Raw genomic sequence first — 52353 nt, 5'->3', positions numbered from 1 at the left:
CAGAGGAATCGTGTGAACGAGGCGCATATTACTGACCTCACCATGACGTGTCAACAGTAAAATTAATACGTCATATCAATTGGTTAATTAATCTTCAAATTCAGTATTAATGTACATTTGATGAGCGAAAATGGTCTTCTTCCTGGCTATCGCGCAACCGAAGCATTGGGTTCTGGCGATAGAACTGGAAAAAACGTTGCCACAATGCCGGAAAACGTGGTGCAAACAACTCGGGGGCGCTGAAGAAATACTCGGATAATACCGCAAAGCATTCTGCAGGATCGGTTGCTGCGTAGGCATCTATACTGCAGGCCGTTTCACCCACCAGATCGATTTCATCCTGGATGTTGTTCATCGCGGCATGGAGATCGTGCTCCCAGTTCGCAATTTCCCTCAGCGGAATAGCCGGAACGCCGCTGGCGCGATCGCCATTACGCATATCAAGTTTATGTGCCACTTCGTGAATAATCAGATTAAAGCCGGAAGCATCGAAGGAATCCTGGATATCAAGCCAGTTCAGGATCACCGGACCCTGTTGCCAGCTTTGGCCTGACTGAATAATCCGTTGATTGTGCACCAGCCCAATATCATCTTCCCATTCGTCATCCACGACAAACGGGGCAGGGTAAATAAGGACTTCATGAAAACCATCGAGCCACTCGATGCCTAATTCCAGAACAGGCAAACAGAAAAGCAGAGCAATTCGTGCACTTTTCAGTACGTCCAGTTCAAATCCTTGTAGTGCAACCAATCTTTTTTGCTGTAAAAAACGCTCAGCCAGGGCAATAAGCCTGGCTTGTTCTTGTTCAGTAAGATTCACCAGAAGAGGAATTGCCAGGGCATCATCCCAGGGCCAGTCATCATTCCGGGCTGTTTCTTGCTCTTTCCAGGGCCACTTAATCATCGTTTTGCTCGCAAACTCGTCACTTGAACGAAATTGACGGAACTGGGTCTGTTAAAATGCCAAATTACCTGGCATCATGGCAACCACCAGAACGGAGAGATGCCAGAGCGGCTGAATGGACCGGTCTCGAAAACCGGAGTAGGGGCAACTCTACCGGGGGTTCAAATCCCCCTCTCTCCGCCACTATTCAAACACTTGCACGCCTTGCTTTCAACGACAGCAGTCACGGATGTTTTTTTCTTTGAGTATCCTCACAAGTTTGTCGTTCTATTGCCATCGTGACATAAAAATCCGCTTCAAATAAACAAAAAGCCCGCTTCATATGAAGCAGGCCTGATACGTATTGTGCAAAATTAGAACTGGTAGACTAAACCAACGGCAACAATATCGTCAGTTGCGATGCCATTGCTTTCATAGAAGCTGTCATCTTCATCCAGCAGGTTGATTTTGTAATCAACGTAGGTGGACATGTTTTTGTTGAAGTAATAAGTCATACCCACATCAACATATTTTACCAGATCTTTGTCGGTGTAGCGTGGGGTGCCATTGCTATGGTGATCCCAGCCACCTAAGTCGACACCTTTAGATTGCAGGAATGCAACGGACGGGCGCAGACCAAAGTCAAACTGGTATTGTGCAACAACTTCGAAGTTCTGTGTTTTGTTGGCGATACCGCCATTTGCAACATCTTCACCAGCAGCATTTTTAGAAGAGCCGCTGCCGTATGCTGTCATGTTCCGTGTTTCTGCGTACATAGCAGCAAGGTAAACGTTGTTAGCGTCGTACTTCGCACCAATAGTCCAGGCATCTGCTGTATCTCCACCTGCATATTTATTGGCATAGCTACGATCGCCGCGACCAGCAGCGACCTGGCTGTTAGTACGATCAGAACTGGAGTACGCTGCACCGAGGCTTAAACCGAAGTCAAAGTCATAAGAGGTGGACATACCGAAACCGTCGCCGTTTTCTTTCGCCAGTTTGCGGTTTTCACTATTACCAGAACCTTCCTGACCTACGCTGCTACCTTCATTATTACCCTGATACTGCAGGGCGAAGTTCAGGCCATCAGCCAGACCAAAGAAGCCGTGGTTACGATAAGTAGCAACGCCGTTGGTACGACCCAGCATATACACGTCGGTCTGAGTGTAAGTATCACCACCGAATTCTGGCAGCATATCGGTCCAGGCTTCAACGTCGTACACGACGCCGTAGTTACGACCGTAATCGAAGGTGCCGTTTTCAGCAAAGCCCAGGCCTGCGAAAGCCAAACGAGTCCAGGAATCGCCTTTGTCACCTTCGGTGCCGTTGGCCTGAACGTTATATTCCCACTGACCGTAGCCAGTCAGCATATCGTTGATCTGCGTTTCGCCCTTAAAGCCCAGACGCGCATAGGTTTGATCGCCGTCGCTGCCAGCATCGTCAGAGAAATAACGCAGACCATCGACTTTTCCGTACAGATCCAGTTTATTGCCGTTTTTATTATAAATTTCAGCCGCATTTGCTGCGCCTGCAGCTAATAATGCTGGGAGAAGCAGTGCCAGTACTTTTCTTTTCATTATGTATTCCCTTTATTTAATAATTAAAATGAATATGTAGTGATGTCCTGAAAACTACATTTCGATACTATCTATGAAGTTCATTTAATTTAAAATATAACATGTAACAATTATATTTTAAATATTTCAAAATGTTTCAATTTGAGTTTTTTAAATTATTTTTATATGTATTTATTGTTTTTATTCAACACATAAATATATGATTATCAATTGATTTATATCTTGCGGCTTGATATTTGTTGTGTGTATTTTATATGTTTTTATTATTGTTTTTATGCTTGTCAGGATAATTTATTATCAATGCTGTATGTGGAGATTATAAATTGATATTTGTTATGAATATTATTTAATAATTGAATTTTGATATAAAAGAAGGCAGACAGTGGTTCAGGGTAAAAATTATTGCTAAGGTGGTTTTCTTTATGTAAAGGGAGAGAGCATGGAACTCCACGACTGGCAGTCGAGATTTGAAGCCTGGTTACGTGAAAATCATTCAGGGCACGACGCTGCCCATGACATCTTTCACTTTCGCCGCGTGTGGCAGACGGCTCAAAAGCTGAGCACGGATGCGAACGTAGACTGGTTGGTCGTACTGACCGCGTGCTATTTCCACGATCTTGTCAGCTTACCGAAAAATCATCCGGAACGTCATCGCTCATCGGTACTGGCAGCCCAGGAAACCTGTCGTGTACTGTCACAGGACTTTCCTGAATTTCCTCAGGATCGGCTGCATGCGGTGAGTCACGCTATCGCAGCGCACAGTTTTAGCGCAAAAATTACGCCCACGACACTTGAAGCCAAAATCGTTCAGGATGCCGATCGACTTGAGGCGCTGGGGGCTATCGGTCTGGCGCGCGTGTTCGCCGTTTCTGGCTCGCTGGGTGTGGCATTGTTTGATGCGGAGGATCCGTTTGCCCGGCAGCGTAGCCTCGATGATAAACAGTACGCGCTTGATCATTTCCAGACCAAACTGCTGACGTTGCCACTGACAATGCAAACTGAACAAGGGCGGCATTTGGCACAGCATAATGCTGACTTTTTATTGACGTATATGGCAAAACTCAGCGCAGAATTAAAAGGAGAATATGAAATGTTGGATCTTGCGGCGATTCAACCTCTTAAAGCATATCTGTAGTCGTCATTGCTGAAACGTCAATTGCACCAATTTATGTTAACCTGTCGACTATCCATTTCGCCCGGTTAAACGTATGCAGGATAATTTTTCAGTAGCAGGCTCCATGAACCCGATGACAGATGATAACGAGGCCGCCGCACAGGTGATTTTGGCTAAGTTGCTTGAAATATACGATGTGAAAACGCTGGTTGCTCATCTGAATGGTGTCGGTGAGAATCGCTGGAGTCCGGCCATCTTTAAGCGTGTGGTCGCCAATGAAACATGGCATCGGCTCAGCGACGCTGAGCTGGCTCATCTGAACGCCATGCTACCGACGCCGCCTGCGCATCATCCACATTATGCTTTTCGCTTTATCGATCTTTTTGCTGGTATTGGCGGAATTCGTCGCGGTTTTGAAGCGATTGGCGGGCAGTGCGTGTTTACCAGCGAGTGGAACAAGCATGCGGTGCGCACCTACAAGGCGAATCACTACTGCGATCCTCTGCAGCACCACTTTAATGAAGATATTCGTGATATTACGCTCAGCCATCATGAGGGGGTGAGTGACGAGCAGGCTGCAGAGCATATTCGTCAACATGTTCCCGAGCATGATGTCCTGCTGGCCGGCTTCCCTTGCCAGCCATTTTCTCTGGCGGGTGTATCAAAGAAAAACGCGTTAGGGCGTGCCCACGGTTTTGCCTGTGATACGCAAGGCACGCTTTTTTTTGACGTGGTGCGAATTATCGACGCGCGGCGACCGGCTATATTTGTGCTCGAAAACGTTAAAAATCTGAAGAGTCATGACCAGGGAAAAACCTTTCGCATCATCATGCAAACGCTGGATGAACTGGGCTATGACGTGGCGGATGCAGCAGATAATGGCCCTGATGATCCGAAGATTATCGATGGGCAACATTTTTTACCCCAGCATCGCGAACGTATCGTGCTCGTCGGCTTTCGACGTGATCTGAGCTTGAAGTCAGACTTTACGTTGCGCGATATTGTCAGCCGCTACCCTCAGCGTCGAACGACGCTCGCAGAGCTGCTTGAACCGACTGTTGATGCGAAATATGTGCTGACACCGGTCCTGTGGAAATACCTGTATCGCTATGCGAAAAAACATCAGGCACGGGGCAATGGGTTTGGCTACGGTATGGTCTATCCCGGCAATCCCGATAGCGTAACGCGTACATTATCCGCACGTTACTATAAGGATGGGGCTGAAATTTTGATAGACCGTGGCTGGGATATGGCGCTGGGTGAACAGGATTTCGATGATCCCGCCAATCAGCGACATCGTCCTCGTCGATTAACGCCAAGAGAGTGCGCTCGCCTGATGGGGTTTGAGTCTCCTCAGGGTTATCAGTTTCGCATTCCGGTATCAGATACCCAGGCTTACCGCCAGTTCGGTAATTCGGTGGTCGTCCCGGCATTTGCGGCGGTAGCCAAACTGCTGGAGCCGAAGATCAAACAGGCTGTTGCGCTCCGTGAGAAAGAACAGCAGCATGGCAGACGTTCACGATAAGGCGACACGCAGTAAAAATATGCGGGCGATAGGGACCCGCGATACGGCGATCGAAAAACGTCTGGCCGACATCCTGACGGAGCAGGGGGTAACGTTTCGCGCGCAGGATGCAACGTTGCCCGGTCGCCCCGATTTTGTGGTGGATGACTACCGTTGCGTTCTCTTTACCCACGGCTGTTTCTGGCATCAGCACAACTGCTATCTCTTTAAAGTCCCGGCAACCCGCACGGCGTTCTGGCTGGAGAAGATAGGAAAAAATGTGGTACGTGATAAGCGGGACTGCGAAAAATTGCAGTCGTTGGGATGGCGGGTCTTGATTGTCTGGGAATGCGCCCTGCGTGGGCGTGAGAAACTGGATAACGAGGCACTGTCTGAACGGGTTATCGAGTGGATCTGCGGCGGCGGTGCCACCGCGCAGATCGACACTCAGGGCATTCATTTACTGTAACGACTTTTCCGAGGGGGCTGCGACCGCGTCAGCTTTGACCGGGAATAAGTATTTCCCCAGCGTCACCAATACCACGGCAAAAACAATGACTCCGAGCGCCAGCCACTCGATCAACGCCAGGCTTTCACCTCCCAGCCCCGTACCTAACAGAACCGCCACTACCGGGTTGACGTAGGCATAGCTGGTGGCTAACGCCGGGCTTACATTACGAATAAGGAACATATAAGCGTTAATCGCAATAATTGAGCCGAACAGGGCGAGATATGCCACCGCCATAAAACCGGAGAAGGTTGGCATCGTGGTCAGCTTTTCTCCACTGAGCAGCGATGCGCACATCAGTACAATACCCGCGGCTAACATTTCAATAGCACCGGCCATCATGCCAACGGGCAAGGTTATACGTGAGCCGTACACGGAGCCAAATGCCCAGCTCATTGAACCAATCAGGATTAATACTGCCCCCCAGGGATTACCACTCAAGTTACCACCGCTGTTAAGCATGATAATCCCGGCGAGTCCAATTGCGATCCCCATCCATTCCAGTTTGCGTGTTTTGATGCCAAAAAAGTGGCTAAAGCACAGCGTAAACAGCGGGACGGTGGCAACCACTACGGCGGCAATACCGGAAGGAACATTTTGATGTTCTGCAACAGTAACCAGCCCATTACCCACGGCCAGCAGCAGGATACCAATTAACGCGGCGTTCAGGAGCTGGCGCAGAGGCGGTAGCTTGTGTCCGCGAAGAAGTAAAAAAAGTGTTAATAACACTCCAGCAGAGAGAAAACGTACGCCAGCCATCATCAACGGCGGCCAACTTTCAACGCCAATGCGAATAACGAAGTACGTGGAACCCCAAATGATGTACAGCGCAAATAGCGCACTGAAAAGCGGTAACAATTGCCTGAAACGCATAATCCCTCACGGTGGAAATAAAAAGGTGCAACATAGTAAACGTCAAAACTATCATGCTGGCGAGACTTATAATTGCCTGCTGTTGTTAAATAATTGTTGACCAGAAAGGTCTGTTTCAGCATGGCGTGTTTTACTTCATACTTATGGCTGCAAAACAATAATATTGAGGATTAAAATTTTGGCAGGAAGTAGCTTACTCACCTTGCTTGATGACATCGCCACGCTTCTGGACGATATCTCAGTGATGGGAAAACTGGCCGCGAAAAAAACGGCGGGTGTGCTGGGAGACGATTTGTCGCTTAACGCGCAACAGGTATCGGGCGTGCGGGCAAACCGCGAGCTTCCGGTGGTCTGGAGTGTGGCTAAAGGATCTTTCGTCAACAAAGTTATCCTGGTGCCGCTGGCGCTATTGATCAGCGCCTTCATTCCATGGGCTATCACCCCCTTATTGATGATTGGTGGGGCGTTCCTCTGTTTTGAGGGCGTGGAAAAAGTGCTTCACACCCTGGAAGCGCGAAAACAAAAAGAGACCCCAGAGGAGCGTCAGCAGCGTCTGACATCGTTGGCGGCGCAGGATCCTCTCACCTTTGAGAAAGATAAAATCAAAGGGGCGATACGTACTGACTTTATTTTATCTGCAGAGATTGTGGCCATTACGTTGGGTATTGTGGCGGATGCGCCGTTGTTGAATCAGGTACTGGTTTTGTCGGGTATTGCTTTGGTGGTGACCGTTGGCGTATATGGTCTGGTCGGTATTATTGTGAAGCTCGATGATATTGGCTACTGGCTGGCAGAAAAGCGCAGCGCACTGGCTCAGGCCCTGGGTAAGGGATTGCTGGTGGTTGCTCCCTGGCTCATGAAATCACTTTCCGTGGTCGGCACGCTGGCGATGTTTTTAGTCGGTGGCGGCATTGTGGTACACGGCATTGCGCCGCTGCATCATGCGATTGAGCAATTTGCCCAACAGCAGAGTTCATTCATTGCTCTGATGCTTCCGACTCTGCTTAATCTGGTACTCGGCTTTATTATCGGTGGGATCGTGGTGGTGCTGGTAAAAATGGTTGCCAGGTTACGCGGAGTTTCGCACTAATTGTCGCCTGCCAGACTACGCAAAACGTCTCTTTGTCGTCTAAGGTGAAAAGGTTTCTCTTGATACAGGAGGCGGGTATGGTCTTTTCTGTCAGTGAGGAAGTCACCGCGAAAGAGGGTGGCCCACGCATGATCGTTACCGGGTATGCCAGCGGAATGGTGGAGTGCCGCTGGTATGACGGTTTTGGCGTCAAACGGGAGGCATTTCGTGAAGATGAACTGGTTCCTGGCGAACGCAGTCCGCTACGCCAGGATGCCTGAATAACGCAGGCTGGCGTAACCTGGTGATCTCTCAACCATTAGTTATATTTATCATTTTGGTGAGAATTATTTACTTGTCAGGCAAAAAAATTGCAGATAAGGTTGGTTTCGCATCAGATTTCCTGGTGTAACGAATTTTCAAGTGCTTCTTGCATAAGCAAGCTTGATCCCGACCCGATACGGGCCGGGATTTTTTTCGCCCAAAGTCAGCGATTGATCTCCGTCACGCTAAAATCATGGATATCAAGCTCGAACGCGTCGGCCAGTTCATGCCATGTATGATAATCCCGGCCATCAACGCTGACGCGATCGGGGTCATCATGGCTGCGATGAATTTCGCTCTCGCAGATTTCGTTGATAGCTTTCAATAGCGCGTCCACATCGACGCTGACGTCACGTTTGGCCGTATCGCTGTACTCTTTCGCGGTTTTCATCCTCATACCTCTCAACCGTTAAGGATACCGGGGCACGTATCAGAATCTCTGATGCGTACAAGTTAAGTATAGACCGTCGAGAAAACCCGCAATCACGCGAGCAGGGCGCTGCCAGGAAAAGGAATTTGTTCTACACTGGCACAAAGCCACAGGAGGAAAACGATGAAGGTGAATGATCGGGTTACAGTCAAAACGGACGGTGGGCCGCGTCGGCCAGGCCGGGTACTGGCGATTGAAGAGTTTAGTGAAGGCACCATGTACCTGGTTTCTCTGGAAGACTACCCGCTCGGTATCTGGTTCTTTAATGAGTCAGGCCATCAGGATGGGATCTTTGTGGAAAAAGTGGAGTAATCCAGACGCTGATTCTGACTGGTGGTAAACCCACCAGTCAGAATGTCCTAACGCATATTCACAAAGATACCATTGGTGACGTTATCTGTGAGTCGTACAACGTGATAGATAACTTGTTTATTATGTGTCTTGATCTTTCGTTTTATATTCCCCTTATGGGATGAGACTGTCTTCGCCTTGATATTCATTTGATCGGATATCTGTATTGTTCCCTGACCGGCCATCCACATACGTAGCATGCTGGATTCGGTACGGCTTAATGATAGTGTTGGCAGGTTCACATCAATGACAATATCCACTTCCTTTTTCAGAATATCGCCAAGAAGTTCATCCAGTGAATCTGGTTTAATCGACTTAGAACTGATTAATAAATTTTTTCTTACTAAGAGATACTCATCAAAATGGACATTGGCAATCGCCATAAATACAATAAATAAAGTGCTGGGATGTTGATTAATGATTTGCTTAATTCTCTGGCTGTTATCCGGATCGTGAATAAAGCAGTCTTCATTAATAAACACCACAGACGGCTGCAGTGAGACACAGGCGACGCTGAGTTCATCAACGCTTGAAATATCGTTGATTTCCCTTTTCTTCACCCCCCGACTTACCAGATATCCGGTCAACCCTAGCCGGGTGTAACTGCATAAATCCATAATAATCGTTGACATGGCATACCCTCACTCAATGCGTAACGATAATTCCCCTTACCTGATTATTTCATCACAACTAAACGGAATAATAACGACCCAATATGACGCTTTCGCTGTTTTCAGGCGAATTTACTATCCCGTAAAGTTGCGTATAATTTGCCAGGAAACATCTTAAAGTAAAGTAAATGTTGCGTTATGTGAGTGAGGCAAAAACAAATAAACCGCGACAGCGTTATCCTGGTGGATGTTGCCTGTATTTGAATTTAGGACAATCCTTAGTAAAACAGGATAAAAAATAAGGGTTATTATTTTGAAGGCATTTCACTGATGATGTCAGCCAGCAAATTAAAAATCTCACTGAATAAGCGCTCACAGAAGGGGGCAATTAATGGCATTAGCGCGGCCATTAATGAAATACCCACGGTCAGGGTGAGTGGGAAACCAATGACAAATATCGATAGCTGCGGCGCCATACGGTTTAACAAACCGAGTGCGAGGTTGAGTGTGAGCAGCAGTGTCATCACCGGCAGAGCCAGCATCAGACCATTGAGGAAGATGAGTCCCCCCGCCCGCGCCAGCGCGAGAAAGGCATTGCTATTAACCGGATTGCCACCGATAGGCAGAGTATGGAAGGTATCCACCAATAGCGAGATAAGCCACAAGTGACCATTAAAGGTGAGGAACAGCAGCATCGCCAGCAAATCTATCAGACGTGCCAGAACGGGCATATTCAGGCGGCTGCCCGGGTCGAAGAAGGTTGCGAAGGAAAGACCCATTTGCAGACCGATGATTTCCCCGGCGGTACGCACCGCGGCAAACGCAAATTGCATGGTGAACCCTAATGCGATGCCGATCAGGATTTGCTGCATCGCCTGCCATATCGCGCCGACAGAAAAGATAGGCACGTTTACGGGGGGAAGCAGCGGAGCGATAACCATGGTAATCATTAACCCCAGCCCCAGTTTTACCCGTTTGGGGATGGCGCGTTCGCTGAGTATCGGAGCCGTTGAAATGAGCGCCAGTATACGCAGCAGGGGCCAGAAGTAAAGATTCAGCCAGTGGAGCCACTCAACGCTGGTCACCTGCAACATAGCGTCGTTTACCCGATGATGTAGGGAATATTGCTGAACAGCGTACGCACGTAGTCGAGCAGCAAATTAAGCATCCACGGACCGGCAACGATGATGGCAATAAAGACCGCGACAATTTTCGGAATGAAGGACAGCGTCATTTCGTTAATCTGGGTTGCCGCCTGCAGGATACTGATGATAAGACCCGTAACGAGGGCAACCAGCAACAAAGGTGCGGCAAGGGCAAGGGCAACTTTCATCGCCTCAGTGCCCATCATCATGACCGATTCAGGAGTCATTTCGCGCCTCTAACTGTAAAAGCTTTGTGCAAGCGAGCCGACAAGCAGCTGCCAGCCGTCAACCAGCACAAACAGCATGAGCTTGAATGGGAGTGCAATGGTGGCAGGTGGCACCATCATCATCCCGAGCGCCATCAGGACGCTGGCGATAACCAGATCGATTATCAGAAATGGAATGAAAATGGTAAAACCTATCTGGAATGCCGTTTTCAACTCACTGGTGACATAAGCCGGCAGCAAAATGCGCATCGGTACGGCTTCAGGCCCCTGTAACGGGCCGCTGTTTGCCAGGCGGGCGAACAGAGCCAGATCGGCCTCACGGGTCTGACGCAGCATAAACTCACGCAACGGCTGTGCGCCTTTCTCCATGGCTTCCTGCATGGAGATCTTCTCTTCGCTGAAGGGTTGATACGCATCAACGTAGATTTTGTCGATCACCGGCGACATGATGAAAAAGGTCAAAAACAGCGCCAGTCCAAGTAAAACCTGGTTCGGTGGTGCTGACGGTGTTCCCAGCGCATTACGTAACAGGCCAAAAACGATGATGATGCGGGTGAAGCTGGTCATCATCAGCAAAATAGCGGGCAGGAACGTCAGCGAGGTGATAAACACCAGCGTTTGGACGGGCAATGACCAGCTTTGTCCGCCGCCGGGCAGCGGCTGGCTAACCAGACCCGGTAGTTGGGCCAGGGCTGCTGGGCTGAACAGCCACACACCCGTCAGCGTGAGGGATAACAAACGGCGCATCAGGATCTCCCAGGACGCTTCAGCAAACTCTTCATCATGGCCTGGAAATCCGCAGGGGAGGCCGCTTTTTCTTCTGCACTGGCAGGTGCCGGGGGGAGGGTATGCAGAACGTTGATCTGCGACGCTGTAACGCCCAGCACCAGACGCGCGTCTTCGACCTCAACAATTACCACCCGCTCACGTGGACCTAATGAGGTACTGGCTGAAACTTTCAGTCCACGCGTGCCGACGCTTTTGGGGGCAAATCCCAGGCGCTTAATCAGCCAGGCGGCTCCCAGGATCAACACAATGATCCCCAGCAGCGCGCCGCTGACCTGCACTAACGGTGAGCCGGGTACAGCAGCGGGCTGAGCGACGGTGGCCTGGGTATTCATCGTTAACGGCTCAGACGACGCATACGTTCAGATGGGGTAATAATGTCAGTAATACGTACACCGTATTTATCTGCGACTACCACAACTTCACCCTGAGCAATCAAATAACCGTTGATCAGAATATCCAGCGGCTCGCCCGCCAGACCGTCCAGCGCGACGACCGAACCCTGCGTCAGGCGCAGTAGCTCTTTGATGGTCATGCGGGTGCGGCCCAATTCAACGGTCAGCTTGACCGGAATATCCATGATCAGGTCGATATCCTGCAGTGCACCGCTGACATCGCCGCCACCTAACTGCTGGAATACCGCATCGGCCGCACTTTTGGTGGTCGTCGTTTTTTGCTCGTTTAACGCGTCAGCCCACAGATCGTCCAATGCACCAGTGTTCTCATCGGACGGATTATTCATGTCACTCATTTGGGCTGTTCCTCATTCAGCGAATTCAAAATCGGGTTTATCAAATGTTCTACGCGTAACGCATACTGACCATTTACGGTGCCGTATTGGCTGGTCAGCACAGGTACGCCGTCCACATGAGCAATAATGCGGTCGGGTTTTTCAATCGGCAGTACATCGCCGGGTTTCAGCTTCAAAATCTGGGACAGCCGCAGCGGAATGTCAGCAAAGTTTGCTACCAGTTCCAGCTCAGAATGCTGAACCTGACGCACCAGATTATTGCGCCAGTTCTGATCTTCATTACGCGAGTTTTCCAGCGGTGGGTTTACCAGCAGTTCGCGCAACGGTTCAATCATGCTGAATGGCAGACAGATGTTAAATTCACCGGTCAGGTTGCCGATTTCAACGTGGAACGGGGTGTTCACCACGATGTCGTTCGGGGAGGTGGTGATATTGGTAAACTTCACCTGCATCTCGGAACGGACATATTCCACTTCCAGTGGGTTGATAGCCTTCCACGCGTCGCTGTAGCTTTCCAGCGCCAGTTTCAGCATGCGGTTGATGACGCGTTGTTCAGTGTGCGTAAATTCACGGCCTTCGACTTTCGTCGGGAAACGACCATCACCGCCGAACAGGTTATCTACGGCGATAAACACCAGACTTGGTGAGAACACCACCAGACCTGTCCCGCGTAACGGTTTCAGGTGGATTAAGTTCAGGTTGGTCGGAACCGGCAAGTTACGTGCAAACTCGTGGTAGGGCTGGATACGGATCGCGCCCACGGTAATATCTGGGCTGCGGCGTAGCAGGTTAAATAACCCCATACGGAACTGGCGCGCAAAGCGTTCGTTAATGATCTCCAGCGCCTGCAAACGCTCACGAACGACGCGGCGCTGAGTGTTGGGATCATAAGGACGAATATCGCTTTCATTTGCGATACCGGAAATGGGTTCGTCTTTAGTTTCGCTATCGCCGTTAAGCAATGCGTCGATTTCAGCCTGAGAAAGAATACTGTCGCCCATGTCTTTACCGCAGAATAAAAGCTGTATAAAGAACGTCGGTGACAACCTGTTTCGGCTGCCCGACAACGAGCGGAGTCGCGAGCGTCTCTTTGATAGCGGCAATCAGCTGCTGTTTGCCTTCTTCTGTTGCGAGCGTGGCGGCGTTCTGGCGAGAGAACAATAACAGCAGACGGCTGCGCACTTCTGGCAGATATTCGTTCAGACGCGAGCGTGTCGCCTCGTCTTTCATGCGCAGTGTGATACCGATATACAGCACGCGATCCGCATCACCTAAATTGACGGTAAACGTATCCAGTGCAAAGAACACTGGGGCAGGCGGTGGAGCCGGTTCCGCTTTTACGCTGGCGGACGGTTGCTGCTGCATGCGCCAGTAGCTATAGCCCGCAGTAGCGAGGGCGGCGAGCGTAATTAACACCAGCAGAGGGATCCAAATAGCGCGTTTACTCTTTTTGTTAATCGCGGAGTCAGTCATCAGATACGGGCTTCCTGTTTCGGTACAGCTTATAGGCTGATTATCCCGTGTCCTGACCACGACAAAGCGTGGAAAAGACGCGGATAATCATGCTACCTCTGGCGTTAGGCGAAGATGTCTACTGCACCATCACCGCGAGCCGCGGCTTGCAGTGCGGCAGGCGTGGCCAGAACAGCATCATCTTCGGGAGCAAAAATATCTTGTCCATGTGCACGCCCAGCCTGTTGTTGCTGTGAAGACGACTGTTGCTGACCGGCGAAACTTTCGCTGCTGATACTGCTTTGCCCCAGTTGGATCCCGCTTTCAGCCAACTGCGTGCGCAGCATGGGTAATGCCGCTTCCAGCGCCGCGCGAACGTGGCTATGAGGCGAGACCATTTGCAGTTGCGCCATGTTGTCATCAAGCTTGAGGGAAATCTGCACTTGCCCCAGATCCTGCGGATGCAAACGCAGTTCCGCACTTTGCTGGCCCTGGCGGGTGAACAGCGTGACGTGTTGACTCAGTGATTGCTGCCATTCATGGCTTCCCAGCGGGGCGCTCAATACCGGAGCCGCGGCAGTCGGTAACGGCTGCGCATGTGTCTGTGTGCCAGCCAGCGGAGCTATTGTTGCGCCAACGTTGGTTGGTGACGGTGAACTTTCAATCTCTGCGCGCGTTGCTGCCGCTGCCGTTAATGGGGTGAAACCAGCATTGTTGGTCTGATCCGCGCCACTGGCATGCATCGCGGTATCTGCTTTACCTTTTTTCCCTTCGCCGGTCAGTAATTCACTGGCGCTATCGGCAGTCGTGCTGGGGGTATTACCACGTAACAGCACCGACAGCGTCGCATCCGCCGGGGCTGGGGTGGCATCAACAGCCGGAGTGGTTACCTGTTGCCCCGGCAGCATAGCGAACAGCGCACTCAGGTTGGCGAGATCGTCATCGCTCAGACGGGCGGTTTTTTCATCATGCTGTGCGGTTTTGCCCAGTGTTGTCAGGGCATTAACCTTCAGTGACGGCGTGAGCGCAGACAGCAACTGTTGTGCATCAGTCAGGTCGGCCAGCGACGCCTCGGTCTGGACCTCTTTTTGTGTCAGCAGATCGGCTAATTTTAGCGTCTGTGCGGTATCACCATTCTTTTGCAATAACCCTTTTTGCAGTTTGCTGCCTGCGGCCTGTAAATCGGCCAGTGACAGCGGGGCGCCTTTACCCTGTGCATCGCCTGCACCTAATGCACCTGCCAGCAACGCTAAAAAATCCTCGGGGGAATCTACCGCTTTGCCTGACTGAAGACCTGCGGCTACGTCGGTGTCGGTGGTAATCAGTTGGGGTAAAGTAATCATTCGGGTTTCCTCATAGCTGCACGCTGAGCAAATTCATCCATTTTTTTCTGATCCAGGCGATTTTCAGCCAGTAACGCGGCTGTGGTTTGCCTGTCCTGCAGAGTCTGCCATGCCTGCAGTCGCTGCTTTTTATCGCGCCAACTGCTCAACGCCTGGTCCACTTTCTGCGTCCATTGGTTGAGCTGTTGGCGATGTTGCTCAATCGCTTTTTCCAGCGTCTGAATAAATTGTTGATAGTTAATCCAGCGATTACTGGTAATACCCTGACCCATATCGCTATTAAGATTGTTGCGATATTCATGCTGATAATCGATCAGCATCTTCAACTGCTCTTCCGCCTGCTGACATCCGCGGCGCATCTCGCCTAATAAGATAGCTGCGTCATCGACTTCTTTTTCAGCCAGGTCTTTAAGTGTTGCCAGCGCACCATGTTGTGCCATGACCTATGCTCTCCTGCTTAATCACACACCTGGGAAAATCAGATCCAAAGCCTGCAGGGAGTCTTCCCAGTCGGCTCGTTCAAAGATGCCTTGCTGTAAAAATGCTTCCAGCTGTGGCCATAAGGCAATGGCTTTATCCAACATGGGATCGCTGCCTTTGGCGTAGGCGCCTACGCTGACCAGATCGCGGTTACGCTGGAAACTGGACAGTAGCTGCTTAAAGTTGCGTACCCGCGCATAATGTTTCTCGCTGATCAATGCGGTCATTGCGCGGCTGATTGAGGCTTCAATATCAATGGCCGGATAGTGACCCGCCTCTGCCAGATGACGGGACAGGACAATGTGACCGTCGAGAATGGCACGGGCGGAGTCAGCAATAGGGTCCTGTTGGTCGTCGCCTTCGGTCAGTACGGTATAAAATGCGGTCACGGAACCGCCGCCATGAATACCGTTGCCAGCCCGTTCAACCAGTGCGGGTAATTTAGCAAACACCGACGGCGGATAGCCTTTCGTTGCCGGAGGTTCGCCGATCGCCAGTGCAATTTCACGCTGTGCCATTGCATAACGGGTGAGGGAATCCATAATCAGCAGCACGTGCTGGCCGCGATCGCGAAAATCTTCGGCGATGCGCGTGGCGTAGGCTGCACCCTGCATACGCAACAGCGGGGAAACGTCCGCCGGAGCGGCAATCACCACCGAGCGTGCACGTCCCTCGGCGCCAAGTATATTTTCAATAAAATCTTTAACTTCGCGTCCACGCTCGCCAATCAGACCGACAACAATGACGTCAGCCTGGGTATAGCGTGCCATCATGCCGAGCAGGACGCTTTTACCCACACCGGAACCAGCGAAAAGCCCCATTCGCTGACCGCGCCCGACGGTTAACAGCGCATTGATAGGCCGTACGCCAGTATCCAGCACGTGTTCAATCGGGGTACGTTGCAGGGGGTTAAATGGCGGGGTGATTAGCGCCCCTGTTTCCGTGGTGTCGGGTGCAGGCAACCCATCAAGCGGCTTCCCGCTGCCATCGAGAACACGCCCCAGCAGGGCAGGGCCCAGCGGTAATTGTTTCCCGCTTTGCAGCCCTTCGCCGGCGATGTTTTTCGCGTAAACGCGCGCGCCCGGCAGAACGCCTTCGACCTCTTCGAGCGGCATCAGAAACAGGCGTTGACCATTAAAGCCAACCACTTCGCTTTCGACTTCCTGGGTTTCGTTGCCATCCTGACGCTCAATGACGCAGGTGGCACCCAGCGGCAACTGCAGACCTGTGGCTTCCAGTACCAGCCCGGTGGCGCGGGTCAGACGCCCGTAACGACGCACCGCAGGCAGCAGTGACATTTTTTCTTCGAAGTTGTCCAGCGTGTTGAGCCAGCGAGTCAGGCGAGTGGTCATTACACGACTCCCGGCGCTGCCAGACGGCAGAGCTCTTGCCAGCGGGTGGCAACACTGGCGTCCAGATCGCCTTCATCAGCAGAGACTTTACAGCCACCGTGATGCAACGTTGGATCGCCACGCAGTCGCCAGCCGTGCAGACTGAGGGTCGCCCCCAGCATCTCTTCCACCCGCTGCAGATCGTCCGGATGGACGCGCAACTGCGGTTTACCGCTAAACAGCGGCTCCTGTTGCAACAGCTGTTGGATTTGCTTAATCAGTGCGGCGTTATCCACGATGGGGGTCTGGCCGATAACCTGGCGCGCCGCTTCCAGTGCCATTTGCATCAGGCGCGATGCAATGACGCTGTCTAGGGCATCCAGTGTATTCTGAAACTCACTGACCAGTTGCTGCATGCGGGCATGAATCGGCGCATGTTGGGCGCGAGCCTGGTTCTGACCCTGCTCCAGACCCTGGGCCAGTCCGTCCTGATAACCTTGTGCGTGCCCCTTTTGCCGACCTTCAGCCAGGCCGGCATTATATCCTTGCTCATGGGCCTGGAGCTGCATTTGCGCCAACTGCTGCTCAAGCTGTTGTTCCGCAGATAGCTGTGGCTCTTCTGTCTCGTCGGACGGCTGATCGTCGGTATGATCGGCCAGTATGAACTCCGCCATTGGCGGGGCGAGATCGTCAGGCGTCCAGACTTTCCATGGCAGATCGTTAGACATAGGTATCCTCGCCGCTGCCGATCACCATCTCGCCGGTCTCGGCCAGACGACGTACGATAAGCAGAATTGCTTTCTGTTCGTTTTCCACCTGCGACAAACGTACCGGACCGCGGTTGGCAAGATCGTCGCGCAGGATATCGGCGGCACGCTGCGACATGTTGCGCAGGAACTTCTCGCGCAATGGTTGCTCGGCACCTTTCAGGGCTATCAGCAGCGATTCGGAATCCACTTCCTGCAACAGACGCTGGATGCTGCGATCGTCGACATCCACCAGATTTTCGAACAGGAACATCTCGTCGATAATTTTCTGCGCCAGCTCGCCGTCGAATTCGCGTACCGCGGTAATAACCGCTTCTTCCTGCTGCGTCTTCATCAGGTTGATAATTTCTGCTGCTGTCCTCACGCCGCCCATTTTGCTGCGCTTGAGGTTCTGACCGTCGAGCAACCCGTTCAGCACTTCGGTCAGTTCTGCCAGTGCGGCAGGCTGTACGCCGCCGAAAGTCGCGATACGCAGCATGACATCGTGGCGTAAGCGCTCGTCGAACAGCGCCAGAATATCGGCGGCCTGGCCCCGTTTGAGGTGAACCAGAATGGTGGCGATAATCTGCGGGTGCTCGTCGCGAATAAGATCGGCGGCGCTTTGTGGCTCCATAAAGTTGAGCGTTTCAATGCCGCTGGTGGTATCGCGAGTTTCCAGAATGTCTTCCAGCAGGCTGGAGGCACGCTCTTCGCCCAACGCTTTTACCAGCACGGAGCGCAGGTATTCGTTGGCGTTGATGTTCAGTGCGGCAAACTGCTCGGCTTCTTGTTCAAATTCGGCCAGAACCTCCGTCAACTGCTTGTTGGAGATCTGACGCACGTTGGCCATTGCCGTACTGAGAGCCTGCACTTCGCGCGTGGAAAGGTGCTTAAAGACCTCCGCCGCGCGATCTTCGCCAATGGTCATCAATAAGATGACGCTTTTATCGGTGCCGCTAAGATTACTCATGTTCGTTATTTATCCACTGGCGAATGACCAGCGCCACGACGCGCGGATCGTTATCTGACATTTCACGAATACGCTGGCTCATGACTTCAGCACCCAGCCGCTGGTTGTTACGGCGCTGCTGGGTCTGCTCGTCTTTGCTGAGGCGAACTTCAACCGCTTCTTCCGTTTCCTGGCGAATACGTGTTTGTTCTTGTGCGGCTTTGACCTCTTCGCTGCGACGCATCAACTGCGGACGAACCGCTTTACGCCACAGGATCCAGGCCACCAACAGAACCAGCAACCAACGGCCAGCGGACATTAGCTGATCAATAAAGGACTGCTGCTGCCAGAATGGAAGCTCTCCGCCCGCGTCATCACTTGCGGTGAAGGGGGAGTTCACGACATTCAGGGTATCGCCGCGTTTTTCAGAGAAGCCCATGGCCTCGCGGGTCAGGTCCTCAATTTGTTTCATTTGGTCGGCGGTTAACGGCAGCGGTTTGCCATCCGGTAACGTTTTATAGTTGACCACTACCGCCACCGACAGGCGCTGTACATCACCCACATTCATCTTGGTGTGACGAATGGTACGGTCAACTTCATAGTTGCTGGTTTCGTTACGCTGCGTGCTGCGCGGTCCGGCATTGGCGTTATTCGCCGTTTGCGTGGTTTGCGCATTCTGCGGGTTTTGCTGATTTGCCGGTGGTGTATTAATCGGGGCCGTATTCGCCGGCGCTGGCTGGTTAGACAGTGCGCCCGGTACGCCGCCAGGCGCTCCGCTTCCTATCTGCTCGCTGACGTTAAGCTGGCGTGAACGCAGAACAGCCTGTGAGTCGTCGCCATTTGGGCTGTACTTCTCTTCGGTTTGCTCTTTGTTGGCGAAATCCAGCTGGGCAGTAACCTGTGCATGTACGTTGCCGTTACCGACAATGGGCGACAGGATTGATTCAATACGACGCTGTACGCGACCTTCAACATCGCTGGCATATTTCAGCTGCGCATCGTTCAGGTCGCGGCTGCTGGTGTTCGACTGGGTTAACAGATGTCCTGCCTGATCGACCAGCGTCACGTTGCCCGGCGGCAAGCCCGCGACAGCGCTGGAGACCAGATGCGTTACCGCGCTAATCTGACCTTCGTCCAGTGCTCGACCCGGCTCCAGGTTTACCGTGACGGAGGCAGAAGGGGCTTTTTGTTCACGTACGAACAGTGACGGTTTGGGCATCGCAAGATGGACACGGGCGCGTTTTACCGGCCCCAGTGTTTCAATGGTACGGGCTAATTCGCCTTCCAGAGCTCGCTGGTAGTTGACCTGCTCGCTAAACTGGCTGATACCAAACTTTTCCTGGTCCAGTAACTCAAAGCCCACCGCGCCGCCTTTCGGCAGGCCTTGCTGTGCCAGGCGTAAACGCAGTTCATGAACTTTATCAGCAGGGACTTCAATGGCGCCGCTTCCCTCAGTGAAACGATAAGGAACGTTCATCTGCGTCAGCTGCGTGACAATCGCGCCACCGTCCTGATCGGATAGGTTGCTGAACAGTGTGCGGTAGTCAGGTGCTTTGGCCCACAGGACCATCGCAACGATGATAGCGACGGCAGCGGCACCCGCCACAATCAGAGGGATTTTGGGATTCGCGCGCAGGCGATTTAACCACTCGAGAGGTTTCAGTTGGGTTGCAGTCGATGCTGTCGCACTCATCTCGCACCTCGTGGCTTATCGTGGACGGCGTTTTTTGCAAAGTGGAACAAGACTCACTCCCGGGTCAGCAAACTCGAAAAATTGACGGTCTCATTATTTGCGGTTTCGAATTTTTCTATGCGTTAAAAACCGAGGTTTTTTATCGTTATTTAGCGCCTTTATCTTATTGACGAGCTGGTAATCTCTGCTACGTAAAAAATCATCCAGGGGATCAGAATGTCGGCAATACAGGGGATTGAAGGGGTTATCAGTCAGCTACAGGCCACGGCAATGTCAGCGAAAATGCAGGATGTGCAGCCACAATCGACCGTGAGTTTTGCCGGTCAGCTGCACGCGGCATTGGACAGAATCAGCGATGTGCAAACCGCCTCTCGCGTTCAGGCTGAAAAATTTACCCTGGGTGAACCAGGCATTGCGCTGAATGATGTGATGACCGATATGCAGAAAGCGTCGGTTTCGATGCAGATGGGTATTCAGGTGCGCAACAAACTGGTATCAGCCTACCAGGAAGTGATGTCCATGCAAGTTTAGGTTACATAACCTAATGATATTTATAGTTAATACCCATCCGATCCTACTGCGTGGGGCATGGATGGGGCAAACTCACTCAATTTCTGGTTGAGTATGAGTACCTGGTCCTGATTGTTTTCTGCCATCCAGGATCCGTACACCCGGTAAACCATTTGTGCATCGGTGTGCCCCATTTGCTTCGCGATGAAATTAGGGTTGGCGCCGGCAGCTAACGACCAGCATGCGTAAGTGTGTCGTGACTGGTATGCTCTGCGATAGCGAACTCCAGCGCGTCGCATTGCCGCCTCCCACGACTGGTTGATCGACCCCACTGCGTAATGATGGCCGGCACGGCCATTGCGCGATACTATTTGTGGGTTGAAAACGAATGTGCATGGATGCACATCAGCACGACCGTATTCACGCAGTTTCACCTCAATCTGATATTGTTTTCCTAACCTGGTCATTTCAGCTTGGTTCTTCAGCACATCGATGGCTGGCTGAATTAGGTTTATGATACGGTCCGTTCCGGCCTCAGTTTTTGGAAGGGTGAACTCCTTCGTTAAAGTGTGGTTGCGGCGGATCATCATCGTTCCCGCTTTCAGATCGATATCTTCCCATGCCAGCGATACCAGTTCCCCATGCCTGACTCCTGTGTACACTGCCAGCGACCACATGTTCTTCAGTTGCTGATGAGTGCATGCATTAATCAGTCTGACGAATTCATCTCGTGTGAGGGGGTCTGGCTCAGTGCGTGATCGTTTGAGCATAGAAATTCCATTAAACGGATTCGCCTTAACATAACCACTGTCCGCAGCGAAGTTAAACATGCCTGACATGGTTCTCATGTAGTTGTTGACAGTTCTGACTGATCTTCCTTTTACTGGTGTCTTCTGTCCTGTCTTCAATACATGATAACCGGTAAGCAACTCCTTCCTGATAAACAGCAGGTCTTCCTGTGTCACTGCAGATACCAGCTTGTCCCTACCAATTCTCGGTATCATGTTTCGCGCTATAGATGAATATCGAGACATCGCGTTGGTGCTGATCTCCATCCGCTTCAACTCTAGCCATTTGTTTGCCAACTCGAGCACGGTGATTTCCTTATTCTCAACTCCGAATTTCTTCAGGTTCGGTGAGTCAGGAAACTGAACAGCATAATTGAAGTTACCAGTCTTTATCGCAAAGCAAACTGACGCACGCAATTCGCCTGCAACCTTCCTATTTTTTGATGTATCTGGCACACCGAGGCTTTCACGCACCCGGCTACCTTTATAGATGAACCATATGCGGAGTGTCCCGCCGTGGTTCTCCACGCCTGTTGGGTATGCTGACTTAGCCATTATTCCCTCCTGACGTCCAAGAGCCCGCTAAGCATAAACGGATCTTCATTGACGCGCACCCGGCTGTTTCTTTGACATGCTTTCAACCCACTGGTCTACAGCCTTACGGTTGTACATGCATTCGCTGTTTTTCTTCGGCACGCCGTCCGGGGAAACGTGCAGGTATTCCCGTCCGACCATCCAGCACTGTTTGCGGGCCCGCTCGATAGTGCCAGGACGAAGACCGGTAATCTCGACGAGCTTTTCTTCGGTTACCCAGTCATTGGGCACGATTAATGTCATTTCGCTCATGGTTTTCTCCAGGATTAAGAAATTGCGTAAGACAAAGAAAAAACGCTGACAAGAAGAAGAGTCATAGCTACGTACGGCCTGAATCCGAACTTCAACTCCGCCAAATAACTCCCTCTCATCCCATTTGCAAACCATATGGCGAGACCAATCATTGGAAACAAAAGAACCCAAATTATTAATACTTTAATAATGAACATGGTTTTCTCCAGGCAAAAAGAATGCCCTCACAATGGAGGGCAAATGGGGGATAACGTGGCAGTGCATTCGCACCCAATAGCCAGCTCATAACTGGCTATCAGTTGCGTCAGTAGGTAAGAAGCTCTGCTTTATAGATAATTTCAGCGTGGAAACTTGTTTCAATTTCTTCGCAAGACAATTTGCTCAGCGCCATAAGAACAACGTCGCGCTGTTCAGGAGTAAGGAAGTCATCACGATAATCATGAAATGCTGCTGCGACTAATCGGCCGCCTTGAATGTCCATAGCAGCGTGCACCGGTGGCTCAGTGCCATCATCAAACTCAACGACAAACGTCATCTTCCCCATAATCTCTCCTCATGCCGCACTCTGGGCGCGCAGCGTTAAATTACTTCCGCCAGGCGAAACTAATCGGCTCTGGCGTAATCCACAGATGGCGCATATTTGCCACGTTCACCACATCAGAATCCCGAGGGTAAATCTCCACGGCATCCCTATCCCCATAGCCAACAGCCGACTTTATCTCCTGCAATGCATCCCAACTGATACCGTCCTTCCACCTGCCAGAGTTGGCAATGCTGGTGGTGTTAACAGTCAGGCGGATGACGCCGCCGTCTTCCTTAAACTCCTGAACCAGAAAGTAAGAGTTAGCCCACACGTTGCTCCGCTTGGGGTCGTGGCATCGTACCGGCCACTGAGATTCCGGTACCGGCTTGAGTATTCCGATCACGTCTCATGCTCCTTAATTTTTCTATATGCTCTGCTGTTTCGATTTCTTCGGCGATCCGCTCGGCCTGTGCTTTGGTCAGCGGTTCGAAATCCTGATTAAAGCGGCCCACGCTGGCGATGCAGGTTCGGCCGTTGCGGATGTAGTGAATTACTTCGTGGGTAGCGCGGAGGATTTTGCAGGGCGCGCCGTGGGGATCGGCGTACCAGGTATTAGGCTGGATTATCCTGAACATTGGGCACCACCTTAAATTCGATTACCCAGACCCATGGATTGGCCTTCCAACTCTCCTCGCCGTAGATTGATTCCCACAGCTGCGCAAAGTTGTCATATGGAGTCCAGACTTCTCCGCCGCTATCTGGGTCAGAATATGTCGGCCGCCATCCTGTAAGCTCCATGCCTTCGGCTTGCGCATCTTCCTGGCTGATACTATTCAACCGCTCAACCCGCACGCCGATAATCTCCAGCGTGATGCGGGACGCCCAGCGCGGCATGTGGATGCTGGGTGTCCAGCGGACATCCTCAGCTGGCGGCACGTTCTCGTAATGAGTTGGAACATGCGCAGGGTAATTCGCGCGATAAAGTTTCAGATCCGGCGCGCTGGCTCCAGCCTCTGCCCACGTCTCCCGCACCCAGATGCGGTCGCCGACGTCGCCGAACGGGCACGCGTCGCCGACCAGCCCGCCACAGCCGCCTTTGCCGTTCTGCATTTCTTCTTCAACGTGAAGCATTGTTTTGAAAACGTTGCTGGGCCACCAGTGGCCGCCGCGTGGTGCCGGGCAAGGCTCGGGTTGAGGCTTCATAACACGCCTCGTCTGCGTCTTCCGGCCGTCGAGGATGGCGCGCACCATCTCTCCGTTAAAAATCATTCCGCGCTCTTTCACTAGATCCCCCTCTGCTTATTCTTCAACTCGATGACGCCCTGACACTCCGCACACGCCTGGCAGCCGGGAACGGCAGCGCGCCGCGGCGCCGGGATATCCTCGCCGCACTCCACGCAATGCTCAGCTGATACGGCGTTACGGTCGATGCGGTGAGCGGAAAGGGCGGCGTTACGCTGAAGCTCTTCAATCTCTGCTGCGGTGTCGATGATATCGGCCATGGTCAATGCTCCCGGAACTGTCTGTTAATACGGTTGAAGGTGAACGCCAGCAATAAAAAGGGAGCCTTAAGCTCCCTGGTGATTAGTGCCTTCATGCAGCACCGCCTTCATTCTTCTCGGCTTCGACAGCCATCTGCTCAAGCCGTAGCGATAACTCGGCGGCCAGCGTCTGGAGCTCTTCCTCGGTCGCCACCGGGATCGGCACAAAGCGAATCCCGATGTGCGCCAGGTGGTTGGCGATTTCGATGCTTTTTCTCAAATCAACGGGCGAGGCTTTGTTCATGCGGCGTTCTCCCCGGGTAATGGTTTCAGACCATCATTCAGCGTGCGCTCAAGGTTGGACAATATTCCTCGCAACCTCTTTATCTCTTCATCCTCGGTCAGTCGGCGCATTGCTTCCCATAGCGTCCTTGTCAGAACATACATAGGGACATTCGGGTCGAGGCCTAGCGCTTTCGCCAGATCTTGCTGGGCGTCGGTTAACCTTTCCTCCGACTCCTCCCGGCGCTTACGTCGGCGTTGCAACTCCTCTTCACTTTCCTGGCGCAGGTTCTTTAGCCTTTCATCGTTATCCCTAATGTGCTGCTCAAGGCGCTCCTTCGACCGATGTGCTCGACAAACAAGATCGGCGATTTCGTTGCCATGTCGCTTCATTAGTTTTTGGTCGCTGAGGTAGGTGTTGATTACGCGGCTTTTTATTTGGGTTCTCTCTGCCTGCCGGGTCATGCCGTCCATAAGCAGCTTCATCCAGGCATCGCGAGGAAGGGTATCAATCTGGCGCATTGTCGGCCCCTTGATGGTATGCCATCCAGTTTCCTTCCGGATCATCAAGCCACAACCATCTGGGATGTCGCTTTTCTTGAGCATGCCTTCAGGAACTGCAAAAACAACGCCGCCTGCGTAGTTAAAGTATTTGGTGTATTTGCCTGCTGTAACGTCAGCCCGGAAATCACTTACGCTGACTTTGACCTCATAGACGACAGGGCAGAACTTGCTGTAGCTATGAGCAATAGAGTAGACATCAGGTCGGCACGTACCGGCGGGCCCGAGCTGCATGTCTTCCCAGCAGATGCGCGCTGTGTTCTGGCGTAAATGCTCAGCAAGGTCATGAGCAAGCTCGTTATGACCCCATTTTTTTGTTGTCATTGTTCAGCTCCAAACCGCCCGTTAAGGCGGCCAGTTTTGACGACGAACTCCAGGAGGCTAACTCCCAGAGCTTCAATTTTCTTGTGATGCTTGTTGATGATGGGAGGAACCGTTTCGTTCCAATTAGGCTTTGGCTTCCTGCGCATGGCCTGCTGGATTTCCTCGGTGCAGCGGAGGCAGGCTGCGCGGATGGCGTTGTCTGTTTCTGGCGTCATGCAGCCTCCCTGCGGGCTAGAAGTTTCACCCCGAAAGCCATTAGCTCGTCCCGGTCCACAGTTGCGAAGTGGCAGTGCGTTCTCGGGTATGGCTTCCAGATGAGCAGTAAGGATCCTTTGTTGTTGCCGCTTACTGGCTTACCTGTTACCGGATTGATGAACGCCAGGCGCCCGGCGGTGATGAAGCGCACCTCGCTGGCGGTATGGATAGCTTCTTTAAACCAGCCAACCGATGTGTCTGCCGGTACCAGCATCACCGTTCCGATCTGATTTGCGCTCTCGGCAGCAGCCTTTTTAACGAACGGTGTGATGTCGCTGTAAGGCGGGTTCATCCAGACATAGCCAGGCACATTCAGGTAATCATCCCAGGGCGTTTCGAGCGTGTTCTGCTCAGCGGTGATGAACTTCCTGCATAGCGTGTTATGCGGTGACGCGGCGGCGTCCAACTGGAAGCAGAACTCAGCATCAAGAGCAGCGAAGAGGGCTGGTGGAGTACGCCAGAGGTCGCGCTGGTCGAGCGGTGTTTTACTTCCGCCATAATCACCATTCATCTTCTCGGCTGGCAGCGCCGCGGCGATGCGCTCTCCAATCCATCGCATAACCGGTACTGCCATGCTATTGCCGATAGCTTTGTAGCGCGGCCCGTCCGGGCATTCAGCAGCATCCTTCCCGCGCCAGCTGATCTTGGTGTGATCGTCAGGAAAGCCTTGAAGCCGCTCGCACTCCACTGGCGTCAGTCGACGAACCTGCATACCATATTGAACGACGTCGGCGGATGAGCGCGAATCCTGGGTGAATGCCACATCTTCCTGATAACCTTTACCCTGAGGACCCGCTGCATCGTGACGACCGATAGAAGCATGCTGAATGCAAATCGCAGGCGTGCCCTGACCTGGCTTACCACCACCTGTTGAAAGGCAGCCGGTGATGCAGCAGTTGCCATCCTCCAGCCTTATTTCACCGCGGCTGTTTTCAGCAAAAGCGTGAGCGATAAAATGACCTGCAGCAGCGCCTTCAGGGCGCCCACCTGCACCGCCGGTAAACGAATGCGCAGATATAGTGCCAACAATTCCCGATCCCCGCTGAGCAAATAATTCCTGATTGCTTTGCCCAATTCCGCCTACATTGTTGGACTGATTTAGGGTTGGGTGAGGGTTTTCTGGGTTATCCCAGTGACTACCGACTTTAGTGCGCTCTCCAGCATTTCTGGCAATTTCCGGTTGCGATTCTCGGCGCGGCGCAGAATCCCGGCGCACGCTGTTGAGCTCAAAAAGTACCGCTGAGGGATCGAATCCTTTTCGAGCACTTGCGACAACGAACACACGGCGGCGTCGTTGGGCCACTCCGAAAAATTGAGCATCAAGGACGCGCCAGGCAATAACCCTTTCTGGTCCAGACACACAACCAGCGTGCGTCCATTTTCCCCCTGCTGGCTGCAACTCACAGCTTTCTCCGGCAAGTCCTGCCAGAAAGCACCCGAAGGCATTGTCTTTGCTGCTGAGAACGCCGGGGACGTTTTCCCAGACGATGATTGCTTCTGGCTCACCGCGTTCGCGGCGCTTTGCGTCGATTGCATTGGCTAATTCCACGTAAGAGAGGGTTAATTGTCCTCGGTCGTCAGAAAGGCCTTCACGTAAGCCGGCGATGCTGAATGCCTGGCAAGGCGTACCGCCGACCAGAACATCAGGCGCTTCTACTTCACCCGCGCTCACCGCCTCGGCAATTTTGGTCATGTCGCCAAGATTGGTTACTTCCGGCCAGTGATGGGCGAGGACTGCGGATGGGAATGGTTCGATTTCAGAGAACCATGCAGGTTTCCAGCCGAGAGGTTCCCACGCTTTACTGGCAGCCTCGATGCCGCTGCACACACTTCCGTATTTCATGATGCACGCTCCGGATCCCGGTTATCCCATCCATTACGCTCAATATTCACCTGTCGCCGCTTATCTCCGACCTCTTCGATACTCCGGCCGGTCATCTCTGCGACTTCTGCGTTGGTGTAGCGCATGAGTGCAGCCAGTTCACATGCAGTCCATTCACGCATAGTTAATCCTCCAGAGCGGGCCAGCGAGTTACGCTTGCTTCTGACTGAGCAAATGGATCTACCGGTTGCCGTTGCTATCTCTTCCACTGAGAATCGACCGAACAGATACAGTTCGGCTGCCGTCCATGGTTTACCGGTCATCCTGCTGATAAGTGGTGCGCCGATACGTGATGCCTGGCGAGCTACTGCCGATTCTGAGCGCTCAAGCTTTTCTGCGATAACCTGAACCGGCATTGTTCTGCCAACTTCATGCAAGAACAGTTTTTCCCACGGTTGCCAAAGTTCGCTCATTGAAAGCACCTGTTATTTGATTATTAGTGATGGCTTGCCGAGCTTGATATGAGCACCAGGGATATCAATTCCGGCCTCGATCTGGTGTTTAATCGCGAGCTTGTCAGGCTTGATTGTCGTTTCATACTCGACAAAATCAGGAGGGATGGCGTTAACATCAGTGATTTCAACAGACTTTGACGGGGCGCGAACAGTTACCTGATGCAAACCTGCCTTCATGGACTTCTTCCCAGCAGTTTCAAGTGATCTGGCGACATACTCTTTAAGGCTTACTACGCGATTCTCAGATGCTTTTGCTCTCTCGATAAGTCGTCGAGCCTCTTCCTTGAGCGCCTCTGCATCGGCGAGTTCGTTTTTGCACACGGCAAGTATTTGCTCGACCTTTGCCTCAAGCTCCCATTCAATACCATCAATAGTGTCGGCGATCATTTCAGGCGGCATGTCTGAATCGGTAAGTTTGGCGAAGTCATTGGCGATCTGATAAAGAGCGGTCATTATGCGGCCTCCTCAAATTTAATTTTACATTCTGAATAAATGGCCTGGATGTTTTGCTGCAACTTCATCCCTGCTGTGAGCCGGTATGCTTCAGCAAAATGACGCTTCAGGTCTGCCATGGTTTCGGCATGCGCCATTTCTTCACACAGCGATTGCGCCTTATCCATGATTTCTTGCTGCTGTTTCTTAGCATCCTCGCGAATGTCTTCCTCTGACTTGTGCGCCATAACTGGCTCCTGGAAAACACCCTCATCTTCATTGATGACGTGGATCGCGTTATCAAGACGCTCTGCGCGGGGCCAGTACTTGCTGGCTCGCTTAACGATGGTCTTACGCGCCATCTCTTCCCAGAAGTTTTTCCATGGTCCGTTCTTGGCCTTGCTGGTCGCCTCCGTCGCTTTTATTTCTGCCAGGCTCATCTCTTCTGTCAGGTAATCGCCGTCAGCAGTCTTTACTGTGCAGTAACCGCCGACGACGTCACCGCGATCGCCAAAGGCGTTGTATTTATGTGTAGGCGCAGTATCAAGCCCGTTCGATTCGTAGGTGTCATTTGAATACACCAGTTTGCACTGTCCCCACTTAATGGAACCGGTAGACTGCGCAAGATGCAGGAGGCCCATATAGCTTATATCAAGGCACACCATGCCGTCGCGCGGCACCAGATAAGCCAGCTTGCTTGCCGGATTAAGAGTGATGCCGATTGCCGCAACGTTGATAATGGCGTTCTGTGCGCTGATAGGGTTTGATAGCGCCGTCTTGGCTAAATAGTCATTACGCTGGAAGCACTGAATCGCAAACTGGCTTTCCTTTGCCCATGTAACTGACTGGTCGGTAACCGCGCCAACAAATAGCGGCTCCTGTTGTTTAACGAACTCAACAATGCTGATGCTCATTGTTACTATCCCTCATCAATATCTGTTTGGTGGCGAGCAATTGTCTCTGCCATGAAGCGAATAAATTCAGCGGCCTTTTCCTGAAACTCGACGTCATCATCGAACGCTTTGGAAATAGCCTTCTTGCTGGCCCCGCGTCGTTGCAACTCGTCAACGCACAACGATTCCAGCTTGCTCTGTGGTAATCCTTTTTCGAGGTCATCAGCCAGTTCAGATTCACGCTCTTCTCTGGCGATCTGCTGATAATGGCGCGTCCAGTTCTGCGCCTCGATACGGTCTTGAACGAGATATGCAGCCATAATCGGCTCCTGAAATTTGGTTGTGCGCTTCCCGTCTGCGATAGCCGGACGAGTAGGGGGATGGGTTTGAAATTAGTGCTGGATAGGGTTTCCGCGTCCGTCGAGAAGGACGTCAATCACGCAGTCAGTTAGCCGGATAATCTCTGCATCGGTGTGCAGGTATACCCATTTTCGCTCTTGAATTACTGCTGAGACGCGATAGGTGCGGCCCTCGTGCAAAGCTATCATTCCAGGCATAACACACTGACGAATCATCGGCGTCGTTCCGTAATGTCCGATCATGATTTACCCTCCACCTGCTGCAATAACCCGGCAATGTGCATCTGCCAGCGGTTCATTGTGATTTTCTCGCGAGGTTTATCGACTGATGAGAGTTGCCACTCGTTATCGTTGAGTTTTGATGCGTGGTACTGCTTGCCGTTGTGGGTGACTGTCATGATGACTCCCGGGCCCGTAGCATTGCGTCGGCAAATTCATATGCTCCGACAGAGATATCATCCAGCCAGTCAGGAGCGCATGCATGTAGCGACGCATCACCCATCAATGTGTTTGCAAGTAGTCCCTGCATCGCTTTCGCAGCGAAGTAGTCACGCAGCGTCATGCCAGGACTTGAGTATTTCGAATCATAGTTATCATCTCGAGTGGGAAATGCCTGTTCGTATTCTTTGTTGCTCATAATCACCTCCAGAACGTTAAATACTGCTTTCATATCTACCCACACTCATTGAATGCGGAGAGATATAAAAACCCGCCAGAGCGGGTCTTAAATTTCAGTCAGTCTTTGATAAACTCATCCGTTACGACCGATTGCTCACCCGAATACAGAAACGCTCCACCCACTTCTACGACGATAACTGCATGCGGATTGGCATTCTCGTTCAGCCATTTGATGAGTGGCTTTACTGCGTTTTCGAAACTTTCTTCTTCCATCGACTTACCCTCTTGAGCTAATAAAAAGGCCGCCCTTAGGCAGCCGTTTCTGGTTCTGTAATTTCAACGCTAAGCGTCATTATCAGACCGCCTGACAGGATCCAATGGTTAATTAGGCATTGTTAAAACCTCTTTCTGTGAAGTACTTGAGACCAGATTTATACGCAGCAATTAGTTCAACTGAATCAGGCTCATTTTTAAACTTTGATGACCACGCCATTTGCTGCTCAATTCCGCGCTTTAGCTTTCCTACTATGACCCGCTCGATATACTCGCGACGGCTTTCAAGAAGCTCTGGCGATGCTTGCGTCATGTAGAAATTAAGCTGTTCAATCATTGCCTCACCTCTAAATAAGTGGAGTAGATTTACCGCGCTGTAATCTGCCCGGATTTACGATGACCTGCTGCGAATATTGCAACTTCCGGCAAGCACGCAGATCCACCTGTATTGCTGTCACGCAGACTACCTAGCGAAGTGGCGCGGTCTACTCGTGACATGTCCTGTTTTCTTTCCTGTGACTCGTTCTGAGCAGCCTCAGCGCGTCGCTTAGCCATCAACTCACCACGTTTCAGATAACGCCGTGTAACGCTGTTGCTTGCGATAAATTTGGTCATATGTCCTCCAGTGGTTGCACATCCTTGTGCGGCGACGGTTATTTGTTTTTGCGATCCCACATCCAGTCACTTACTGTTGACCAGATAGTGAATGCCATTCCGATTGAGAAGGTGGCGATCATGCCTCCGAGAATTGGGTTGGTGATGACTTCTAACATTTGAAAAATCTCCGGTGGTTGCTTTAGGGTGTGGCGCTCAGATGCTTCTCTTCTGAGTTGCTGTCTATGCAGCTGCATTTCGTCACACTCCAAAGCAACTTCCTTTGGTCTCCCACAAGAGCGGGAGAAGTAACCCCATCATGTTAAAGAGCTGAGACTCAATTCCTTGTCTCGGTGGTGCGTCCTGCTGATGGGATAAAGATACAGATAAAACTGTATTATCGTCAACAGATAAAACTGTATTATTTTTTGTTGGTAACATATGTACCTGTAATTTATTGATATTTATTTTTGTATAGGCGTAAAAAAACCGGCCTAAGCCGGTTCTTTCAGAGATGGCGGGTTGGCGCTAGCGCTTGCGTCGATAAATTCTGTGCTCAATCATAACGCCGATGATTGTTAGGGGCTGGATGCTGCTGTTTATTACAGGGTAATCATCGTTCAATGGCACAAGTTCAAAGTGCTGACACCCGTTCATATCAGTAAAAGTAGGTCGATACTTTTTGAATGTGGCCTGATCGCCACCATTTTTAGCCACTACGAATTCGCCAGGAACCGGCTCAACTTCAGGATCGACGATAATCACATCTCCGGCCTTGAAGTCCGGCTCCATGGAATCACCCTCAATGCGCAGGGCAAAGCTGTGCTCTGACAAATCAAGATCGGTAAGGATGTATTCTAAGCTACCATCGAAGGCCTCTATAGGGTTCTTCTCAGCTAAGGCCCCAGCTTGCACATAACTAATCAAAGGAACTCTCCTGCTGTTCACTTCAGCTATTGGCATAAATGCGCCGCCATTCATCAACCAGTCAGCATCACAACGCAACGCCTTGGCTATACCAATTATATTCCGTGGCTTGAGAGTTTTCCCGTCTTCAATGCTCTGCCATGACTGCTGACGGATTCCGGCCTTCTCAGCCGCTTCTGTCTGCGTCAATCCGAGCTCAATTCTTTTTTGTTTTACTCGTTCTGCAAGGCTCATAAATACCTCTTTCTGTGTGCCTTGATAGTCACAGCTAAAACTGTAATTGACAAACAGAAATAACTGTCACAGAATACAGATAAAACTGTGGAGGTGATATGGAAACAATTTCTCAGCGCCTCAAGCAAAAACGTGAAGAGATGAATCTGTCTCAATCCCAGCTGGCAACACTGGCAGGAATGAAACAGCAGTCCCTTCAGGCCATCGAGGCAGGGACAACGAAGCGTCCACGTTATTTGGTTGAGTTGGCTCGTGCGCTTAAGTGCGATCCTGAATGGCTGCTCTTCGGCGACAGTCGCCAAGCTCAGCACTAATAGAAACACCGCTCTTTAACATCGCTGCTCATCCTCTCCGCCCTTGTGGAGATAACAACTACGCATCACAGGATGCGCATTAACTATTTCAACACCAAAGGAATTATCAATGAAGGAACACGCAAACTACAGCAAACCAACGCAGCGAGAGATTGATCGCGCTGAAACAGATTTGCTTATCTCACTATCAAAAATGACCGGTCGTAAATTCGCTGAGTTGTCTGACTGGCATGAATCAAAAGTTAGTCGAACCAACTGGAGGGATGTCGCCACTGCATTCTGCATTTTCAGAATGGCGGCTGAGTGCAGCCCGATAGGGCGAGCATTGCAGGATTTATATCTTGCGGTAGGAAATAAAAAATCCCCGACGGGCAAGGTCGAGGATTCTCAGATAACGATTGATTTTTAACTGGATCAATTCACAGGAGTAATTATGACACCGATAGAGCTGTGGTTGCAAGAACCACCCGTCAGCGATGAGTTGGATTTTCCTGAAGGGTATTCTCCTCGCGGATGGGTTTATGTTCTTGAGAATGAGGCAATGCCAGGCCTCTATAAAGTGGGAATGACAACAAACAGTCCCGATAAAAGAGCTGCTGAGCTTTCTGGCGGAACTGGCGTTCCGAAAAAATTCCACGTTGTTAAAGCATTCAGAACACAGCATCCGGAGAAGCATGAGGCAGAAATTCATCGGCTTCTTGCGAGGTTCAGGATTAATGACGGCAGGGAGTTTTTCAAATGCAAGATCGAAAAAATCATTCACATCTGCAGGTCCGTCATCCCTGACGGTGATGCCAATAAAGTCAATGACCTCATCGACAAATACAACCTAATAACCTTCGAAAAATTCAAAGATTTACGTCCTGCTGACGTTCTAAGCCAATTAGGTATAACTCACTTTGGGGATAGCGAGGCCGCTCTAATTCGCCTGGCTATGTTCGGCTCAGAAGTGGTACGGCATTTAACTCGAGATGGGGGATCTGTTGTCTTCTTCGATGCGCAGTTCACTCTTTTAACTCCCGGAGATAACGATGGCTAGATCCAGAAATATCAAACCCGGCTTTTTCACTAATGATGAATTAGCCGAGTGTTCTCCATATGCCCGACTCCTTTTTGCCGGGTTGTGGACTATTGCTGACAAAGAAGGGCGATTGGATGATCGCCCTAAAAAGGTTAAAGCAATGGTACTTCCTTTCGATGATGTGGACTGTAATGATCTGCTTCAGCAGCTTCACAGCCACAAATTCATTAACCGCTATCAGGTAAATGGCGACTCATACATCCAAATAAATAATTGGAAGAAGCACCAGAACCCCCACTGCAAAGAAGCTGCTAGTGAGATACCAGAACCAGTAGAGAACAATGACAGCACCGGACAAGAACAGTGCAAAGACGATAAAGAGGAAGATAAGAAGGATGAAGAATCACCTCAAGACATTGAAAATAATAAAGCACCAGAGAAGCACCATGCAAGTACAGTGCAAGAATCAGTAGAGAACAATTTAAATCCTGCTGATTCCCTTAACCTGATTCCTGATTCCCTCATCCCTCATACTGATTCCCTAATTAACACCCAAGCCGCTGACGCGACTTGCGAAGGGTCTGAGGCTGATGTCCATAAAATTTCAAGTCGCTATGCATTCGAAGGAAATATCGTTCGGTTAAACCACAAGGACTACGAAGCCTGGAAACGCCTGTATCCGAACATTGACCTGAAGTACGAACTGGAAAAGCTGGATATCGAATTTAGCCATGAGAAGCCAAAGAACTGGTTTATCACTGCAAGCCAGAAGCTTAGCTACCAGAACAAGCAGGCGCTATCAAGACCTGTACGCAAAGTTGCTAATGGCCTTCAGTCAGAGGGTTTTGCTTCGAAGGACTACGGAAAAACAGAAATCCCATCCTGGGCTCAGGAGTGAACATGACACTGGACGAAAAGATTTTCTCTCTGGAAAAGATGCTTTCAGAGCTATCACAGCCACCGTTAGAAATACCAAACAGTACTGTTGAGTTTGATGACGCCACCTGCGAAAAACATGGACAGTTCCATCAGCGCCGACGCGTATCGACTACGCATATCAAAATACCAACTGTTCCGTCTCGTTGCCCGGGTTGCATTCGAGATGAGCTAATCGAGCTACAGGCTGAAAAAATCCGCATCGATGAGGATTCTCGTAAGCGAAACGTTGAGCGGCTTCTGGATAGTCTGGATATTCCAAATCGCTTTCTGTCCTGCACTCTGCAGAACTACGATCCGGTAAACGACGATGCTCAACGCGTTCTGAAAGTCTGCCAGGCGTACGCTAACCGATGGCCTGAGCGATTGAAGAAAGGCGGTGGACTCGTTATGTGTGGCAAGCCTGGAACAGGTAAGAACCATCTTGCTTTTGGTATCGCCCGGATCGCCATTGCCGAGCATCAAAGCTCAGCTGTATTCACCACCGCTCTGAAAATTGCCAGAGAGTACAAATCGACCTGGTCGAAGGGCTCAACGCGAACTGAAGACGATGTGATCCGCTACTTCACCAAACCAGACCTGCTGATCATCGACGAGGTCGGCGTCCAGTTCGGTAGCGATGCTGAGAAGCTGATCATGTTCGAAATCATAAACACCCGCTACGAGCGCATGAAACCAACCATCCTGATTAGCAACCAGACCAAAGAAGAACTGGCTGCATTCATCGGTGAGCGCGTCATAGACCGCATGAGCGACGGCGGTGGCTGCACTCTGTCATTCACCTGGGATTCATACCGCTCTAAGGGGGCCGCATGATGGACAGCTTAAAGCAACGCATTCTCGACTACGTATCAGCTAACCAGCCTGCCAAGGTTGATCTGATTTACAAAGAGCTTGGTATCTGCCGCAACCGGTATTAAGAAGAGGCCAAGCAACTCCGCTTCATGGGTAAGTTGCGCAGCGTTCCGGGCATCGGCGTATTCACTGGTGAAGATGATTATCAGCGCTGGCTGAAAAGTGGCGGCTACGAAGAAATCAGGCAACGCGCTGTCGATGCAAACCTGAGTAGCCAGGAAGCGAAGGGTATGAAGAAGTCGCGTAACAGTGACGACCCGAAGATGTTCGCACCATACGACCCGGCGAAGAATGGAGTCGTGGCTGAGTTTATGCAGAGCGATGCGAGAAAGCGTCTGATGATGGTTTACGGGAGGCCATGTTGATAATCGCAAAAATTATTGGCGTTCTCTGGATGCTGCTGTGGTTCGTTATTGTTCTGCAGGCTTTCGTGCGCGGAGTAACCGAAGGGAAAGATGCTTTTGGCTATTTCGTGGCAAGCGTATTCATGTGGCTGCTGGTTGCCGTTGCACCGATAGCAATCATCAAATTCGGATGGAGTTACATCAGGTAAATCTGACATGACTGAACCTTACATAGCTGAGCTATCTGCAAGCGTGGCCGTGATAGTCGGCCTTTTTTATGCAATACGCAAAAACATCGATTAACAGGCCTGCTTAGCGGGCCTTTTTTATGAGGGTAGGATTATGAGCGTTAAACGTTATGACATGAAGGAAGTCTACAAGGGCAGAATGGCTGTTGTCGAGACAGGCGCAGGAGCCTTTGTTACCCACGGAGATTACGCCGTACTCGAGCAAAAGCTAACAGACATGGCAGTACAGCTCGCTAACGCCGAGAGCAAGTGCAGGGAGCTGGCGGCGGATAACGAAAAAGCGATGGAGTCACTTAAGCAGGCAGATTCCGCCGTTAAGTTGGCGCACGAGAAGTTTTCTGCGCTGGCTGATGAAAACATGGCGCTAAAAAGTGGGCATTACAATGGGATGGTTTTGCCAGAAACCCCAGCGACAGACGCTTTCCTGGCTGAAGTGCTGGCAAGTGCAATCCCTGAAGGTTACACACTCGTACCTCAACAAATATTCCTTGACGCATCCGACATTGAGTCTATTTGCTCGCAGTGCGGAAACGGTGGCGAAAACTACGGCGATTACACAGACGGAATATTGTGGGTTGGTGATATTCAGGATGATGAAGGCAACATCACACACGGCCTGCATATCTCGTCAGCCGATTACCCAGAGGAGGGTGGCGTAACAATCTGCGAATTCGCCGCCCAGCTTCGCAAAGGAGCTGCGCTATGAGCAAATCCATGAAGTGCCGTCGCTGTAAAAAAATCTCAACAAGATCTGAGCTGGTCGTCGTGAAAAAAAATAAGTACGGGATGGAAACGCTTGGCTGCCCGTATTGCTTTGCCACCGTTTTTACTCAAGTTGATCAGGAGGCAGCCCAATGACAGCACTCAACAAACAGGCGCACCAAACTGAAAACGAGCGCATGGCTCAGTCTCTGGCAGAAAGAAATGGCGAACCAGTTGAAGGCTTACGCCAGCGCATTTCAGAGCTTGAAGAAATCGCCACTGACTACGGAATGAAGTTCCAGAAGGCCCAGGACGCTTTAAAGCATCAGGCTTTGCTGCATCAATCTCAGATGGAAGCTGCAGAGAAGCGCATAGCAGACCAGCATGGAATAATTTTATCCGCGCGTAATTTTATCAGTGAGTACGCACAGAATGGTGATGTGGGAGCCACTGAGTTCGTGAAGATATTAGACCGCGCCACTGGCATTGGCGTGAAGGGGGAATGAGCATGGATAAATTAATCAAACCTACAAAAAAAAGGTAAGCATGACGGTTCGTGTGATTATCTTTGCTCGGACTATGCGCGATTCATTGTTATGCGCGGCGATTATACGGAAGCGGAAATAATTCAGGCTTCTGTGTCACAAGATGTAATCGACTCGGATGGTGCGGCTGATTTTGCAAGTAGCGCCCGCTATTACCAGTGCTGGTACAAAGTTAGCCCAATAGGTGGTCAGGATGGGTATTCAGGATGGCATCATCCTCGTGACACGCCGTGTCGCGGTGCATATTTCGCATCGGTTTTGCAATGGGATTAAGGAGGACTAACCCATGACAACTAACAACCCGGCGCACGGTCCTGTATCACTCGATCGCCTGCATCAGATAAGCGAAATACTCAGCAAAGCAGCAGCACAAAGCGACGGCGGTAATCTCGGTTACGCAATGGCTGATGCTGTGAAGGTGATTAATGTGGCTATTGCATCGTTTGGTGCTGAGCCAGTGGGTTATTTCTATGCAGACAAACCCGGCGATTGGTATCAAATTTCAGATGGCGACAGAGTTCCAGAGCACAGACGCATACCGCTCTACTCAAGCCCGCAGTCAGGGCAAGTAGTGAAGCTGCCGAATGAGTTCATCAGCAATGAGGGGATCGTTGTTCAGATAGGAAAAGTGATGGCTGTATTAGCCGTTTCTGGGATTCAGTACGAGCGAAAAGGTAACGCCTGCCGATCCGTCATGCTTAAAGGAGATGAAAAATGACAACCATTACAAAAGAGCGACTGCAAGAAGTTATTGATGGAGACATCGCCTTCACCGATGAGCAGAGAGAGATGGCGCGTATAGCGCTGGCGGTGAAGCAGGCGCAGCCAGATGACATGTACCGGCAAAACTTCCGTACCGCGATGGAAGGTATCGCCCACATCCGCCGCACGCTGGAGGAAACCTTCTGCGGGCTACACGGGACGCATGTTGAGCCTGATGTACTGGTGGAGTGCAAGGCAATTTGTGATGCGATTTGTTCTGCATATCGCCAGACAGCGCCGGTAGTGCTGGATGAAGATCCGCGCGACGCATTCGAGCGATCATTCAAAATGCCGAAGCATGTCACCCGCTGTGGCACTGGATATGCAGTAACGGAGTATTCCGCATGGTTGGCCCATGATTTCATCAGGATGTGGGAGGGCTGGAAGGCCTGCCGCGCCGCCATGCTTCAGGCTGGCAACTCTCCGGTAACTCCGGATGGTTGGATTCCGGTAAGCGAGCGGATGCCGGAAGAGACGACAGACGTTGACGGAGGTGCTACGGGGTATCTGGTTAGATATGCACAAGGCAAAGAGCCAAACGGAGGTTTTAATGTGGGAGTATGGAATGTCACATACCTTCTGCACCACCACCACGGAATCATAACCCACTGGATGCCACTTCCAGCAGCACCGCAGCAGGAGGTGAAGTCTGCACTTGAACATGGAATGCAGCGTTACGCTGGAGCTATGCAAAAGCTCGAAGAAGGAGGTGACTGATGGATGATAACAGCGATAACGTCATCCCTCTCGTTCAACCTGGGAGAGATGAAGCCAAATTACTCAACGTCACCGTAAGCGACAGAAAGGAGTATAGCCAGCAGCGATGCAAGCACAGAGCTATTGAAGTCTGCGAAACAGATCGTGTTATTCGCTGCACAAGGTGCGGATGCGTTGTTGATGCATTCGATCACATCCTGCAGGTCGCTACCGACGCTGAGCATATCGTCACAGAGATTGAGCAACTTCACCGCCGACGCGACGAACTGCGCGAGTCCGTAGCCAATCTCGAGCGCGAAGAGAAGAACGCCAAAGCCCGGTTACGCTCTGCCAGAACGTCAATCCTCTTTGCGGAGAATGACCTGAAAAATACTGAGCAGGGAGTTAAACAGTAATGGCTAAATCCGCAGCAGAACGCAAATACGCGCAGGAGGTAATTATTGCAAATCGACCTGGTTAAACACCCGGGCGGCGTATTCTCTCCAGCAAACGAAACAGACCTCGATCGACTCCAGCGATTCAAAAACGGCGAAACCTACGTAGCCGAAATCAAACTCACCAGAAACCCCGCGCATCATCGCAAAGCCTTTGCATTCTTCCAGTTCTGTTATGACCACTGGACATCAGAAAACACTGGTTACGAATGCTCAGACGAACACACGCAGAAAGAAGAGTTCCGGAAGAACCTAACCATTCTCGCCGGATTCTATGACGTGGTTACGACGATACGCGGGGAAACAAAGGTGAGGGCTAAGAGCCTGGCATTCGCATCAATGGATCAGGAAGAGTTCGAGCGCTGTTACAGCTCGCTGATTAACGCCGCCATAAAACACGTATTCGCCGGTACAACCGACCCGGCAATACTCAACCGATTACAGTCATTCTTCTGAGGGGGAAGCTGTGGCACTTAAACGTGATAAATACGACGCAATATTTTCCGAACTGGTTCGTGAACGCGCTAACTGGTGCTGTGAAAACTGCGGTCGTAACTTCAGTGACAACCACGCATTACTTCATTGCTCTCACATTAACGGACGCCGTCATACTGCAACGCGCTGGCACCCTATGAATGCGTTGTCCCATTGTGTTGGTTGCCATCGAAAACTTGGTGAGGAACCAATCCAGTTTACTCGTCACGCTGAATACGAATACGGCGTAATGACCATTGAGCAGATATCCCGAGCCGCTCTGCACCCAATGAAGGTCAAGCCGTGGCAGAAAGAGGAACTTTACCAGTACTACAAACAGGAACTGGCAAGACTGAAGCATCTACGCAACACTGGCGTATTAGGTCGTATCGAATTCACCGCGCCTGACTGGTATCAGCAGAACATCACTTTGCGTATGGGAGAGGCCGCATGACCCGAACCGATATCGAAAAATACCAGAAAGCATCGGTACTGCGTGCCGATCCTGAATGTTCATGGATGAAGTTAGCTTCTGTACCGCGCCGCTCATATCTTGGGAAATATCGTCGCCTGACTCCTGCGCAAAGTCGGTGGGTTCGTTCGCTATTAGGACTTTGGGGTAGAGAGTTTGGTGGTAGTGACACCTCATATCTGTCTGGCGGTGGTGGTATGTGGTCGATGATACTCACTGGATGGACAGGTGAGCAGCAGGAGAGGATTACTACTGTTCTCGCTGGTCTCCGCAAGATGGGATATTCAGGAGATCAGCTTATCATGCAGGCAAAAGCTATCATCTGGCCTAAAAAGTCTCTATCTGATTTGATGGGAAATGCTGCTGATGAAGAAGAGGCCGAATTCATGGAGCGGATCATCCTCAAATCATTCGCCAAAAACAGCATCGTCTACGAAATCGGAAAGGACTATTACACATGGCGCAAGACCATTAACGACATGGCCCGTTGGATGCAGTATCACCACGCACCTTTTTTGACTGAAAAGCAGTGTATCGATCGCGTTCGTTGGTGTATCGAGTTGTTCAATTCTGCTGTCTTCTTCACGTTAATTGCAGAACTTGGTATCGAAAATAAAGAAACTTGCAAAAAAGACTTGAAAACAAGTTTTGAAGATGCATAATTACTGTATGCTCGGACGTCGAAGGCGAAAGAGCGAGGTGGTGAGGCAAAAGAGGCGGCTCTCACCACTGAACCGCCTAGTTGGTATCTTCGACGCATCGTCTGGTACTCCAACCGTAGAGGGCTGAGAGGTTCTCCAAGACCTGAGTAATCAGGCCGCCATCTGGATGATGGCGTTGTTATTCGAAGCCTCGCCATCGTGCGGGGCTTTTTGCATTCAGGGTCAGAAGCACAGAGGTTTGCGATCGGCTGTTAACCGATTGGTCGAAGGTTCGAATCCTTCCTGTCCCGCCAAATCCCTACCAGGACCATAAGAGCGAAAGCTCAACGCACCACCCTCATCTTGCCAGCATCGCCGCTGGCTTTTTTAAAGCGCATTACCACCAAGAACCAGACCCAACCAACTAATTGCTGAATATCTGTGGCTACGGTGGTCTAGTGCGCTTCAAAAAAGAAAACCCAGCACATGGCTGGGATTCGTGAAGATGGGCGGCAAGAGACTGCGCAAACAGCCTCCTGCCTGATTTGCTCATGCCTTTAGTCACGAACAAACCACGTTACTGATAAACGTATCCTGGATTTGTTCAAGCGACCATCATCCCTATTCCTAATTTGAACAGATCCCCATCCTCTTGGGGGCAGAGCATGATCCGTATGGATAAAATCAGAGAATGGCTCAGTTACTGGTTTGGAGGCCTAACAACTATGGGTGGCGTTCTTTCCCTTAACGACTGGGCAGTAATTATTGGCATCACCTGCACCATAGGCACATTTGGTGTCAATTGGTACTACAAACGCAAAGAGCGAGAGGATCGGCTAAATGGCAATGTCTCCGGCGCTCAGAAATAAAATTGCTGCCAGTGTCGGCGGCGGTGCAATCGCAATTGCCACAGTTATGATATCCGGAAAGGATGGGCTTGAAGGTCGTGAGTATGTGGCCTATCGAGATGTTGTTGGAGTGCTGACTGTCTGTGATGGTCACACCGGATCCGACATTATCACCGGCAAGCGATATACCGATAAAGAATGCGATGCACTAACCCGGAAAGATTTAACGCGCATTGCCGCTCAGGTTGATCCGCATATCAAAGTGCAGACCACTGAAACACAGCGAGCTGCAATCTATAGCTTCGCTTACAACGTCGGCGCTACCGCAACCATCAACTCCACCCTACTGAAGAAACTCAACGCGAAAGATTACGACGGAGCCTGCTCTGAGCTTAAACGTTGGGTATATGCAGGTGGCAAGAAGTGGAAAGGCATGATGAACCGTCGCGACGTCGAGTATGAGGTTTGTACCTGGAGTCAGAAATGAGCCGGTTAACCGCAATCATCATTGCCGTTGTCGTCTGCATCATCGTGTCGCTATGCTGGGCTGTTAATCACTACCGCGACAACGCCGCCGAATACAAGAAGCAGCGCGATGAGAAAACTCGGGCGCTGAATCTGGCTAACGCCACCATCAAAGATATGCAGGTGCGCCAGCGCGATGTAGCTGCACTGGATGCCAAATACACGAAGGAAATGGCAGATGCGAAAAAGCAGCTTGATGATTTGCAGCGTTGCGTTCGTGATGGCAAGTGTGGGTTGCGCATCAACGCCAAATGTCCAGCGAACGGAGCGACCAGCACCGGCGGCATGGGCAATGCTTCCACCCCCAGACTTACTGAGTCCGCTGAACGGGATTATTTCACCCTCAAAGAGCGAATCGACACAGTGACGAAGCAGGTCGGCTATTTGCAGGAATACATCAACACGCAGTGCCTGAAATGATTCGCCATCCAAATAACACAGCCTGACTTCGGTCGGGCTTTTTTATGCAGTAAATCCCCGCGCACCGCAATGCGCAACTAACCACACCGAATCCGAACCCTTTGATATGAGCCTTCGAAGAAGTCAGTTAGTGCTGGCGAGCCTTCGGTGGGCTGATTTCTATTGCGGCGAAGGTTCATATCAAAGTAAGGAAGTACGCTATGAAAGAAGCAGTTGTAGTCCATGAGTTCGATTTCTCAAAGATGGTTATGGCCATCCAAGGTAAGGCGTTCACAACCAGTCAAAAGATCGCTGATTACTTCGGCAAACGTCATGACAACGTACTGAGAAAAATCAGGCAGGTTAAGTCTGAGTGTCCGCCTGAATTTGCTGCCCTCAATTTTGAGGAGGCTGATTTCATTGATAAAAATGGAGATGCGCAGCCAATGTTCAAGCTGACTAAAGACGGCTATATGCTAGTCGTTATGGGCTTTACTGGCGCTGCCGCCACTCTCATCAAAGTTAGATACATACAGGCATTTAACTGGATGGCAGATCAACTTACGCGCTGGCATGAAATGGGAGAGCAGGCCCAGCACCGCCATGCGTTAAAAGTCGCTAAGTCAGAAGTGAAGGCCCGCATCGGAAGCAAAATGATGAATGCTCGAAAGAGAGAAAAGAAACTGCTTGCGCTGGAGTTTGACCAGATCCTCTCGCTTACACAGCCAAAGTTGATTTTTACTGAATAGCGCCAAGGGACAAAAATGTCCTTTGAGAGCCACTTTCACAACGGCTCTCCATTACAGAAGCTCTTCACTGAAGGGCTTTGATAATGTCAAAGTTAGGTGATTCAACATGGCTAAACCGGACTGGGGAGCACTGCAAGACCAGTTCCTCGCCGAACATGCTAAATCCGGTATTTCCCCAAAAGACTGGTGTGAAGCGCAGGGACTGAATTACGCCAGCGCAAAGCGCTATATCAAAGTTACGAATTACGGTGCGAATTCGCAGAAAGGAACTGTGAAAAAAAGTGCGAATTCGCAGAAATCAAAAGAAGGCCAGCAGGGTCGCAAGCCGAAAGAGCCCAGTAACTGCGAATCTTCCAGGGGCGCAAATTCTGGAGGTGCGAAACCCGAGAAGAAAAGGCGGGGCGGCGTAAGAAACTTTCCCCCTTTCCAGACCGGTAATCAGCACGCACTCAAACATGGTGGTTACGGTCGCCGCATGCTTCTATCCGATTCTGTTACGGAAGACGCCCAAGCGCTGACGCTCGACGATGAGTTGTTCTGGCTGCGCGCTGCGAACCTGACGGCGGCGGAGAATATCGGGCGCTGGCAGGCTGAGCTGGAGCTGGCAACGAATGAGAAGGAAAAGGAACTGCACTCCCTGATTTCTTCTGCTGAAAAGGCCATGCACCGCAACACGCAGCGCATTGAGTCGCTGGAATACACCAAAGGATCGATAGAGAAGCTTCGCGTCGATGCAGCTTACCGCGAGCGTGCCACTGAGAAAGTGGAAATGGAAATAGACATCATGAAGGACGGCGACAGCGACAACGCCATCGTCGTGCACAACACCCTGCCGATACCTGGAAGATAAATCATGGCCGACATTTACCTCCCGACGCTGCATGACGGGCAGTTAACGGTATGGTCTGACGCATGGGATCATCAACTTAACGCGGTTCGATGCGGTCGACGCTGGGGTAAAACGTTCATGCTTTCCAGCGCCGCGGTGACCTATGCGACAGCGCCGTTTAAACGCCCGGGCATGGACATTGAACTCGGCGGGCGTGTCGGTATATTCACTGCTGAGTATCGCCAGTATCAGGAGATCTACGACAAGCTCGAAGAAATCCTGTTGCCGCTGAAGAAAAGCTTCAGCCGCCAGGAAAAGCGCTTGCTGCTTAAAAACGGCGGGAAGATTGACTTCTGGGTCACCAACGACAACAAACTTGCTGGTCGTGGACGTGAATACGAAATCATCCTGATAGACGAGGCGGCATTTACCAAGTCACCTGAGATGCTGAAGGAGATCTGGCCAAAGTCGATCAAGCCGACGCTGCTGACGACAAAAGGCCGGGCTTACGTATTTTCTACGCCAGACGGGGTGGACGAGGAGAACTTCTTCTACGCCATCTGTCACGATAAGAACCTTGGCTTTATCGAGCACCACGCACCAACATCCTCGAACCCGTTCGTTCCCCCGGAAGAGCTGGAGAAGGAACAGGCGAACAATGACCCGCGCGTGTTCCGCCAGGAGTTTCTGGCCGAGTTCGTCGACTGGTCCGCCGCTTCGTTGTTCGATGTCCGCAAATGGTTCGAGGGCGAAAATCAGGATCAGCCTGTTGATTACCCTGAAATATGTCAGGCCGTCTTCGCTGTCATGGATACCGCTGTCAAAGGTGGTTACGAGCATGACGGCACGGCGGTTGTGTATTACGCCGTCGACACCCGGCCAGGTATTCAGCGCCTCACCATTCTCGACTGGGATGTGGTGCAGATTGACGGCGCGCTGCTGGAAACGTGGATGCCGTCGGTATTCGAACGGCTCAACGAGCTTTCCGGCCAGTGCGTTGCTGTAAACGGAAGCCTCGGCGTGTTCATTGAAGACGCCAGCATGGGCAGCATCCTGTTGCAGAAAGGCGAAAGCCTGGGATGGCCAGTAAACAAAATTGAATCCGCCCTGACCAGCAAAGGAAAGGACGAGCGCGCCATCATGGCATCCGGTTATCACTACCGTGGTCTGGCGAAAATATCCCGATACGCCTACGAGAAGACAGCAGTCTTCAAGGGCGAGACAGCAAACCATCTGCATAAGCAGGTTTCCCGATTCCACCTTGCCGACAAGAAAGCGCATAAGCGCGCAGATGACCTGCTCGATGACTACACCTACGGGCTGATCATTGCCTTCGGCAGCGGCGACGCACTCTGACGAGAAAACCAATGAACGAAGACGATTTCGAAATCGGCAGCTGCTCTCCAGAGTTGATGGCATTGCTGGACAGCGACGATATTCAGCCTGGTTCCTCGGCTGGGTATCAAGCCTGCAAGACGATTTACCTTTTTCACCCCTTGGGCGGCAAGATGGTGGATCGCCCTATTAAAATGGCGATGAATGAGCCTCGCACCGTTCATGTTGCCCAGTCCTATGCACTTGAACAGCGGCTGCGCGATGCTTTCGAGCGCGAATGGAAAGACATTGGCGCTGATCGACATATCGCCAATGCTGCCCGCATATCGCGAATTTACGGTGTCTCAGCCATAGCAATGCTGGTGGATAATCAGGAACCAAATACCTCTCTGGATTTCAGGACGCTGTATAAGCACAACCTGAGTTTCAATATTCTGGATCCTCTGAATACCGCCGGCAGCATCGTTCTAAACCAGGACCCTAACGCTCATGATTTCCAAAAAGTCGACGGAATCAGAGGGGCGGGAAAGCCGTATCACAAATCGCGCTGCGTAGTGGCACAGAACGAGGATCCTATTTATCTCGCGTACAACCCAGCAGCATTCGGTTTCACAGGCCGTAGCGTTTACCAGCGCGCATTATTCCCTCTGAAATCATTCATCCAGACCATGCGCACCGATGACATGGTGGCGGTGAAAGGTGGATTGCTGATAACCAAGATTAAAAACGCTGGCGCTGTTGTTAATAAAGTTATGCAGGCATTGGGCGGCATCAAACGCATGATGCTGAAACGCGGTAAGACTGGCGAAGTTTTGCAGATTGGTGAAAACGATACGATCGAATCCATCGACCTGAGCAACCTTGAAAAGCCACTTGATTCTGCGCGTAAGCACATTCTGGAAAATATTGCCGCAGCTGCTGATATGCCTGCCATCATCCTCAACTCTGAGACGTTCGCCCAGGGTTTTGGCGAAGGAACCGAGGACGCGCGTTCTGTTGCTGTCTATATCGACAATATCCGTGAATGGCTCGATCCCCTGTACGATTATTTCATTCGGGTTTGCCAGTATCGCGCATGGAGTATTGAGTTCTTCCAGTCTTTGCGATCGGATTTCCCGGAGCTGAAAAACACGTACAGTCTCTATTTTGCGCAATGGATTAACAACTTCGAATATCGCTGGCCTTCCTCTCTGAAAGAGCCGGAAAGCGAGAAGGTGAAGGTCGACGAAACGCGCTTTAAGGCGATTGTCAGCATGCTGGAAGTGGTGCTGCCGCAGCTAACAGCGGACCCAGAAAACCGCGCGACGCTTATCGAGTGGGCGTGTGAAAACGCCAATGCCAACGAGAACCTATTTCCTCAGCGTCTTAATCTCGATTACGACTCTCTGAAGGACAACCCGCCTCCGTCACGAGCGGAAGATAGAGGGCCGCCTGGCGACGGTATGATGCTATGAATACCTTCACTAGAACCGTTAGAGACGCGGTGAAGTTCTTTCTTCAGCACGGTTTTTCATCGCGTGAAGAACTGGAGCGATGGCAGAGCGTTATCAGGCAGGCGGCTGAGGGGGAAACAGCAGGTGATTATGCCAGCATGGTTTCCCGAAACCTGACACATGCCTATGACTTGCAGATCTACCGGGCTGGTGCCCTTAAGCGTCATCCTGGTATATCTCTCTTCACTATCAATCACCTTGAGCCCAGGCTCAGGGCAGAGCTTGACCGGCGCATTATGGCCAGCGTCGATCTGATATCTCTGAACCGCAAAAAGGCGGTAGATACCACGCTGTCCCGCTTCAGTGGTTGGGCAAGCAGCATCCCCTCTGCCGATACCATTGCGTTGTCCGGTATTCAGGGAACGATGATGGAGACGGCAAAGCACATTCAGAAGTCTGCCGAACAGATGGACTATGAAGCGCGCCGGGTGATGATTGACCAGAACCACAAGCTGATCGCAAACATCGATAACGTGATTGCGACCAGTAATAACGCGATTGCAGCGATTTGGCACAGCCACTGGCGCCGACCGGGTTACAACTATCGTGAAGATCACAAAGAACGTGACCAGCTTTATTACCTCATTCGCGGTAATTGGGCACAAAAAAATGGCTACGTCAAAGTCGGCCCTGCCGGGTATCTCGACGGGATCACCCAGCCGGGTGAAGAGGTCTTCTGCGATTGCTATGTGACCTACATCTACAACCTCCGCAGCATTCCTGAATACATGCTTACCCAGAAGGGGCAGAAGTTCATGGAGTCGATGAAGAAAGCAGCATAGGAGCATTAAAACGTGGCTATTTTTGGCAGCGGGATAATGTTCCGTCAGGGTAAGTTCGTCTTCCTGATCCAGCGTTCGGATGATGGTACGTGGTGTCAGCCAGGCGGCACGGTAGAGCCGGGCGAGCTGGCTATTGATACCGCGCGCCGAGAGGTGCTGGAAGAGGTGGGTTATCAGTACGATGGCCCGCTTACTCCGCACAGCGTATACGGCGATTATCTGACGTTTCGCGCCGAAGTACCGGAGAGGTTCGAGGCGAAGCTTAACGACGAATCGCTGGCCTCCGGATGGTTCCACATTGACGATCTGCCAAAACCGCTTCATCGGCCCTTCGCTGAGATGCTGGCGCAGCAGGCGCTCAATGAAACTGAGGTAGGCGCGCTTATCGCTGACGGTACGTTAAGCAGCCCGCAGTACTTTATCAACATGTGGATGTTCGCGATCCGGGTGACCGGTACAGGGGTTACCTGGCGTTCCGCAGATCAACAGATGGCCTTCCGTAACCCGGATGACTATCTCACCCCAGAGTTTCTCCAGCGAGTTGCCGGTGTACCGCTTGTCTGGCTGCACCCGGAGAAAAACAAGCTCGATAGCGATGAATTTGCGAAGCGTGTTATCGGCACACTGACGAACAGTTGGGTTGCAGATAATGGCGAGGTCTGGGCCATTGCCCGGGTGTACGACGCTGAAGCCGCCGAAATTATGGCGACACATCAGCTGAGTACCTCGCCAACCGTCACGTTCAGCGAAATGCAGGACTCAATCATCAAAATCGACGGTCAGCCTCTATTGGTGGAAGGTTCCCCGGTATTGCTCGACCACGTTGCAATTTGTGAACAGGGCGTATGGGACAAGCTCCTTGCCCCTACTGGTGTTAAATCTGATTCCATTTCTAATGAGGCTGAAACGATGGACGATGAAAAAATCGTAGCGCTAATCAACAAGGCGATTGACGCACGCATGGCTAAAGCAGACTCCGAGGCCAAAGAAGCCAAAGAGAAGGCCGATGCCGAAGAGGCAGCTAAGAAAGAAAAGGCTGATGCTGAGGCGAAAGAGGCCGAAGAAGCAAAGGCTGCTAAGGAAAAAGCAGATGCTGACGCAAAAGCCAAGGCAGACGAAAGCGAACTTAAAAAACTCGAGCATGAAGCAAAAGGCGAAGACGACAAGCTGGAACGCGAGCGTAAAGAACGCGAGAAAGCTGACTCTGAAATGTCCGACCTTCGCAGTCAAATGGCTGATCTTAAATCACGCATTCCAACCGAGTTGAGCGATGAAGAGCGTAACGAAGTAGCCGACGCGCAGGTGAAGGCAGATAGCGTGTTCTCCTGCTTCGGCAAGCGCGCTCCGGTGCCACTGTCTGGGGAAAAGCCTCTGGCATATCGCCGCCGCCTGATGATCCAGTTGCAGGAGCATTCTCCTGACTTCAAGGCTGTCGACCTGTCATCAATTGCTGATTCCGCGCTGCTTGGGTTTGCTGAAAAGCAGATCTACGCCGACGCGCAAAAATCGGCAAGCCTGTCTGTTGGCCCTGGCATGCTGCGTGAAATTAAACGCCCTGATGCGACCGGTCGCCAGATCAGCACTTTTGAAGGCGATCCTGCTGCCACCTGGGCTCCGTTCCAGTCCGGCAAACGTCAGGTCACCTGTTTCAACAACCAGGCTTAACGGGAGCTCTCAAGCATGGCTAATTTATCTCTAAACCCGATGGCAACCACGAACGCGCTGGGTTCCTTCGGTGTGCAGTCCGACGGTTATATCCAGGGCGTGGCGCTTGATGACCCGGCCAACCGCTTTAATCTGGCGGCGGGCACTGTGGCGGCAACGGAAAGCAAACCACTGTGGGGTGGTCTTCCGGTTGCTGAGCTTCTGCCTGGTACCAGTTCAAGCCCGCGCGGTTCATACATCCGTCGTGCTGTGTCGGTTGCCGAGCTTGAAGGCTTCACCGTCTTCAATCAGGCTCACAACGGCCTGACTACTCCGCAGTCACCGGTTCCGCTGTACGCCTCCGGCATGAGCGTTTCGTTCTACCGCCTGGGCTCTAACATGCGCGTTCCGCTGAAAGCTTCTGCGCAGGTTGTTGCGCTTGGCACCTCTGGCGCCTCAGTAAAGACGCCGCTGGCTTGGGATTTCGTGAACAACCAGATCACCACCGCGGCGGCGGCCGGTTTCGCTGGCTCTGATATTGCGACAACTGCTGTGACCTATGCCAATGGCGTGGCGACAGCCGTCACTGCATCAGCGCACGGACTGACTGCTGGTCAGTACGTAAAAATCAGCGGCGTTGCCCCTGCTGCGTACAACGGCACCGTGGTCGTGCTGTCAGTCGTGAACGCAACAACCTTTACCTACGCACCGGCAACTGCACCAGGCGGCGCTGCAACTACGCAGGGCACCATCGGCGCAGTTACGCTTTCCGACATCACGCTGCCGGTAAAAGTGCTCGCTATCGAATCAGGCAACTCCAAGACTGTCAGCTATGACAGTTCGACGGGCTTCCTGACCTGGAACAACACCGACAGCTGCGCGCTGGTCTTACTTTAATCGGGAGCTGAATTAAATGGCTGCAATTACCCCCAGCTACACCATCGTCAATCCGTCGTATATTGCGCCGGAGATGATTCTTGGTTACCAGCAGGCGTCAGGTGCGTTCGAAACCATCGCCAGCGGTAACCCGCAAGTCCGTCTCGGCGTGGGCGACCAGTACGTCTACATGCGCCGCCTGGACATTCGCACCCAGACCACGTCCAGCCAGTCCGGTAACGGTAACCAGCTGCCGAGCGTGGCGCTGGATGCTAAGATGATTTCAACCCCAACCTACCTGTTCCGCTGCCGTGGTATCTACGATCACCATGACCTGGCCGCTGCCGGTAACTGGAACTTTGCACTGCCGGAAGCTCAGCGCCTGGGCATGCGTCAGGGCATCTTCCAGCAGCTGCGCTCTGCTCTGCTGTACGGTATGAACCCTGCTGGAGGTGAAGGACTGTTGAACACTGCTGGAGCGACTACCGAGTCCCTACCTCCAGACAGCAACAGCAACGCCACGGTGCTGACCTATGACCACGGACAGATGGCGGTATATCTGCTTAGCCACGTGCAGGCAGCTCTGACCCGCACCATGCAGTTGGGGCGCCAGCAGCGTGTAGTTATCTTGGGTCCGCAGCGCGTCCTCGGCGCCATGGAGATTCAGCAGATCGTCCAACTGACTTCTTACCAGCGTCCTGGTGGTGGTACTGATACCGTCGGCGGCACGGTGAAAGAAGTGCTGAAGGGCGCAAACGTCCAGGTTGACTGGGTGTATGACGATACCCTGATCGGCGCTGGTGCTGGCGGTACTGACGCGGTGGTGATCACTATCCCTGAGGTCGAGGTGCCAATGGTCAACTCGACTGTAAACACCAACGAATTCGCCAAGCTGACCCCGTCTCTTGCCGCGAACGCGCTGATGTTTACCGACATGGCCGCTCCGCGAGAAATCCCGACGCCGATCGCAGGTGGTGCCATTGATGTTCTGTCCGAAATGCGTTCAACCGCAGGCTGGGCTGTTCGTCCGGAAGCAATCACCATCCTGTCCATGGCGTACAGCGCCTGATCCATTCTTAGAAGTGGTTAAGCCTCTGCCGGGGAAACTCAGCAGGGGCTTTTTTACGAGGGTAACAATGAAACTCTATATCGCTAACACTACCAAGCAGCGCCAGATTTTCGCTTATCGCAAACTGGAGACCGGCCGCCTTATTCAGATCCCTATTAACCACGGCGATCAGATGATGGTGCTGGATGGCTCAACTGAAGAAGTTGATGCAGTGGTTCAGCATCACCAGGTTTACGGGCTGGTTGATTCGACCAAAATCGACCAGAGTCAGGCGTTTGTCGGCCTGTGCTACAGCCTTAACAAGCCTGTATCAGCGTCGGTAATCGAAAAAGCAATCCGCGATAACGACATTCACCTGACGCGTGGTGCCCACGGTAGGCGCCAGGCATCCGTAGCTGCTCTGGATAGCGCACTGCGTGACAGCGGTACCGGTTATTCCGGCGAGATGGAAGTCAGCGCTGAGCAGGCGAAAGGCCGAGAAGACAATGAAGACACTCCTACGGTTAACGAAACAATCGTGACTAAACAATCCGGGAGAAAGAAAAAATGACAACGAGCCTGTCGGGATTCATCGAATTCGTTCGAACTGACATGGGCGTGACCGCCGCGCAGGTTCCCGACGACTCGCCGTCTTTCACCCTGGCGTATGGCGGCGCGGTAGAGTGGGTAAACCCTGATATCGCGTGCGTCACGCCGAACCTGTACACCGTTGCCGTGTACAACCTGGGCGCGTCTTTCCTGGTCAACTACGGTACCGAATCGGTATTTGCCGAGTTCAGGAGAGAGTTTGGCCTGAATAATTTCAAGGCCGGCGTGATTACTGGTGCCGGGGATAACTCAACCAGCGCTCAACGCCTGGTCCCGGACTTCTTCAAAGACCTGTCGCTGGCTGACCTGCAGATGCTGCAGGACCCGTGGGGACGCCGGTACCTTATGATTGCCCAGCAGTTCGGCA

General features: G+C 51.6%; 76 protein-coding genes, 2 tRNA genes and 2 pseudogenes (1 of these 80 only partly in view). 38 read left to right on the top strand and 42 right to left on the bottom strand.

What is annotated here, in order from left to right; genetic code table 11:
- Nucleotides 1-106: 106 nt before the first annotated feature.
- Entirely contained in the window at nucleotides 107-904 is a 798-nt protein-coding gene (mtfA, locus tag FDX24_RS05915) for a DgsA anti-repressor MtfA (protein ID WP_048211295.1), read from the bottom strand.
- A 93-nt stretch (nucleotides 905-997) separates the two neighbouring features.
- Between mtfA and FDX24_RS05910 the strand changes: the two genes are divergently transcribed.
- A tRNA-Ser gene (locus tag FDX24_RS05910) sits at nucleotides 998-1087 on the top strand.
- A 170-nt stretch (nucleotides 1088-1257) separates the two neighbouring features.
- Here FDX24_RS05910 and ompC read toward each other — a convergent pair.
- Entirely contained in the window at nucleotides 1258-2460 is a 1203-nt protein-coding gene (ompC, locus tag FDX24_RS05905) for a porin OmpC (protein ID WP_137363981.1), read from the bottom strand.
- A 439-nt stretch (nucleotides 2461-2899) separates the two neighbouring features.
- On the opposite strand from ompC, the gene FDX24_RS05900 reads away from it, so the two are divergent.
- The 3 genes from FDX24_RS05900 (at nucleotide 2900) to FDX24_RS05890 (ending at nucleotide 5547) form a co-directional block, all read left to right on the top strand.
- Entirely contained in the window at nucleotides 2900-3595 is a 696-nt protein-coding gene (locus tag FDX24_RS05900) for a phosphohydrolase (protein WP_048211297.1), read from the top strand.
- Between the two features lie 73 nt (nucleotides 3596-3668).
- Nucleotides 3669-5099, top strand: coding sequence for a DNA cytosine methyltransferase (locus FDX24_RS05895; RefSeq protein WP_048211298.1), 1431 nt, complete (start codon nucleotides 3669-3671; stop codon nucleotides 5097-5099).
- On the top strand, nucleotides 5080-5547 hold the full coding sequence (locus FDX24_RS05890) for a very short patch repair endonuclease (protein WP_048211299.1): 468 nt from the start codon (nucleotides 5080-5082) through the stop codon (nucleotides 5545-5547). Before FDX24_RS05895 ends, FDX24_RS05890 begins: the two co-directional genes overlap by 20 nt.
- On the opposite strand, the gene yedA is transcribed toward FDX24_RS05890, so the two are convergent.
- Complete coding sequence (gene yedA / locus FDX24_RS05885; RefSeq protein ID WP_061068110.1) at nucleotides 5539-6459, bottom strand: drug/metabolite exporter YedA; 921 nt, start codon at nucleotides 6457-6459, stop codon at nucleotides 5539-5541. The two genes, FDX24_RS05890 and yedA, sit on opposite strands and share 9 nt — an antisense overlap.
- A gap of 178 nt (nucleotides 6460-6637) precedes the next feature.
- Between yedA and FDX24_RS05880 the strand changes: the two genes are divergently transcribed.
- Nucleotides 6638-7549, top strand: coding sequence for a DUF808 domain-containing protein (locus FDX24_RS05880; RefSeq protein ID WP_048211301.1), 912 nt, complete (start codon nucleotides 6638-6640; stop codon nucleotides 7547-7549).
- 77 nt (nucleotides 7550-7626) lie between these two features.
- The gene (locus FDX24_RS05875; RefSeq protein ID WP_061068109.1) at nucleotides 7627-7809 is read left to right on the top strand and encodes a YodC family protein; all 183 of its coding nucleotides are present in this window, start codon (nucleotides 7627-7629) and stop codon (nucleotides 7807-7809) included.
- 206 nt (nucleotides 7810-8015) lie between these two features.
- Here FDX24_RS05875 and yodD read toward each other — a convergent pair whose 3' ends face one another.
- Entirely contained in the window at nucleotides 8016-8243 is a 228-nt protein-coding gene (yodD, locus tag FDX24_RS05870) for a YodD family peroxide/acid resistance protein (RefSeq protein ID WP_048211303.1), read from the bottom strand.
- Nucleotides 8244-8405: 162 nt separating this feature from the next.
- Here yodD and dsrB point away from each other — a divergent pair, with 162 nt between their 5' ends.
- Complete coding sequence (gene dsrB, locus FDX24_RS05865) at nucleotides 8406-8594, top strand: protein DsrB (RefSeq protein ID WP_005127768.1); 189 nt, start codon at nucleotides 8406-8408, stop codon at nucleotides 8592-8594.
- Between the two features lie 47 nt (nucleotides 8595-8641).
- Here dsrB and rcsA read toward each other — a convergent pair whose 3' ends face one another.
- The 14 genes and pseudogenes from rcsA to fliF form a co-directional block, all read right to left on the bottom strand.
- Nucleotides 8642-9265, bottom strand: coding sequence for a transcriptional regulator RcsA (rcsA, locus tag FDX24_RS05860; protein ID WP_048211304.1), 624 nt, complete (start codon nucleotides 9263-9265; stop codon nucleotides 8642-8644).
- 280 nt (nucleotides 9266-9545) lie between these two features.
- Nucleotides 9546-10338, bottom strand: a pseudogene (fliR, locus tag FDX24_RS05855) (flagellar biosynthetic protein FliR); the annotation flags it as partial.
- 8 nt (nucleotides 10339-10346) lie between these two features.
- Nucleotides 10347-10616, bottom strand: coding sequence for a flagellar biosynthesis protein FliQ (fliQ, locus tag FDX24_RS05850; RefSeq protein WP_003030425.1), 270 nt, complete (start codon nucleotides 10614-10616; stop codon nucleotides 10347-10349).
- A 9-nt stretch (nucleotides 10617-10625) separates the two neighbouring features.
- The gene (gene fliP / locus FDX24_RS05845; protein ID WP_048211306.1) at nucleotides 10626-11363 is read right to left on the bottom strand and encodes a flagellar type III secretion system pore protein FliP; all 738 of its coding nucleotides are present in this window, start codon (nucleotides 11361-11363) and stop codon (nucleotides 10626-10628) included.
- Nucleotides 11363-11737: a flagellar biosynthetic protein FliO gene (gene fliO, locus FDX24_RS05840; RefSeq protein ID WP_048211307.1), complete on the bottom strand. Its 375-nt coding sequence runs from the start codon at nucleotides 11735-11737 to the stop codon at nucleotides 11363-11365. The genes fliP and fliO overlap by 1 nt, the downstream gene beginning before the upstream one ends.
- Before the next feature lie 2 nt (nucleotides 11738-11739).
- The gene (gene fliN, locus FDX24_RS05835; RefSeq protein WP_005127761.1) at nucleotides 11740-12153 is read right to left on the bottom strand and encodes a flagellar motor switch protein FliN; all 414 of its coding nucleotides are present in this window, start codon (nucleotides 12151-12153) and stop codon (nucleotides 11740-11742) included.
- A complete protein-coding gene (gene fliM / locus FDX24_RS05830) occupies nucleotides 12150-13154 on the bottom strand; it encodes a flagellar motor switch protein FliM (RefSeq protein ID WP_005127760.1) in 1005 nt (334 codons plus the stop codon). The genes fliN and fliM overlap by 4 nt, the downstream gene beginning before the upstream one ends.
- Nucleotides 13155-13158: 4 nt before the next feature.
- Nucleotides 13159-13626 (bottom strand): flagellar basal body-associated protein FliL, encoded by a 468-nt coding sequence (gene fliL, locus FDX24_RS05825; protein ID WP_048211308.1) that lies wholly within the window; start codon nucleotides 13624-13626, stop codon nucleotides 13159-13161.
- 104 nt (nucleotides 13627-13730) lie between these two features.
- Entirely contained in the window at nucleotides 13731-14948 is a 1218-nt protein-coding gene (gene fliK / locus FDX24_RS05820) for a flagellar hook length control protein FliK (protein WP_137363980.1), read from the bottom strand.
- On the bottom strand, nucleotides 14945-15388 hold the full coding sequence (gene fliJ / locus FDX24_RS05815; protein WP_005127756.1) for a flagellar export protein FliJ: 444 nt from the start codon (nucleotides 15386-15388) through the stop codon (nucleotides 14945-14947). The genes fliK and fliJ overlap by 4 nt, the downstream gene beginning before the upstream one ends.
- 21 nt (nucleotides 15389-15409) lie before the next feature.
- The gene (gene fliI, locus FDX24_RS05810; RefSeq protein ID WP_005127755.1) at nucleotides 15410-16780 is read right to left on the bottom strand and encodes a flagellar protein export ATPase FliI; all 1371 of its coding nucleotides are present in this window, start codon (nucleotides 16778-16780) and stop codon (nucleotides 15410-15412) included.
- On the bottom strand, nucleotides 16780-17487 hold the full coding sequence (gene fliH, locus FDX24_RS05805) for a flagellar assembly protein FliH (protein WP_048211310.1): 708 nt from the start codon (nucleotides 17485-17487) through the stop codon (nucleotides 16780-16782). Before fliH ends, fliI begins: the two co-directional genes overlap by 1 nt.
- Nucleotides 17480-18475 carry a flagellar motor switch protein FliG gene (fliG, locus tag FDX24_RS05800; RefSeq protein WP_048211311.1) on the bottom strand — a complete coding sequence of 332 codons (996 nt, stop codon included), beginning with the start codon at nucleotides 18473-18475 and terminating at the stop codon, nucleotides 17480-17482. Before fliG ends, fliH begins: the two co-directional genes overlap by 8 nt.
- Nucleotides 18468-20147: a flagellar basal-body MS-ring/collar protein FliF gene (gene fliF / locus FDX24_RS05795; protein ID WP_048211312.1), complete on the bottom strand. Its 1680-nt coding sequence runs from the start codon at nucleotides 20145-20147 to the stop codon at nucleotides 18468-18470. The genes fliG and fliF overlap by 8 nt, the downstream gene beginning before the upstream one ends.
- 216 nt (nucleotides 20148-20363) lie before the next feature.
- Between fliF and fliE the strand changes: the two genes are divergently transcribed.
- Nucleotides 20364-20678, top strand: a complete 315-nt coding sequence (fliE, locus tag FDX24_RS05790; protein ID WP_005127749.1) for a flagellar hook-basal body complex protein FliE — start codon at nucleotides 20364-20366, stop codon at nucleotides 20676-20678.
- 26 nt (nucleotides 20679-20704) lie between these two features.
- Here fliE and FDX24_RS05785 read toward each other — a convergent pair whose 3' ends face one another.
- The 24 genes and pseudogenes from FDX24_RS05785 to FDX24_RS05685 all read right to left on the bottom strand — a co-directional run bounded on the left by FDX24_RS05785 (nucleotide 20705) and on the right by FDX24_RS05685 (nucleotide 32384).
- Nucleotides 20705-22000 (bottom strand): site-specific integrase, encoded by a 1296-nt coding sequence (locus FDX24_RS05785; protein ID WP_137363979.1) that lies wholly within the window; start codon nucleotides 21998-22000, stop codon nucleotides 20705-20707.
- Nucleotides 22001-22045: 45 nt separating this feature from the next.
- On the bottom strand, nucleotides 22046-22291 hold the full coding sequence (locus FDX24_RS05780; protein ID WP_025759460.1) for an excisionase family protein: 246 nt from the start codon (nucleotides 22289-22291) through the stop codon (nucleotides 22046-22048).
- Between the two features lie 304 nt (nucleotides 22292-22595).
- The gene (locus FDX24_RS05775; protein WP_061070445.1) at nucleotides 22596-22835 is read right to left on the bottom strand and encodes a hypothetical protein; all 240 of its coding nucleotides are present in this window, start codon (nucleotides 22833-22835) and stop codon (nucleotides 22596-22598) included.
- Between the two features lie 40 nt (nucleotides 22836-22875).
- Nucleotides 22876-23145 (bottom strand): hypothetical protein, encoded by a 270-nt coding sequence (locus FDX24_RS05770; RefSeq protein ID WP_252362810.1) that lies wholly within the window; start codon nucleotides 23143-23145, stop codon nucleotides 22876-22878.
- A complete protein-coding gene (locus FDX24_RS05765) occupies nucleotides 23135-23449 on the bottom strand; it encodes a DUF4222 domain-containing protein (RefSeq protein ID WP_137363977.1) in 315 nt (104 codons plus the stop codon). The genes FDX24_RS05770 and FDX24_RS05765 overlap by 11 nt, the downstream gene beginning before the upstream one ends.
- Complete coding sequence (locus FDX24_RS05760) at nucleotides 23427-24098, bottom strand: hypothetical protein (RefSeq protein WP_137363976.1); 672 nt, start codon at nucleotides 24096-24098, stop codon at nucleotides 23427-23429. Before FDX24_RS05760 ends, FDX24_RS05765 begins: the two co-directional genes overlap by 23 nt.
- Complete coding sequence (locus FDX24_RS05755) at nucleotides 24098-24316, bottom strand: TraR/DksA family transcriptional regulator (RefSeq protein ID WP_137363975.1); 219 nt, start codon at nucleotides 24314-24316, stop codon at nucleotides 24098-24100. Before FDX24_RS05755 ends, FDX24_RS05760 begins: the two co-directional genes overlap by 1 nt.
- Nucleotides 24317-24407: 91 nt before the next feature.
- Complete coding sequence (locus FDX24_RS05750; RefSeq protein ID WP_137363974.1) at nucleotides 24408-24599, bottom strand: DUF1382 family protein; 192 nt, start codon at nucleotides 24597-24599, stop codon at nucleotides 24408-24410.
- Nucleotides 24596-25462 carry an MmcB family DNA repair protein gene (locus tag FDX24_RS05745; protein WP_137363973.1) on the bottom strand — a complete coding sequence of 289 codons (867 nt, stop codon included), beginning with the start codon at nucleotides 25460-25462 and terminating at the stop codon, nucleotides 24596-24598. The genes FDX24_RS05750 and FDX24_RS05745 overlap by 4 nt, the downstream gene beginning before the upstream one ends.
- Entirely contained in the window at nucleotides 25459-25677 is a 219-nt protein-coding gene (locus FDX24_RS05740) for a hypothetical protein (RefSeq protein ID WP_137363972.1), read from the bottom strand. Before FDX24_RS05740 ends, FDX24_RS05745 begins: the two co-directional genes overlap by 4 nt.
- A complete protein-coding gene (locus FDX24_RS23830; protein WP_371414766.1) occupies nucleotides 25674-26228 on the bottom strand; it encodes a phage N-6-adenine-methyltransferase in 555 nt (184 codons plus the stop codon). The genes FDX24_RS05740 and FDX24_RS23830 overlap by 4 nt, the downstream gene beginning before the upstream one ends.
- An 84-nt stretch (nucleotides 26229-26312) precedes the next feature.
- Nucleotides 26313-27560 (bottom strand): annotated as a pseudogene (locus tag FDX24_RS05735) (DNA cytosine methyltransferase); the annotation flags it as partial.
- Nucleotides 27557-28012 (bottom strand): hypothetical protein, encoded by a 456-nt coding sequence (locus tag FDX24_RS23660; protein ID WP_252362813.1) that lies wholly within the window; start codon nucleotides 28010-28012, stop codon nucleotides 27557-27559. The pseudogene FDX24_RS05735 and the gene FDX24_RS23660, both read right to left, overlap by 4 nt.
- Before the next feature lie 12 nt (nucleotides 28013-28024).
- Complete coding sequence (locus FDX24_RS05725) at nucleotides 28025-28507, bottom strand: siphovirus Gp157 family protein (protein ID WP_137363970.1); 483 nt, start codon at nucleotides 28505-28507, stop codon at nucleotides 28025-28027.
- Nucleotides 28507-29400, bottom strand: a complete 894-nt coding sequence (locus tag FDX24_RS05720; protein WP_137363969.1) for a RecT family recombinase — start codon at nucleotides 29398-29400, stop codon at nucleotides 28507-28509. Before FDX24_RS05720 ends, FDX24_RS05725 begins: the two co-directional genes overlap by 1 nt.
- A 5-nt stretch (nucleotides 29401-29405) precedes the next feature.
- Nucleotides 29406-29699, bottom strand: a complete 294-nt coding sequence (locus FDX24_RS05715) for a host-nuclease inhibitor Gam family protein (RefSeq protein ID WP_137363968.1) — start codon at nucleotides 29697-29699, stop codon at nucleotides 29406-29408.
- A 72-nt stretch (nucleotides 29700-29771) separates the two neighbouring features.
- A complete protein-coding gene (locus tag FDX24_RS05710) occupies nucleotides 29772-29981 on the bottom strand; it encodes a cell division protein FtsZ (protein WP_137363967.1) in 210 nt (69 codons plus the stop codon).
- On the bottom strand, nucleotides 29978-30136 hold the full coding sequence (locus FDX24_RS23415; RefSeq protein ID WP_167789655.1) for a hypothetical protein: 159 nt from the start codon (nucleotides 30134-30136) through the stop codon (nucleotides 29978-29980). The genes FDX24_RS05710 and FDX24_RS23415 overlap by 4 nt, the downstream gene beginning before the upstream one ends.
- The gene (locus tag FDX24_RS05705; protein WP_137363966.1) at nucleotides 30133-30375 is read right to left on the bottom strand and encodes a hypothetical protein; all 243 of its coding nucleotides are present in this window, start codon (nucleotides 30373-30375) and stop codon (nucleotides 30133-30135) included. Before FDX24_RS05705 ends, FDX24_RS23415 begins: the two co-directional genes overlap by 4 nt.
- Nucleotides 30376-30473: 98 nt before the next feature.
- Entirely contained in the window at nucleotides 30474-30629 is a 156-nt protein-coding gene (locus FDX24_RS23410; RefSeq protein ID WP_170973053.1) for a hypothetical protein, read from the bottom strand.
- A gap of 112 nt (nucleotides 30630-30741) precedes the next feature.
- Nucleotides 30742-30966 carry a hypothetical protein gene (locus FDX24_RS05700; protein WP_137363965.1) on the bottom strand — a complete coding sequence of 75 codons (225 nt, stop codon included), beginning with the start codon at nucleotides 30964-30966 and terminating at the stop codon, nucleotides 30742-30744.
- Nucleotides 30967-30995: 29 nt separating this feature from the next.
- On the bottom strand, nucleotides 30996-31244 hold the full coding sequence (locus FDX24_RS05695; RefSeq protein ID WP_137363964.1) for a hypothetical protein: 249 nt from the start codon (nucleotides 31242-31244) through the stop codon (nucleotides 30996-30998).
- 38 nt (nucleotides 31245-31282) lie between these two features.
- Nucleotides 31283-31495 carry a hypothetical protein gene (locus FDX24_RS05690; protein ID WP_137363963.1) on the bottom strand — a complete coding sequence of 71 codons (213 nt, stop codon included), beginning with the start codon at nucleotides 31493-31495 and terminating at the stop codon, nucleotides 31283-31285.
- Between the two features lie 256 nt (nucleotides 31496-31751).
- Nucleotides 31752-32384, bottom strand: a complete 633-nt coding sequence (locus FDX24_RS05685) for a LexA family transcriptional regulator (protein ID WP_048220905.1) — start codon at nucleotides 32382-32384, stop codon at nucleotides 31752-31754.
- Between the two features lie 98 nt (nucleotides 32385-32482).
- On the opposite strand from FDX24_RS05685, the gene FDX24_RS05680 reads away from it, so the two are divergent.
- From FDX24_RS05680 to FDX24_RS05525, 30 genes are all read left to right on the top strand, one after another.
- Entirely contained in the window at nucleotides 32483-32698 is a 216-nt protein-coding gene (locus tag FDX24_RS05680) for a helix-turn-helix domain-containing protein (protein ID WP_048220906.1), read from the top strand.
- 109 nt (nucleotides 32699-32807) lie between these two features.
- Nucleotides 32808-33107: a CII family transcriptional regulator gene (locus tag FDX24_RS05675; RefSeq protein ID WP_137363962.1), complete on the top strand. Its 300-nt coding sequence runs from the start codon at nucleotides 32808-32810 to the stop codon at nucleotides 33105-33107.
- Between the two features lie 24 nt (nucleotides 33108-33131).
- A complete protein-coding gene (locus tag FDX24_RS05670) occupies nucleotides 33132-33737 on the top strand; it encodes a GIY-YIG nuclease family protein (RefSeq protein WP_137363961.1) in 606 nt (201 codons plus the stop codon).
- Nucleotides 33730-34617, top strand: coding sequence for a hypothetical protein (locus FDX24_RS05665; protein ID WP_047416739.1), 888 nt, complete (start codon nucleotides 33730-33732; stop codon nucleotides 34615-34617). Before FDX24_RS05670 ends, FDX24_RS05665 begins: the two co-directional genes overlap by 8 nt.
- Before the next feature lie 2 nt (nucleotides 34618-34619).
- Nucleotides 34620-35471 (top strand): ATP-binding protein, encoded by an 852-nt coding sequence (locus FDX24_RS05660; protein ID WP_137363960.1) that lies wholly within the window; start codon nucleotides 34620-34622, stop codon nucleotides 35469-35471.
- A 128-nt stretch (nucleotides 35472-35599) separates the two neighbouring features.
- A complete protein-coding gene (locus FDX24_RS05655) occupies nucleotides 35600-35875 on the top strand; it encodes a hypothetical protein (RefSeq protein ID WP_137363959.1) in 276 nt (91 codons plus the stop codon).
- Nucleotides 35869-36063, top strand: coding sequence for a hypothetical protein (locus tag FDX24_RS05650; RefSeq protein ID WP_137363958.1), 195 nt, complete (start codon nucleotides 35869-35871; stop codon nucleotides 36061-36063). The genes FDX24_RS05655 and FDX24_RS05650 overlap by 7 nt, the downstream gene beginning before the upstream one ends.
- Before the next feature lie 133 nt (nucleotides 36064-36196).
- Nucleotides 36197-36808, top strand: coding sequence for a hypothetical protein (locus FDX24_RS23825; RefSeq protein WP_371414762.1), 612 nt, complete (start codon nucleotides 36197-36199; stop codon nucleotides 36806-36808).
- A complete protein-coding gene (locus tag FDX24_RS23405) occupies nucleotides 36805-36960 on the top strand; it encodes a hypothetical protein (protein ID WP_170973052.1) in 156 nt (51 codons plus the stop codon). Before FDX24_RS23825 ends, FDX24_RS23405 begins: the two co-directional genes overlap by 4 nt.
- Nucleotides 36957-37310, top strand: coding sequence for a hypothetical protein (locus tag FDX24_RS23820; protein WP_371414761.1), 354 nt, complete (start codon nucleotides 36957-36959; stop codon nucleotides 37308-37310). Before FDX24_RS23405 ends, FDX24_RS23820 begins: the two co-directional genes overlap by 4 nt.
- 325 nt (nucleotides 37311-37635) lie before the next feature.
- Nucleotides 37636-38067 (top strand): hypothetical protein, encoded by a 432-nt coding sequence (locus FDX24_RS05625; RefSeq protein WP_137363957.1) that lies wholly within the window; start codon nucleotides 37636-37638, stop codon nucleotides 38065-38067.
- Complete coding sequence (locus FDX24_RS23655) at nucleotides 38064-38828, top strand: DUF551 domain-containing protein (protein ID WP_252362809.1); 765 nt, start codon at nucleotides 38064-38066, stop codon at nucleotides 38826-38828. The genes FDX24_RS05625 and FDX24_RS23655 overlap by 4 nt, the downstream gene beginning before the upstream one ends.
- The gene (locus tag FDX24_RS05610; protein ID WP_137363956.1) at nucleotides 38828-39223 is read left to right on the top strand and encodes a hypothetical protein; all 396 of its coding nucleotides are present in this window, start codon (nucleotides 38828-38830) and stop codon (nucleotides 39221-39223) included. Before FDX24_RS23655 ends, FDX24_RS05610 begins: the two co-directional genes overlap by 1 nt.
- A gap of 45 nt (nucleotides 39224-39268) precedes the next feature.
- On the top strand, nucleotides 39269-39718 hold the full coding sequence (locus tag FDX24_RS05605; RefSeq protein WP_137363955.1) for a DUF1367 family protein: 450 nt from the start codon (nucleotides 39269-39271) through the stop codon (nucleotides 39716-39718).
- A gap of 10 nt (nucleotides 39719-39728) precedes the next feature.
- Nucleotides 39729-40190 (top strand): hypothetical protein, encoded by a 462-nt coding sequence (locus FDX24_RS05600; RefSeq protein ID WP_137363954.1) that lies wholly within the window; start codon nucleotides 39729-39731, stop codon nucleotides 40188-40190.
- The gene (locus FDX24_RS05595; protein WP_137363953.1) at nucleotides 40187-40870 is read left to right on the top strand and encodes a DUF1133 family protein; all 684 of its coding nucleotides are present in this window, start codon (nucleotides 40187-40189) and stop codon (nucleotides 40868-40870) included. Before FDX24_RS05600 ends, FDX24_RS05595 begins: the two co-directional genes overlap by 4 nt.
- A 219-nt stretch (nucleotides 40871-41089) precedes the next feature.
- Nucleotides 41090-41163: transfer RNA gene (locus FDX24_RS05590), tRNA-Asn, on the top strand.
- A gap of 351 nt (nucleotides 41164-41514) precedes the next feature.
- Nucleotides 41515-41718, top strand: coding sequence for an HP1 family phage holin (locus FDX24_RS05585; RefSeq protein WP_080762982.1), 204 nt, complete (start codon nucleotides 41515-41517; stop codon nucleotides 41716-41718).
- Nucleotides 41690-42184: a lysozyme gene (locus tag FDX24_RS05580; RefSeq protein ID WP_137363952.1), complete on the top strand. Its 495-nt coding sequence runs from the start codon at nucleotides 41690-41692 to the stop codon at nucleotides 42182-42184. Before FDX24_RS05585 ends, FDX24_RS05580 begins: the two co-directional genes overlap by 29 nt.
- Nucleotides 42181-42642: a lysis protein gene (locus tag FDX24_RS05575; RefSeq protein WP_137363951.1), complete on the top strand. Its 462-nt coding sequence runs from the start codon at nucleotides 42181-42183 to the stop codon at nucleotides 42640-42642. The genes FDX24_RS05580 and FDX24_RS05575 overlap by 4 nt, the downstream gene beginning before the upstream one ends.
- A 200-nt stretch (nucleotides 42643-42842) precedes the next feature.
- Nucleotides 42843-43370: a Rha family transcriptional regulator gene (locus FDX24_RS05570; protein ID WP_137363950.1), complete on the top strand. Its 528-nt coding sequence runs from the start codon at nucleotides 42843-42845 to the stop codon at nucleotides 43368-43370.
- Nucleotides 43371-43476: 106 nt separating this feature from the next.
- Complete coding sequence (locus FDX24_RS05565) at nucleotides 43477-44220, top strand: hypothetical protein (protein ID WP_137363949.1); 744 nt, start codon at nucleotides 43477-43479, stop codon at nucleotides 44218-44220.
- A gap of 3 nt (nucleotides 44221-44223) precedes the next feature.
- Nucleotides 44224-45555, top strand: a complete 1332-nt coding sequence (locus FDX24_RS05560) for a terminase large subunit domain-containing protein (RefSeq protein ID WP_137363948.1) — start codon at nucleotides 44224-44226, stop codon at nucleotides 45553-45555.
- An 11-nt stretch (nucleotides 45556-45566) separates the two neighbouring features.
- The gene (locus FDX24_RS05555) at nucleotides 45567-46988 is read left to right on the top strand and encodes an anti-CBASS protein Acb1 family protein (protein ID WP_137363947.1); all 1422 of its coding nucleotides are present in this window, start codon (nucleotides 45567-45569) and stop codon (nucleotides 46986-46988) included.
- On the top strand, nucleotides 46985-47809 hold the full coding sequence (locus FDX24_RS05550) for a hypothetical protein (protein ID WP_137363946.1): 825 nt from the start codon (nucleotides 46985-46987) through the stop codon (nucleotides 47807-47809). The genes FDX24_RS05555 and FDX24_RS05550 overlap by 4 nt, the downstream gene beginning before the upstream one ends.
- 12 nt (nucleotides 47810-47821) lie before the next feature.
- A complete protein-coding gene (locus tag FDX24_RS05545; protein ID WP_137363945.1) occupies nucleotides 47822-49474 on the top strand; it encodes an NUDIX domain-containing protein in 1653 nt (550 codons plus the stop codon).
- A 15-nt stretch (nucleotides 49475-49489) separates the two neighbouring features.
- A complete protein-coding gene (locus FDX24_RS05540; RefSeq protein WP_137363944.1) occupies nucleotides 49490-50350 on the top strand; it encodes a hypothetical protein in 861 nt (286 codons plus the stop codon).
- 16 nt (nucleotides 50351-50366) lie between these two features.
- On the top strand, nucleotides 50367-51398 hold the full coding sequence (locus FDX24_RS05535; RefSeq protein WP_137363943.1) for a DUF2184 domain-containing protein: 1032 nt from the start codon (nucleotides 50367-50369) through the stop codon (nucleotides 51396-51398).
- Nucleotides 51399-51465: 67 nt separating this feature from the next.
- On the top strand, nucleotides 51466-51948 hold the full coding sequence (locus FDX24_RS05530; RefSeq protein ID WP_137363942.1) for a hypothetical protein: 483 nt from the start codon (nucleotides 51466-51468) through the stop codon (nucleotides 51946-51948).
- Nucleotides 51945-52353 carry the 5' portion of a hypothetical protein gene (locus FDX24_RS05525; protein ID WP_137363941.1) on the top strand. The gene runs 20 nt beyond the window's last position, so the window shows 409 of its 429 coding nt (coding positions 1-409); its start codon is at nucleotides 51945-51947; its stop codon lies off the right edge, out of view. Before FDX24_RS05530 ends, FDX24_RS05525 begins: the two co-directional genes overlap by 4 nt.

It is taken from the genome of Citrobacter sp. wls716 (assembly GCF_005280975.1).
Taxonomy (GTDB): Bacteria; Pseudomonadota; Gammaproteobacteria; order Enterobacterales; family Enterobacteriaceae; genus Citrobacter; species Citrobacter youngae.
Note: the sequence above shows the minus strand (reverse complement) of the source record. Positions and strands in the feature narration are given on the sequence as shown.

Excerpts from the sequence above, each read along its gene's own strand:
- FDX24_RS05720 (WP_137363969.1), bottom strand. The coding sequence starts at position 29,400 with ATGAGCATCAGCATTGTTGAGTTCGTTAAACAACAGGAGCCGCTATTT.
- yedA (WP_061068110.1), bottom strand. The coding sequence starts at position 6,459 with ATGCGTTTCAGGCAATTGTTACCGCTTTTCAGTGCGCTATTTGCGCTG.
- fliH (WP_048211310.1), bottom strand. The coding sequence starts at position 17,487 with ATGTCTAACGATCTGCCATGGAAAGTCTGGACGCCTGACGATCTCGCC.
- FDX24_RS05625 (WP_137363957.1), top strand. The coding sequence starts at position 37,636 with ATGACAACTAACAACCCGGCGCACGGTCCTGTATCACTCGATCGCCTG.
- FDX24_RS05665 (WP_047416739.1), top strand. The coding sequence starts at position 33,730 with ATGGCTAGATCCAGAAATATCAAACCCGGCTTTTTCACTAATGATGAA.
- FDX24_RS05655 (WP_137363959.1), top strand. The coding sequence starts at position 35,600 with ATGGGTAAGTTGCGCAGCGTTCCGGGCATCGGCGTATTCACTGGTGAA.
- fliF (WP_048211312.1), bottom strand. The coding sequence starts at position 20,147 with ATGAGTGCGACAGCATCGACTGCAACCCAACTGAAACCTCTCGAGTGG.
- FDX24_RS05650 (WP_137363958.1), top strand. The coding sequence starts at position 35,869 with ATGTTGATAATCGCAAAAATTATTGGCGTTCTCTGGATGCTGCTGTGG.
- FDX24_RS05695 (WP_137363964.1), bottom strand. The coding sequence starts at position 31,244 with ATGACCAAATTTATCGCAAGCAACAGCGTTACACGGCGTTATCTGAAA.
- FDX24_RS05745 (WP_137363973.1), bottom strand. The coding sequence starts at position 25,462 with ATGACAACAAAAAAATGGGGTCATAACGAGCTTGCTCATGACCTTGCT.
- FDX24_RS05575 (WP_137363951.1), top strand. The coding sequence starts at position 42,181 with ATGAGCCGGTTAACCGCAATCATCATTGCCGTTGTCGTCTGCATCATC.
- FDX24_RS23655 (WP_252362809.1), top strand. The coding sequence starts at position 38,064 with ATGACAACCATTACAAAAGAGCGACTGCAAGAAGTTATTGATGGAGAC.
- rcsA (WP_048211304.1), bottom strand. The coding sequence starts at position 9,265 with ATGTCAACGATTATTATGGATTTATGCAGTTACACCCGGCTAGGGTTG.
- FDX24_RS05540 (WP_137363944.1), top strand. The coding sequence starts at position 49,490 with ATGGCTAATTTATCTCTAAACCCGATGGCAACCACGAACGCGCTGGGT.
- FDX24_RS05550 (WP_137363946.1), top strand. The coding sequence starts at position 46,985 with ATGAATACCTTCACTAGAACCGTTAGAGACGCGGTGAAGTTCTTTCTT.
- yodD (WP_048211303.1), bottom strand. The coding sequence starts at position 8,243 with ATGAAAACCGCGAAAGAGTACAGCGATACGGCCAAACGTGACGTCAGC.
- fliI (WP_005127755.1), bottom strand. The coding sequence starts at position 16,780 with ATGACCACTCGCCTGACTCGCTGGCTCAACACGCTGGACAACTTCGAA.
- FDX24_RS23405 (WP_170973052.1), top strand. The coding sequence starts at position 36,805 with ATGAGCAAATCCATGAAGTGCCGTCGCTGTAAAAAAATCTCAACAAGA.
- FDX24_RS05565 (WP_137363949.1), top strand. The coding sequence starts at position 43,477 with ATGGCTAAACCGGACTGGGGAGCACTGCAAGACCAGTTCCTCGCCGAA.
- FDX24_RS05530 (WP_137363942.1), top strand. The coding sequence starts at position 51,466 with ATGAAACTCTATATCGCTAACACTACCAAGCAGCGCCAGATTTTCGCT.
- FDX24_RS05890 (WP_048211299.1), top strand. The coding sequence starts at position 5,080 with ATGGCAGACGTTCACGATAAGGCGACACGCAGTAAAAATATGCGGGCG.
- fliK (WP_137363980.1), bottom strand. The coding sequence starts at position 14,948 with ATGATTACTTTACCCCAACTGATTACCACCGACACCGACGTAGCCGCA.
- FDX24_RS23830 (WP_371414766.1), bottom strand. The coding sequence starts at position 26,228 with ATGAATGGTGATTATGGCGGAAGTAAAACACCGCTCGACCAGCGCGAC.
- FDX24_RS05555 (WP_137363947.1), top strand. The coding sequence starts at position 45,567 with ATGAACGAAGACGATTTCGAAATCGGCAGCTGCTCTCCAGAGTTGATG.
- fliM (WP_005127760.1), bottom strand. The coding sequence starts at position 13,154 with ATGGGCGACAGTATTCTTTCTCAGGCTGAAATCGACGCATTGCTTAAC.
- fliJ (WP_005127756.1), bottom strand. The coding sequence starts at position 15,388 with ATGGCACAACATGGTGCGCTGGCAACACTTAAAGACCTGGCTGAAAAA.
- fliP (WP_048211306.1), bottom strand. The coding sequence starts at position 11,363 with ATGCGCCGTTTGTTATCCCTCACGCTGACGGGTGTGTGGCTGTTCAGC.
- FDX24_RS05580 (WP_137363952.1), top strand. The coding sequence starts at position 41,690 with ATGGCAATGTCTCCGGCGCTCAGAAATAAAATTGCTGCCAGTGTCGGC.
- dsrB (WP_005127768.1), top strand. The coding sequence starts at position 8,406 with ATGAAGGTGAATGATCGGGTTACAGTCAAAACGGACGGTGGGCCGCGT.
- FDX24_RS05780 (WP_025759460.1), bottom strand. The coding sequence starts at position 22,291 with ATGAGCGAAATGACATTAATCGTGCCCAATGACTGGGTAACCGAAGAA.
- FDX24_RS05675 (WP_137363962.1), top strand. The coding sequence starts at position 32,808 with ATGAAGGAACACGCAAACTACAGCAAACCAACGCAGCGAGAGATTGAT.
- FDX24_RS23825 (WP_371414762.1), top strand. The coding sequence starts at position 36,197 with ATGAGCGTTAAACGTTATGACATGAAGGAAGTCTACAAGGGCAGAATG.
- FDX24_RS05775 (WP_061070445.1), bottom strand. The coding sequence starts at position 22,835 with ATGGGGAAGATGACGTTTGTCGTTGAGTTTGATGATGGCACTGAGCCA.
- fliL (WP_048211308.1), bottom strand. The coding sequence starts at position 13,626 with ATGACTGACTCCGCGATTAACAAAAAGAGTAAACGCGCTATTTGGATC.
- FDX24_RS05715 (WP_137363968.1), bottom strand. The coding sequence starts at position 29,699 with ATGGCTGCATATCTCGTTCAAGACCGTATCGAGGCGCAGAACTGGACG.
- FDX24_RS05535 (WP_137363943.1), top strand. The coding sequence starts at position 50,367 with ATGGCTGCAATTACCCCCAGCTACACCATCGTCAATCCGTCGTATATT.
- FDX24_RS05595 (WP_137363953.1), top strand. The coding sequence starts at position 40,187 with ATGACCCGAACCGATATCGAAAAATACCAGAAAGCATCGGTACTGCGT.
- FDX24_RS05740 (WP_137363972.1), bottom strand. The coding sequence starts at position 25,677 with ATGACGCCAGAAACAGACAACGCCATCCGCGCAGCCTGCCTCCGCTGC.
- FDX24_RS05875 (WP_061068109.1), top strand. The coding sequence starts at position 7,627 with ATGGTCTTTTCTGTCAGTGAGGAAGTCACCGCGAAAGAGGGTGGCCCA.
- FDX24_RS05570 (WP_137363950.1), top strand. The coding sequence starts at position 42,843 with ATGAAAGAAGCAGTTGTAGTCCATGAGTTCGATTTCTCAAAGATGGTT.
- FDX24_RS23410 (WP_170973053.1), bottom strand. The coding sequence starts at position 30,629 with ATGGAAGAAGAAAGTTTCGAAAACGCAGTAAAGCCACTCATCAAATGG.
- FDX24_RS05705 (WP_137363966.1), bottom strand. The coding sequence starts at position 30,375 with ATGAGCAACAAAGAATACGAACAGGCATTTCCCACTCGAGATGATAAC.
- FDX24_RS05895 (WP_048211298.1), top strand. The coding sequence starts at position 3,669 with ATGCAGGATAATTTTTCAGTAGCAGGCTCCATGAACCCGATGACAGAT.
- FDX24_RS23820 (WP_371414761.1), top strand. The coding sequence starts at position 36,957 with ATGACAGCACTCAACAAACAGGCGCACCAAACTGAAAACGAGCGCATG.
- fliO (WP_048211307.1), bottom strand. The coding sequence starts at position 11,737 with ATGAATACCCAGGCCACCGTCGCTCAGCCCGCTGCTGTACCCGGCTCA.
- FDX24_RS05560 (WP_137363948.1), top strand. The coding sequence starts at position 44,224 with ATGGCCGACATTTACCTCCCGACGCTGCATGACGGGCAGTTAACGGTA.
- fliQ (WP_003030425.1), bottom strand. The coding sequence starts at position 10,616 with ATGACTCCTGAATCGGTCATGATGATGGGCACTGAGGCGATGAAAGTT.
- FDX24_RS23415 (WP_167789655.1), bottom strand. The coding sequence starts at position 30,136 with ATGACAGTCACCCACAACGGCAAGCAGTACCACGCATCAAAACTCAAC.
- FDX24_RS05750 (WP_137363974.1), bottom strand. The coding sequence starts at position 24,599 with ATGAACAAAGCCTCGCCCGTTGATTTGAGAAAAAGCATCGAAATCGCC.
- FDX24_RS05670 (WP_137363961.1), top strand. The coding sequence starts at position 33,132 with ATGACACCGATAGAGCTGTGGTTGCAAGAACCACCCGTCAGCGATGAG.
- FDX24_RS05680 (WP_048220906.1), top strand. The coding sequence starts at position 32,483 with ATGGAAACAATTTCTCAGCGCCTCAAGCAAAAACGTGAAGAGATGAAT.
- fliN (WP_005127761.1), bottom strand. The coding sequence starts at position 12,153 with ATGAGTGACATGAATAATCCGTCCGATGAGAACACTGGTGCATTGGAC.
- FDX24_RS05660 (WP_137363960.1), top strand. The coding sequence starts at position 34,620 with ATGACACTGGACGAAAAGATTTTCTCTCTGGAAAAGATGCTTTCAGAG.
- FDX24_RS05725 (WP_137363970.1), bottom strand. The coding sequence starts at position 28,507 with ATGACCGCTCTTTATCAGATCGCCAATGACTTCGCCAAACTTACCGAT.
- FDX24_RS05700 (WP_137363965.1), bottom strand. The coding sequence starts at position 30,966 with ATGATTGAACAGCTTAATTTCTACATGACGCAAGCATCGCCAGAGCTT.
- FDX24_RS05585 (WP_080762982.1), top strand. The coding sequence starts at position 41,515 with ATGATCCGTATGGATAAAATCAGAGAATGGCTCAGTTACTGGTTTGGA.
- FDX24_RS05765 (WP_137363977.1), bottom strand. The coding sequence starts at position 23,449 with ATGTTCAGGATAATCCAGCCTAATACCTGGTACGCCGATCCCCACGGC.
- FDX24_RS05785 (WP_137363979.1), bottom strand. The coding sequence starts at position 22,000 with ATGGCTAAGTCAGCATACCCAACAGGCGTGGAGAACCACGGCGGGACA.
- FDX24_RS05685 (WP_048220905.1), bottom strand. The coding sequence starts at position 32,384 with ATGAGCCTTGCAGAACGAGTAAAACAAAAAAGAATTGAGCTCGGATTG.
- FDX24_RS05900 (WP_048211297.1), top strand. The coding sequence starts at position 2,900 with ATGGAACTCCACGACTGGCAGTCGAGATTTGAAGCCTGGTTACGTGAA.
- mtfA (WP_048211295.1), bottom strand. The coding sequence starts at position 904 with ATGATTAAGTGGCCCTGGAAAGAGCAAGAAACAGCCCGGAATGATGAC.
- ompC (WP_137363981.1), bottom strand. The coding sequence starts at position 2,460 with ATGAAAAGAAAAGTACTGGCACTGCTTCTCCCAGCATTATTAGCTGCA.
- FDX24_RS05710 (WP_137363967.1), bottom strand. The coding sequence starts at position 29,981 with ATGATCGGACATTACGGAACGACGCCGATGATTCGTCAGTGTGTTATG.
- FDX24_RS05755 (WP_137363975.1), bottom strand. The coding sequence starts at position 24,316 with ATGGCCGATATCATCGACACCGCAGCAGAGATTGAAGAGCTTCAGCGT.
- fliE (WP_005127749.1), top strand. The coding sequence starts at position 20,364 with ATGTCGGCAATACAGGGGATTGAAGGGGTTATCAGTCAGCTACAGGCC.
- FDX24_RS05610 (WP_137363956.1), top strand. The coding sequence starts at position 38,828 with ATGGATGATAACAGCGATAACGTCATCCCTCTCGTTCAACCTGGGAGA.
- fliG (WP_048211311.1), bottom strand. The coding sequence starts at position 18,475 with ATGAGTAATCTTAGCGGCACCGATAAAAGCGTCATCTTATTGATGACC.
- FDX24_RS23660 (WP_252362813.1), bottom strand. The coding sequence starts at position 28,012 with ATGAGCGAACTTTGGCAACCGTGGGAAAAACTGTTCTTGCATGAAGTT.